Below are 56,604 nucleotides of genomic sequence, written 5' to 3' on the forward strand. Positions count from 1 at the left end.
GATACACTACCGTTTGCCGCGGGATGGAGCAGCCCGGTAGCTCGTCAGGCTCATAACCTGAAGGTCGTAGGTTCAAATCCTACTCCCGCACCCAAAACACCTTAAAGCCCCACCGCCAAAAGCCGTGGGGCTTTCTGCTGTCAAGCGAACAGTCGCCGAGCCGCAGACCTCGCTATCCGAAAAAACTACTGCGGCGCGGGTGGGACAAACGCTCCTGGGTACGAAAGCGGGCGCAACTCCTGGCTGACAACGGGGTTGAGCCAGGATGAAATCGTCTTCCGCCGACACCGATCTTTCCGCCACGGGCCAACAGGTCCTCGTTGGAGGGCCAGCGCCCGAGCAGGACGACGGCAAGCGTTGGAAAATGCCGGCGGCGGCTGTGGCGGCCGGACTTGCCGAGATGAAGACAAAGCGCTCGCAGGTCGTGGTGTTCATCGCCACCAGCGAACGTCGCGCCGATGAGATTGCGGCGGCGCTCTCGCCGATGGTTAAGGACGCCGAGGTGCTGGTCTTGCCGCCTTGGGACTGCCTGCCCTACGACCGCGCCGCGCCTTCGCGAGAAAGTATGGGGCGGCGGATGGCCGTCTTAGCCGCACTGAACGAAGCCAGCGCATGGCCCGTGTTCCTGGTCGCCTCGCCAGATGCGATCGTGCAGCGGACGCCGTCGCGCGAACGGATCAAAGCCCGCTTGTCGCTCGCGGTGGGCGAGGCGCTGGATCGCGAAGTCCTGGAGTCGTTTCTCAGGGATATGGGCTATGCGGCGGATGAGCGGGTCGACGAACCTGGCGAGTACGCTCTGCTTGGCGCGGTGGTCGACGTCTTCCCGCCCGCGTCTGCAACGCCTTATCGCATCGCCGTGGATGAGGCGGACCGGATCATCGAGACCCACGCCTTCGATCCCGTGTCGCAGCGCCGGGGCGCCGAGATCCAGACGATCTGTCTGACCCCGGCGGCTGAGTGGAGCAACCGGTCGCCCGAGGATGACGAGGCCGATCATCAGGAAACGGGCCCGTCGATCGATGCTGAGACCTCCACGACCCTGTTTGATTTCCTCGTCAAGCCGATGATCCTGACTGACATGGGCGTCGAGGATCGGTTCGAACGCATTCGCGCGCATGTGGCCGAAGCCTATGACACGCGCCTGCGGTTCAGCGAGGGCGCGCGTCCTCCGAAACCCGGCAGCCTCTATTTGACGGAAAAGGACGTTCGGCAGGCGTTGAAAGGCGCCAAACCCCTGAGCGTCGAGGGTTGGGCGCCGACGCCGGCCTTCGCGCTGGAGAAGTCGCCGGGGCGGGCCCTGAAACAGTTCGTTGCTAAGCGGCGCGAGGCGGGCGATCGCATCGTCCTGACGGGATTGCCTCATGAGCACAGGATCATTCTGCGCCTGCTGCGCCGCCACGGTATCGATGCGCCCGTGGTGCTGGAGAGCTGGAGCGCGATCGCACCACTGCAGTCCGGGCAGATCGCCGTCGTGACCGCCGATCTGGACACAGGCTTCCGGCAGTCGGCGGCCGGTCTTGTCGTCCTTACGCCTTCGGACATATTCGGCGGCCGGATCGCGCGAGGATCCGGCGGCACGAACGATGCGTTCGGAGAGACCGAACTGCGGTTGGACGACGTGGTCATCCATGAAGACCACGGTCTAGGCGTCCTGAAGGCTTTGGAGCGGGTCGCTGCCGATGGCGTGGAGCGCGACATGCTGCGCATCGAGTATCACGGCGGTGGGACCATTCTCGCGCCGATCGAGGAGTTCGGCAAAATCTGGCGCTATGGCTCGGAGCCGGACGCGGTGTCGTTGGATCGGCTGAACACCCAAGGATGGCTGAAGCGTCGCGCCAAGGTCAGCGCGCAGATCGACGAGGCCGCGGCCGCCTTGTCCGCCCAGGCCGAGGCGCGCGCGGCGCTAAGGACCGAGCCCATCTCCGCGCCGCGTCAGGCGCTGGCCCGGTTCGCCGCCGGGTTCGCCTTCCCCGAAACGGCCGATCAGGCGCGCGCCATCGAGGCGGTCCTGTCGGACCTGGGATCCGGTAAGCCCATGAACCGGCTCGTCTGCGGTGATGTCGGTTTCGGCAAGACCGAGGTCGCCCTGCGCGCTGCGGCGGCCGTGGCCCTTGCCGGCAAACAGGTCATCGTCGTCGCCCCGACCACCGTCCTGGCGCGCCAGCATTTCGAGGTGTTCAAGAGACGGTTCAAGGACACGGACATTCAAATCGGCCACCTGTCGCGCGCCGCAGACAGCGCAGAGGCGCGGGCGGTCAAGGCAGGGCTGGCGGACGGCTCCATGCGCGTCGTGGTGGGTACGCAGGCGCTGGCGTCGAAAGGGTTAGCGTTTTCCAGTCTTGGGCTTGTCATCATCGATGAGGAACACCGCTTCGGCGCGCAGATGAAATCTGCCTTGGCAGAGAAGGCGCCGCATCTGTTGTCGATGTCGGCCACGCCGATTCCAAGAACCTTGCAGAGCGCCATGGTCGGCATTCAGGACGTCAGCCTGATCGCCAGTCCGCCCGCCCGACGCCGCCCCATCCGAACCTTCATGACCCCGTTCGACGCGGGGGCCGTTCGCCTGTCGCTGATGCGCGAGAAGGCGCGGGGCGGGCAGAGTTTCGTGGTCGTGCCGCGGATCGAGGATATGGAACCCTTGGCAGAACGCTTGAACACCCTGACGCCCGAGCTGTCGGTTGTTTCGGCGCACGGTGACATGTCCCCGTCCGTGATCGACGAGGTTATGAGCCGGTTCTCCGACGGCGAGGGGGACGTGCTCCTGGCCACGAACATCATCGAGACCGGCCTGGATGTGCCGCGCGCCAATACGATGCTGATCTGGCGGCCGGACCGCTTCGGCCTAGCGCAGTTGCATCAGCTGCGCGGGCGTGTCGGCCGGGGGCGCCGCCAGGGCTTCACCTATCTGCTTTCCGATCCCGAAACGCCGATGGCGGCGGCGACGGAAGCGCGCTTGCAGACGCTGGAGGCTCTGGACCGACTGGGGGCGGGCTTCGCGATCAGCGGGCGCGATCTGGACCTGCGCGGCGGCGGCGATCTGGTGGGCGAGGAACAGGCCGGACATGTCAGGCTGATCGGCTCGGCCCTTTACCAGGCCGTCCTGGCTCGGGCGCTCGCGGCTGCCAAAGGCGATCCCGATCCAGACCAAGCTTCTCCCAGTCTGAACGTCGGCGCGACAGGGCATCTGCCGGCGGCCTACATCCCCGACGAAACCGTGCGCATCAATCTTTATGCCCGGTTGGCGCGCGCCACGACGGCGGAAGATGTCGATGCCTTGCGAGACGAAGCCGAAGATCGGTTCGGCTCTTTGCCAGACCCCGCAGAGGATCTGTTCACCGGCCGTCGCCTGGCGGCGCTCGCCCGTGATGCCGGCGTCACGGAAATCGTGTCGGGACCGAAGGCGACGGCGTTGCGGATCGCGGCGGCGCGTCGGCGCGGCATGGAAGCGTCCTTTCCGTTGCGCGATGATCGACGCTGGTCCGAGGATCGCATGATCGTCGACGCCGCCAACGACCAACCACATGACACGGCCTTCATTGAAAAGCTTCTGACCGAATTGGCGGCGGCCTGAGGCCAGGGTGGGTTTTAGCCGGTTTCGATGCGCGGGAGCTGTTTGGTGGCAGCAAGTTCCGTGTTGGCGCTGATCGACCACCTGAGCCATCGCGGCAATTCGTCGTAGAAATGATCCGCGCGGAACCGTCACAGCTGGCTTTGCTTTTCCCTTTCACGGGGATCAGGAGATCCGGCAAGGGGCGAGGGTGCAGGTTTGAGTTGGATGCCGTATTGCGGTCCTGCGCCAGCTTTTGGCGAGTGGCGCTGGAATCTTGATCCGATCTTGCTGGCGATCCTCTTCGCAGCCGCTGGCCTGGTCCTTTGGCGGCTGGAAGGGCGGCGGCGCGGCTACGGACTGGCGGCTGTCGCTGTTTTAGCCGTTGGATTTGTGTCTCCGCTGTGCGCCCTTAGCTCGGCGCTGTTCTCGGCGCGGACGGTGCATCATGTGCTGTTGGTCGGCATCGCCGCGCCCTTGCTGGCGGCGGCTCTGCCCATGAGACGATATGGGTCGCTGATCCTGGCGACGGCGGTGCAGGCGGTGGTGTTCTGGGCCTGGCATGCGCCTGACGCCTATGGCGCCGCCCTGTCGAACGATGCGATCTATTGGGTGATGCAGATCAGTCTGCTGGCGAGCGCCGTCTGGTTCTGGTGCGCGGCGCGGTCGGCGTCTGCGCCGGCGGCGGTCATCGCCCTGTTGGCGGCCATGCTGGCGATGGGCCTGCTTGGGGCGGTGCTGACCTTTGCGGGGCAGGCGGTCTATGCGCCCCATGCTTATTCGACCCTGGCCTGGGGCCTGACGCCGCTGGAGGATCAGCAGGCGGCCGGGCTGATCATGTGGGCGCCGGCGGCGGCGCTGTATCTGTTCGCCGCCCTGTGGCGGCTGGGGCGGATGATCGGCCCTGACGCCGAGGCGCATCCGGCATGATCGAAAGATTGTTCAGGCAGCTGCTGGAATGGGCGGCGGGTCACCATGACGAGGGCCGCTACTCGCCCGTCGGCATCGGCTTCCATTGGGTGATGGCGGGGCTGGTGATCTTCCAGCTCGGCTGGGGCTGGTGGATGGGGCGCCAGCCGGTGGGCGGCGCCATGATGGCCGCCTATGACCTGCATTTCGCAATCGGCGTGCTGATGCTGATCCTGGTGATCGGCCGGCTGTCGTGGCGTTTGCTGGCGCCCGACCTGATCAATGATGCGGACAAGCCGGGTTGGGAAAGCATGGCCGCCCATGTGACCCACTATGTCTTCTACATCTGCCTGTTCGGCCTGCCGCTGTCGGGCTGGGCCATGATTTCGGCGACGGATCGGACGCGTCAGCTGGAGACGTTGGGCTTCATTAAATGGCCGCTGCTGCCGCTGCAGGATCTGTCGAACACCCAGCTATGGGCGATCGAGGCGGCGGCGGAATGGATGCACTGGGGACTGGTCATCACGCTGCTGCTGATGATCCCGATCCACGCCGGCGCGGCGCTCAAGCACCATCTGATCGATAGGGACGACGTGTTTCACGCGATGCTGCCGGTCGTGCCGCTGCTTCGACCGAAGCGGACCCGGTGGCAGCGGCGCTGGCGCGCGCTGGAGAAGCGGGTTGCGTCGACAGCCAGGACGCTACGGCGAGGGCTTCTGGGTCCGAAAGCGATTTGACGGCAGCGGCCATCACGCCACGCGGGTCGTTGCGGCGTTTGCCCGCTTTCCAGCGGTCGATCTGTTCCAGCGTGTAGGCGGCGGGCTGACCGGCGATCTGCGGATTGCCGCCTTGGCCCGAGCCTTGCCCGCGGTCGCCGTGACATGAGGCGCAGGCGACGATGCCGCGCGAAGGGGCGCCGTTTAGATAGATTGTGGGCGCAGGCGCCATCGACGCGGGCATTTGCGTCGGCGGCGCGGGCAGGGCGGCGTAGTAGGCGGCGACTTCGCGTCGGCCCTGCTGGTCCAAGGCCTTGGCGATGCGGGTCATGGCGTCGTCGGGACGCAGGCCCGATGCATAGTCTTCCAACTGCTTTTGCAGATAGCCGGCGTCCAGGCCCGCCAGGCGCGGGGCGGCGACCCCATCCCCGCCGCCGTCCAGGCCGTGACAGGTGAAGCAGGCGTTGGCCGCCCCGCCGGCTCCGCCGCTCATGGCGATAACCTGACCATTCGCCGTGAAGGTGCGATCCGTCTGGCCCGGCGTGGAGTCGCAGGCGGCGAGGCCGGTCAGCAGAACAAGGACGGAAAGGGAGGCGCGCACGGCGGTCCAACACCTGCTTATGGCGAAGGTTCCTTGGGGCGATGCGTCGAGGCTCCATGTCGCAGCCGGGAACCTCCTTCCGACAAGGGGATTGCTCTGGCGAAGCTTTGGGGGGCGGATGGGTTTTCGGACGACGGGCGAGGCGATGGGACGACGGGCGGCGGCCTGTGCGCTGGCGCTCGCCCTGTGCGCCTGCGTGGACAAGTCCGACCTGCCTCGGCCGGTGGTTCAGGCCGATGCGGCCGCCGGATTGGCGGTGATCAAGGAGGTCGGTTGTGCCGCCTGTCACCGGATACCCGGCGTCGCCTGGCCCGAGGGCCGGTCCGGCTCGAACCTAGAGGGGTTCGGCGCGCGCCCCCTGATCGCCGGACGCTTGCCGAACCAGCCTGATGTCCTGATCCGCTGGCTGATCGACGCGCCGTCGATGGACCCCGGAACCGCCATGCCGCCCATGCCCCTGACGCAAGACCAAGCCCGCGACGTCGCGGCCTATCTGTACACGCTCGATGAAGACTGACGCCCCTCCCGGAATCGCCGGCTGGCCGCCGCCCGTGCTGGATCCGGCCGGGCCGTTCGCCGGACCGATCCAGACCGTCGCCTGGGTGCTGTTCATTATGGCGGCGGTGGTCATGGTTGTGGTGGCCGCGGCGCTGGGCATCGCCCTGTTCGGGCCGCGCAAGTGGAAGCGGCGGGTCGGCGGCGAGCGACTAATCTGGATTGCGGGACTGGTCTTCCCGGTGGTCGTTCTGACCGGGCTGCTGGTCTATGGGCTGACCACCACGGCGCGGGTGGCCGATGCGCCCAAGCCGGGCGAAATGCGGGTGCGCGTCACTGGCGAAATGTGGTGGTGGCGCGTCGCCTATCTGGATGGTCAGGGGCGCGAGATCGTGCAGGACGCCAACGAGGTCCACATCCCGGCCGGCCAGCCAGTCGTGTTCGAGCTGGAAAGCGCGGACGTGATCCACAGCTTCTGGGTGCCGCGCCTGGGCGGAAAGACCGACATGATCCCCGGCCGCCGCAACTTCATGCGCCTGCAAGCCGATGCGCCTGGGACCTACGGCGGCCAATGCGCCGAATACTGCGGCGGTCCTCACGCCCTGATGGGGCTGGTGGTCGTGGCCCATGCGCCGGACGACTATGTCGCCTGGTTGGCGCGTCAGTCGCGGCCGGCGGTCGTCGTGCCCTCGGCCCAGGGGCCGCTCGCCTTGATCGACCAGGGGCGCAACGTCTTCGCCGCCTCGGGCTGCGCCGCGTGTCACACCATTCGCGGGACCGAGGCGAACGGTCTGGCGGGACCGGACCTGACCCACGTCGGCTCGCGCCAGACGCTGGGCGCCGGCATCCTGCCGAACAATCAGGGGACGATGGCCGGCTGGATTTCGGACAGCCAGAGCCTGAAGCCCGGCAATCGGATGCCGTCCTATGCCGTCCTGTCGGGCCAGGACGTGCGCGCCGTCGCCGCCTATCTGGAAAGCCTGAAATGAGTTCGGAAACCGGGTTCGATCCCGAACTCTACAAACGCTTCCCCACCACCGAAGCCCGGCCCGAGGGCGAGCTGGAGCAGCTCGACGAGGTCTGGTGCGGCCCGCGGCGGCCGTGGGAGTGGATCACGGCGATCAACAACAACTACATTGGCGTCTACTACGTCGGCGCGGCCATGCTGTTCTTCGTGCTGGCAGGCGTCCTGGCGCTGTTGATGCGCACACAGTTGGCCCTGCCGATGACGGGCTTCCTGGCGCAGGAAACCTACAACCAGATCTTCACCATGCACGGCACGGTGATGATGTTCCTGTTCGCGGTGCCCGCGGTCGAGGCGCTGGGCGTGCTGTTGCTGCCGCAGATGCTGGGGGCGCGCGACCTGCCGTTCCCGAGGCTGAGCGCCTACGCCTTCTGGGCCTATCTGGTCGGGGGGCTGTGCTTCTTCGCCTCGCTGTTCTTCGGTCTGGCGCCGAATGGCGGCTGGTTCATGTATCCGCCGCTGACGTCGACGACTTACTCGCCGGGCATCAACGCCGACTTCTGGCTCTTGGGCATCGGCTTCATCGAGATTTCGGCCATCGCCGGCGCCATCGAGATCATCGTCGGGGTGCTGAAGACGCGGGCGCCGGGCATGACGCTGGACAAGCTGCCGATCTTCGCCTGGGCCATGCTGATCTTCGCCTGTATGATCATCATCGCCTTCCCGTCGATCATTTTGTCGACCCTGCTGCTGGAGCTGGAACGCGCCCTGGGCTGGCCCTTCTTCGATGCGGCCAAGGGCGGCGACCCCATGCTGTGGCAGCATCTGTTTTGGTTCTTCGGCCACCCCGAGGTCTACATCATCTTCCTGCCGGCGGCGGGGGCGATGTCGACCCTGATCCCGGCGGTGGCCCAGACCAAGCTGGTCGGATACCGGCTGGTGGTCCTGGCCATGCTGGCGACCGGCTTCATCAGCTTCGGCGTCTGGGCGCACCACATGTTCACCACGGGCATGCCGCAGATCTCGATCAACTATTTCAGCGCCGCCTCTATGGCCGTCAGCGTGCCGGCGGGGGTGCAGGTCTTCGCCTGGATCGCCACCCTGGCGGCGGGCAAGATGCGGTTCAACACGCCCGGCCTGTTTGCCGTCGGGGGGCTGGTGATCTTCGTCATGGGCGGGGTGACCGGGGTGATGGTCGCCATGGTGCCGTTCGACTGGCAGGCCCACGACAGCTATTTCATCGTTGCCCACCTGCATTACGTCCTGATCGGCGGGATGGTCTTCCCGCTGTTCGCCGCCATCTACTACTGGACGCCGATGTCCAGCAGCCGGCCGCTCAGCGAGCGGTGGGGCAAGTGGATCTTCTGGCTGATGTTCGTCGGTCACAACGTCACCTTCATGCCCATGCACCTGACCGGGCTGATGGGCATGCCGCGCCGGGTCTATACCTATCTGCCGGATCGGGGCTGGGACCTGCCCAATATGATCTCGACCGTCGGCTCCTTCATGTTCGGCCTGGCGGTGGTGCTGTGGATGATCGACATGATCCGCAACTTCCGGCCCTTCGGCGAGAAGGACGCGGGCAATATCTTTGGCGGGCCAGGGCTGGAGTGGCTGCCCGCCGGCCGCTACTCGCTGCGGTCCGTCCCGGTGATCAAGAGCCTGTATCCGGTGTGGGACCAGCCGAACCTGGCGCGCGATGTCGAGGCCGGCCGCTACTTCCTGCCCGGCGCCCCGCGCGGCGAGCGAGAAACCATGATCACAAGTCCGATCAACGCCGAGCCTCAATATCTCCAGCGGATGCCCCGGCCGTCCAGCTGGTATGTCTGGGGCGCGATCTTCACCGCCGGATTCTTTTTGATCCTGACGATCCAGGCCTATGTCGCCTCCTTGGTCAGCGGCGTGCTGGCTGTCTACTGCATCCTCAAATGGTGCTGGGGACTGGATCGGCCCGGCGGTCCCGCGACGGTGGACGTCGGCGGCGGTGTGCGACTGCCGACCTATGTGTCCGGCCCCAGCAGTCACGGCTGGTGGGCGATGGTCATCACCCTGATCGTGTCGGGCATGGTCGCGATCATGGCCTGCTTCTCCTACGTTTTCCTGTGGAGCCGGCGGCCGGACCTGTGGCAGGCGCCGCCTGAGATCGGCTCGCTGCCTTTGACCCTGGGTCTGCTGGCGGCCGCCGGACTCGGCGCCTGGGCCTCGCAAGGCGCGCTGAAGCTGGACCGGCCGCGCAGCGCCGGCATCGCCGCCATTCTGATGCTGGTCGCTACCCTGGCGGCGGGCGGCGCCTTTGCGGCCGAGGCCTCGGCCTGGTGGAGCTCGGGCCTTCGCCCCAACGCCTCCAGCCAGGGCGCGACCGTCTACGCGCTGTTGGCCTGGCAGGGGACATTCGTCGGCATTTCATTGTTGATGGGGCCGTTCGTCCTGCTGCGCTGGCTTTGCGGCCTGGTGTCGTCCCGCCATCCGGCGACGTTCGAAGTGGTCGCCCTGTTCGTAGCCTTCACAGCGGTTCAGGGCGCGGCGACGACCCTTCTGATCCGCCTGTTCCCAGGCGTCGGCGCATGAGGTTCTGGCTGCTGATGCTGGGCGGCCTCCTGATCTGGGCCGCGCATTTCATGGGCCTGTATCTGCTATCCAGCGCCGCCGACGTGGCGCGTGGGGATGCTGGCGCCTGGAACGTCGCCGGCTATGGCTTCAGCCTGGTTTGCCTGCTGGCCATTGCGGCCTTGTGTTGGAAAAGCCTGATCGCCCTGCGTACGAAGCCTGAGCCAACTCAAGCCTTCGGCTTGCGCGTAGCAATCGCCGCAGGTCTGCTCTCCGGGATCGGCGTCATCTTTCAAACCTTGGTGTTGATCGTGGGCGCCTGAAGGTTTGTGGCCGTGACCTCCACGACCGACTTGTCCGCCGTCAAGTAGCCAATAGCGGCTCCATTCTGTGCCGCAGGTGTTTTTACGACAATGACTGGCGCTTCTATTTATCCCATGACGCCCGATGGCCGATATTTTGTGGTGCGGGGTCGGCTTTGGCGGTGCTCAAATCCCAACCTGACGGCTGAAAGGCGCGATCAGCTGGTGAGTGACCTGATGTCAGCGCGTCGGGCGGTGCGCTCAGCCTTGGCGTCAGAGGACAGCAATGCCTTGGCTGTCGCTCGGCGGAGCGTGCACGAAGCCAAGGTCGGACTGGGTGAGAGGGGGCCGGTTTGGTGGGCCTATGGCTCGCCCGATCTCAATCGGCGCATGGTTCGAAATACGTCTTATAAAGACTGGTTCAAGGGTTTGGGCGGCACGCAGGAATGACGTAATGGGCTGTTAGATCGAAGCGTAGAACACGATGTTCAGACCGCGATGGCGGAACTGGCCGCCGGTCCGCGCGCTTGCCTGAGGTCGATAGGGATTGCTCGCCATGACATTTAAAGCACGTGAATTGCGATCGATGGTGGACGACGGGGGCGGATTGATCCTGTCGCTTGAAGACGTCGTCCTCAATGAGCCCGGACCGGACGAAATCATCGTTCGGGTCGAAGCAGCCCCAATCAATCCGAGCGATTTAGGTTTGCTGCTAGGGCCTGCGGACGCGGCTTCTATTCGTTTAGATCGTTCAGGTGGCCGGCTGCGGCTTCGGCTTGACATACCGGCGCCGCGGCGGGGCGGCGTCGCCGGCCGGATCGGTCAGTCGCTCCCGGTCGGCAATGAAGGTGCGGGGACCGTCATCGCCGCCGGCGATCAGGCCAAGGACTGGATCGGCCGTCGGGTCGGCATGATCGGGGGCGGCATGTACGCCGATCTGAGAAAGATCAAAACGCGCGACGCCCTGCCGCTTCCCGAGGGCGTGACGGCCGCTCAAGGCGCGGCGCTGACCGTCAATCCGATGACCGCGCTCGGCTTCGTAGAGACTGCCAGGGCCGAAGGACATTCCGCGATCGTCCATACTGCGGCCGCGTCCAGTCTGGGTCAGATGCTTCAGCGGGTATGCGCGCAAGATGGCGTGCCGCTGGTCAATATCGTGCGTTCTGACGATCAGGTGCGATTGTTGAAGGATGCGGGGGCGAGCCATGTCCTGAACAGCCACGATGAGGACTTTCGAACCCAACTCGTTGACGCCGTCACTGAAACCGGGGCCACAGTCGCGTTCGACGCCATCGGCGGCGGATCGCTGGGCAACGAAATCATGCGGGCGATGGAACGTGGCGCGGTCAACCGCATGACCGAATACAGCCGGTATGGATCGTCGATGTTCAAACAACTGTATGTGTACGGCGCGCTCGACACTTCGCCGATGGTGCTGGACAGGCTGGCGTTTGGTTTCCAGTGGAGCGTATCCGGTTGGCTGCTCACACCCTTCATGCAGAAGGCCGGCGCCGAAACGATTTCTCGAATGCGTAAGCGAGTCTTCGACGAACTGACCACCACCTTCGCGACGCGTTATACACGCACGATCGGGCTCGCCGAAGCGTTAGAGCCCGAGGTTTTGCGCGCCTACGAGCACAAGGCGACGGGCGAGAAGTTCCTGATCGATCCGAGATTGGATTGAACATCAATCACCGAAGTCGCCGGGAGACCGTCATCTTCGTCAGATCGTCGGCGCCGTCAAAATAGAATGCTATAAACTTCTCGCGACAACGAGGTCTGTCCCGCTTCGTCGCTCTGTCGCAATCTTTTAGCCCGCGTACCAATCGCGGAGCATTATCCGGGTGGCTCTCTTGGAGCTAAACTGCTCCACTCCTTCGTCGGGAGTGATAGAGAGTGGGCATGTTGAAAGTCCGCGCGCTGCTTACGGCCTGTGCCGACCGTCCCACCAGTTCAGCCTGCTCTGGCTGTGGCGCGCGCGCCTTCAGCATCTGCGCCGCGTTGTCGGAGGCCGATCTTGGGCAATTGGACTCCATCGCCGAGCGGGTCGTGCTGGCGGCGGGCGATGTCATGGCGAACGAGGCCGAACCGGCCGTGAACGTCTTCAACATCACATCGGGCGCGGTCCGGATTTACAAGCTGCTGCCTGATGGTCGCCGCCAGATCACCGGTTTCCTGTTCGCCGGGGATTTCATTGGACTGACGGCGGGGGCGACCTACGCCTTCTCTGCTGAGGCGATTGAGGACACGACCGTGTGTCGCTTCCGGGCCTCGGAGTATCGCGCCTTGGCGCGAGAGCGGCCCAGTCTGGAAGCGGCCTTGCTGAGCCGGGCGATGCATGAGCTGACGGCGGCGCAGGATCAGATGCTTCTGCTCGGTCGCAAGACCGCGCGTGAACGCTTGGCCAGCTTTCTGGTGACGATGCTTTCGCGCGATCCCTTGCGTCCGTCCGGCGATAACGCTGTGCGACTGCCGATGACCCGATCCGAGATCGCGGACTATCTCGGACTGACGATCGAGACCGTCAGTCGCGAGCTGACCAAGTTGAAGACCAGCGGGGTCATTCATGCCGTCTCTCTGCACGACTTGCGGATCGAGCGCCCTGACCGCCTGAAAGACATGGCGAACGGCGCATCCTAGGCGGCCAAATCATCCGGAGGGCAGGTCAGACGAAGATGTCCGTCGCTGCCCAGCCCTTCGACCCGAATGGAGCGGTCGCAGAGCGCCATCGGCGACGCCCGGTGGCTGACCAAGATCAGGCCTTGCCCCCGCGCGACCAAGCGGTTCTGAAGGCGGCCCAGGACCTGGGCCTCCGTCGCGGCGTCCAGGCCTTCCGTCGGTTCGTCCAGCACCAGCCAGGGCGCATCGCGCAGATAGGCGCGCGCCAGGCCAAGGCGCCGTCGCTCCCCGCCGGATAGCCGCTCGCCGTTCGGTCCGACCGGGGTATCCAGCCCCAGCGATTCGGCGCGAACTCGGTCGCCCAGCGCCGCGTCGTCCAGCGCCGCCCACAGGGCTGCATCGTGGGCGGGCCCTGCCAGCAGCAGGTTCTCGCGCACCGATCCGTTCAGCAGACGAACGTCCTGGGCCGCATAGGCGAACAACTGGCGCCGATCCTCCGGCGCGATGTCCACGGCGTCTATTCCAACCAGCCGCATCTCGCCGGCCTGGGGCGTCCGCAGCCCGATCAGGCGTTCGATCAGCGTCGTCTTGCCAGCGCCGGATGGCCCCAAGACGCCGAGGCGATAGGGCGGCGCGAGCTCAGCGCCAAGGTTTGCGAGACCGAGCGCCGCGCCGCTGGGCGCCTGGCCATGACAGGGGGAGGCCGTGGGCATGGCGGCGTCGAGGCGAGACAGGGCCTGGGCGGCGGAGCCGTTCTGGTGGAGGGCGACGACCAGTCCCCCGGCGGATTCGACGCCCATGACCGCCGCCAGAGCTGCCAGTGCGATCAGAGGCAGATCGGCGGGGAATGCGGCGGGGATGACGACGCCGACCGCGAGGGCGCTCGCCGCCGCCTGCCACACGGCCATCCAGCCGCCCGAGCGGGTCAGGGCGATCTGCGCCGCGTCGTGATCGGCGGCGACCTGCGCGACCTGCGCGCACGCCCAGTCGTCAAGACCGTAGGCCTTCAGCTCGGGCGCGGCGGCCTCCAATGCGGCGAGGCGATCCTTTACCGCGCCTGCGCCGGTCTGCACCGCTCGGCCGGCGGGATCGGCGAGGCGGCGGGCAATTAGAACGCCGCCCAGAACGGCTACAATCATCACGACGAACAGGGCCGCGCCGGCCAAGGGGGAGGCGAGGCCGGCCAGCAACACGGCGGAAACGGCGCCGGCGCCCAGGCTCCAGGGCGCCGAGCGGCGCACGAAGAGGGTCTGAACCGCGTCCACGTCCTGAACCAATCGGGCGGAGACCTCACCGGACGACAGGTTCAGTGCGCGCTCGGCCGGGCCTGTGGCGAGGGCGTCGAACAACTGTGGGCGCAGGCGGGCCAGCGCCTTCAGGGCAGCCTCATGGCCCGCAAAGCGCTCAACATAGCGCCCGCCGGTGCGGACGATGGCCAGCAGGCGGATGATGGCGCTGGGCATCATGTAGTTGAAGCTCTGGGCGGCCGCCGCGCTCGCCAGGCCCGCAAAGGCTGCGCCCGTGATGAACCACCCCGACAGCCCCAATAGACAGACGGCCGCCAATGAGACGACAGCGCCGCCGGCCGCAGCGAGTTGAAGTCGGGCGCGTTGGGCTTGAATCTGCGCGGCGATCAGGCCGGCGATGCGCGACGGGACTCTCATAACGTCACCACGCGGTCGGCCAGGGCGGCGACGGCTGGCGAGTGGGTGGCGATCAGGGTGGTGCGGCCGCGCGCGGCTTGACGGATGACGTCCAGTATGGCGTGTTCGGAGACCGGATCCAGATTGGCGGTCGGCTCGTCGAGCACGAGAAGCGGCGCCCGCTTCAGGATGGCGCGGGCGAGGCCCAGGCGACGGCGTTCGCCGCCCGAAAGGCCGCCGCCGCGCTCGTCGATGCGGCGATCCAGATCGCCGGACAGGCCGGCCGTGCGCGCCGCCATGACGATGCGGCCGGGGCAGGCGGTGCGATCCGCCAGGGCGATGTTCTCGGCCAGGGTCCCAGGCGTCACGATCGGGTGCTGGCTGGCCCAGGCGACCCGCCCGGCGATATCGCCGCACTGGCTGAGCCGCGCGCCGCCCACCTCGACCTCGCCGCGCGTCAGGGGCGCGAGGCCGAGCAGCAGATGCAGGAGGCTGGACTTGCCCGCGCCGCTGGCGCCCATCACCGCCACGATCTGGCCCGGCGCAATGTCGAGGTCGAACCCGTCGATGACTGGCGCTGAGCTTTCATAAGCGATGGCGACATCGCGGAAATGGATGGCGGGCGCCAGGTCGCCGATGGGCGTGCGCTGGGCGGGGCGCGGGTCTGGCGTGATCAGGGACGGAGCTGCTGCCTCGGCGGCCTGGCGATCATGATAGGCGGCCGCCAGGCGGCGCAGCGGCGCATAGACTTCGGGCGCCAGGGCCAGAACGAAGAAGGCGCGCGACAGGTCCAGGGTCTCGGGAACCGGAAAGGGCAGCAGCCGCAACAGGTTGAAACCGCAATAGACGGCGATCAGCGCGACCGACAAAGCCGAGAAGAATTCCAGCACGCCCGACGACAGGAAGGCGATGCGCATGACCCTGGCTGTCCGGCGCTCCAGCTCGTCCGAGGCCTGGGCGATCTGCACCGTCGTGCGGCCCACGGCGTCGAAGGCGAGAATGGCGGGCAGGGTGCGGATACGGTCGATGAACAGGCCGGACAGCCGCTCAAGCGCCTGAAACTGACGACGGCTTTCGCCTGCCGCGGCCGTGCCCGCCAGGGCCATGCCGACGATGAACGGGAACAGGGTGAACAGCAGGATGCCCGCCGACACCGGGCTGGCGATCGCGGCGGCGGCGATGATCAGCAGCGGCGAAACCCCGGCAGCGAGGCGCAGAGGAGCAAACCGCGAAAAGTAGCCGTCCACCGCACCGACCCCCTCGACCAGGGCCGTCATCTGCGCGCTGGATCGCCGTCCTCGCCCGAACAGGTCCGACAGCAGTCGGCCTCGGACATCGGTCTTTATCGCCCGACCCAACTTCGCTCCGACGCTCACGGCGGCCTGGCCGATCAGGCCCCGCGCGGTCAGACTGAATACGGCTAAAGCCAGCCACGGCGCGGCGGCGGCTGGCGATACGGGCAGCCTGGAAATCGTCAGGGCCAGGCCTGCCGCGAAGCCGATCGCAGGCGCGACGTCCGCAATGGTCAGCACGCCGGTCAGCAGCGTCAGCCGCCTCCACGGACGACCGATCTGCTTCAGCCAGGCGGCCGCAGAGGCAGGGGCGATTGGCACGGCGCTCATCAACGGACTCCAGCGCTCGGCGCAGGCCGCGCGCCATTGGGCAAAACGTCGTTGGACGAAATGTCCAAGGACCAAGCGTCCAATAGGGGCCGGCGTTTGTCGGCGCTTTGATCGAGATCAAGGCGGGCGTCCTGCCCACCTTCTACGGCCATCGAAACGTCGGTCGAGCAGACCGATTCCTCGGAGCAACGCCATGATCGACCTCGCGGTCGTCGACCTGTCCCGGCTGCAGTTCGCGCTGACGGCCCTTTACCACTTCCTCTTCGTGCCCCTGACGCTGGGGCTGTCGTTCATGCTGGTCATCATGGAGTCGATCTATGTGATGACCCGCCGGCCCATCTGGCGGACGATCACCCGGTTCTGGGGCGTCTGCTTCGGCATCAACTTCGTGCTGGGCGTCGCGACCGGCATCACCATGGAGTTTCAGTTCGGCATGAACTGGAGCTACTACAGCCACTATGTCGGCGACATCTTCGGCGCGCCGCTGGCCATCGAAGGGCTGATGGCCTTCTTCCTGGAGGCGACCTTCGTCGGCCTGATGTTCTTCGGCTGGGACAAGCTGAAGCCGCACGCCCACTTGTTCGTCACCTTCATGGTCGCGCTGGGCACTAATCTGTCGGCCCTGTGGATCCTGATCGCCAACGGCTGGATGCAGAACCCGGTCGGCGCCGCCTTCAATCCCGACACGATGCGGATGGAGGTCACGGACTTCATGGCCGTGTTGTTCAACCCGGTGGCCCAGGCCAAGTTCGTTCACACCGTCTCGGCCGGCTATGTCTGCGCCTCGGTCTTCGTTCTGGGCGTCTCGGCCTTCTATCTGCTGCGTGGCAAGCACGTCGGCTTCGCCAAGCGGTCGATGACGGTCGCCTCGGCGTTCGGTCTGGCGGCGTCGCTGTCGGCCGTCGTGCTGGGCGACCAGTCCGGCTACAATCTGACCGATAACCAGAAGATGAAGCTCGCCGCTCTGGAGGCCATGTGGCACACCGAGCCTGCGCCCGCCGGTCTGACGCTGATCGGCGTTCCCTCGATGAAGGACCGCGAGACCCATTTCGGCGTTCACGTGCCGTGGATCATGGGGCTGATCGCGACCCGCACCATCGACAAGCCCGTCGAAGGCATCTTCGAACTGGTCGCCACGGCCGAGGACCGCATCGAATCCGGCGTCATCGCCTATGATGCGCTGGAGAAGGTCAAGGCGAACCCGGCCGATCCCGTCGCGCGCGGCGTGTTCGAGACCCACCGCCGCGACCTGGGCTATGGCCTGCTGCTGAAGCGCCACGTCGCCGATCCCCGCCAGGCCACGCCGGCGCTGATCCAGCAGACGGCATGGGAGACGGTGCCGAACGTCCCGGCCCTGTTCTGGAGCTTCCGCATCATGGCGGGCATCGGGATGTTCATGATCGCCCTGTTCGGTACGGCCTTCGTGCTCTGCACCCTGCGCAAGCATCATACGAAGTGGTTCCTGCGGTTAGCCGTCCTGGCCATCCCGCTGCCATGGATCGCCATCGAGTTCGGTTGGATCTTGGCCGAGTTCGGCCGCCAGCCCTGGGCGGTGGAGGGCGTGCTGCCCACATTCCTGGGCGCCTCGTCCCTGACCGTGCCGCAGCTTTGGGCCACGATCGTCGGCTTCACCCTGCTGTATGGCGCGCTGGCGGTGGTCGAGGTGCGGCTGATGCTCTTCGCCATCAAGAAGGGGCCGTTCCACGAACAGGAGACGTTCGGCGAACCCAGCCCCGAAGCGCCCGCCGAGCGCGTTCCCGCGCCCGCCGTGGCCTGACCCAAGACCTTAGGACATCCGACAATGGATCTTCCCCTCGACTTCGCCACGCTTCGCCTGATCTGGTGGGGGCTGCTGGGCGTGCTTCTGATCGCCTTCGCCCTGACCGACGGTTTCGACCTGGGCGTCGGCGCCCTTCTACCCTTCGTCGCCAAGACGGATGAGGAGCGCCGCATGGTGATCAACACCGTCGGCGCCACATGGGAAGGCAACCAGGTGTGGTTCATCCTGGGCGGCGGCGCGATCTTCGCCGCCTGGCCCTTCGTCTACGCTGTCAGCTTCTCGGGCTTCTACCTGGCCATGTTCCTGGTGCTGTCCGCGCTGATCCTGCGGCCGGTGTCGTTCAAATATCGCTCCAAGCGGACGTCGCCGAAGTGGCGGTCGTTCTGGGACTGGTGCCTGTTCATCGGCGGCTTCGTTCCGGCTCTGGTGTTCGGCGTCGCGGTGGGCAACGTCCTGCTGGGCGCGCCCTTCCATCTGGATGGCGACCTGCGGTCCTTCTACGACGGTACGCTGCTCGGCCTGTTCACCCCCTTCAGCCTGATCGCCGGCCTGTTGTCGGTGGCCATGCTGGTCCTGCACGGCGCGGCCTGGCTGTCGGTCAAGGCCGAGGCCGGCCCGGTGATGGAGCGGGCGCGCCTGTTCGGGACGGTCGCTGCTGTTCTGGCCCTGATCCTGTTTGCGGTCGGCGGACTTTATGTCGCCTATGGCGGCCTGGGCTACCGGATCACCGGCGCGCTGGACGTCAACGGCTTCTCCAATCCGCTGCGCACGACGGTTCAGGCCGCGCCCGGCGCCTGGCTGGACAACTACGGCCGCTATCCGTGGATGCTGATCGCACCGGCCCTGGGCTTCCTGGGCGCGCTGGTCGGCTTGGTCGGCATGTGGCGGCGGTCCGCGCCCCTGGCGTTCGGCGGATCGTCACTGTCGGCCGTCGGCATCATCTCCACCGTCGGCCTGTCGATGTTCCCGTTCATCCTGCCCAGCTCGGTCAATCCTCAGTCCAGCCTGACGGTGTGGAACGCCTCGTCCAGCCATCTGACCCTGTTCATCATGCTGATCTGCACGGCGATCTTCCTGCCTCTGGTGCTGCTCTACACCGCCTGGGTCTATCGCGTGCTGTGGGGCCGGACGTCGACCGCCGCCCTCAAGACCAATCCCGACCTGTACTGAGCCTTGGGAGCGCAGAACCATGTGGTATTTTTCCTGGATCCTGGGGCTCGGCCTGGCCGTCGGTTTCGGCGTGCTGAACGGCCTGTGGCACGAGTTCCATCTGTTTGACGAAGGCGACGCCGGCCTGTCCACGCCCGACGCATCGAAAGAGGGCGATGTTCCTCTCTAGCCCCGCGCGCCTGTCCGTTCGCGACCTGATCGCGCGCTATGACGCCCATGCGCCACGCTATACCTCCTATCCGACGGCGGCCCAGTTCACGCCTGCCGTCGGACCCGGCGAGTGGGCCGATTGGCTGGGGCGCGCGCCCTCCGATCAGCCGTTCTCGCTGTATCTGCACCTGCCGTTCTGCAAGCGGCTGTGCTGGTACTGCGGCTGCAACACCCGGGCGGTGAACCGGGCGGGCGTCATTTCCAGCTATGTCGATCTGCTGCTGCGCGAGGCGGATCTGGTTCTGGCCCGGATCGGCCGACCGGTCCGTGTTGGCTCGATCCATCTGGGCGGCGGCACCCCGAACATGCTGTCGCCGGACGATCTGGAACGACTGTTCGCCGGTCTGTCCGCGCGGTTCGACCTAGGCGACTGTTTCGAGGTCGCCGCCGAGTTGGATCCCGAAGTCCTGACGCAGGAGTGGGTCGAGGCGGCGGGCCGCATCGGCCTGAGCCGCGCCAGTCTGGGGGTGCAGGACCTGTCGCCGCGTGTCCAGGCGGCGGTGAACCGGCCCGAGCGTTTCGAGACCATCCGCTGGGCGGCCGAAGCCTTGCGGGGGCAGGGCGTGACCTCCCTCAACCTGGATCTGATGTACGGCCTGCCGCTTCAGGCCGTCGAGAACGTCATCACCACCCTGGGCCAGGTCACGACGCTGAGGCCCGAACGGATCGCCCTGTTCGGCTATGCCCATGTCCCGTGGATGAAGCCGCATCAGCGGTTGATCAACGACGCCGACCTGCCGGATGCCGAAGCGCGCTTCGCCCAAAGCCAGGCGGCGGCGCGCTATCTGGTCGGTAAGGGATGGCAGGCGATCGGGCTGGATCATTTCGCCCTGCCGCACGACGGGTTGGCGGTGGCGGACCGGGCCGGACGCCTGCATCGCAACTTCCAGGGCTACACCACCGACGCCGCAGAGGTGCTGATCGGCCTGGGCGCCTCGTCGATCAGCCGCACGCCCAAGGGTTTCGTTCAAAACCACGCGCAGGAACTTGACTGGCGCCGCGCTGTCGAGGCCGGCGACCTACCCGTCGCGCGAGGCGTCGCCCTGACCGAAGGCGACGCGTTCGTGAGCGAGATTATCGAGCGGCTGATGTGCGATTTCGTCGTTGATCTTGCGCCCATCGTTCGACGTCGCGGTCGAGGCCTGTCGGACGTCGCCGGCGCCTGGTCCCTGTTGGAGCGCTTCGTCGACGATGGTCTGGTGCGGATCGAGGGGACGGTGGTGGCGGTGACCGACCTCGGCCGTCCGTTCGTCAGGGCGGTTTGCGCCGCCTTCGATCCCTGTGCGGCGGCTCTTCAGCAAAGGCATGCGCGGGTGGTGTGAGTGGACAGATTGTCCACCCCCTGAACGATTTGCGCTGGATCAAGGCCGAGGCGTCCACCGGGGCGCACACCCTGCTCAGACGCCTGACGAAGGCCGCACGAGGCGGCCAGGGCGTCGGGGATCAGAAGATGAATACCAAGACCCTGCTGCTTGCCGCCGTCGCCTTCACCGCATGCGCCGCGCCAGCCCTCGCTCAGACATCCGTTGCCTGGGAGGCGCCGCAGAAGGGCGACTTCCTGGTGAGCGGGCGCGTTACCGACGTCTTCTCCCAAGCCGATGACGCCATCACCACAGCCGCGGGCGCCGACACCGGCCTGAAGGTGGATGTGGGCGACAGCGTCATGCCGACCCTGGGCTTCACCTACTTCCTGACCGATCACCTCGCGGTCGAGGCGATCCTGGGCACGACCCAGCACGAGATTCGCGCCCAAGGCGGCGCGACGGACGTGGCCGTGCATGAGACCTGGGTCCTGCCGCCGGTGGTCACCCTGCAATACCGCCCGCTGAGTCAGGGCCGCGTCAGCCCCTATGTCGGCGCGGGCGTGAATTACATGCTGTTCTACAGCGGCAAGGACAAGAACGGCTTCACCGTCGATCTGGACGACGGTTTCGGCTACGCGCTCCAAGCGGGCGCGGACGTCGGCATTCAGGGGCCCTGGAGCCTAAACCTTGACGTCAAGAAGGTCTGGTTCGAAACCGACGCCAAGATCAACGACGGCGCCCTGAAGTCCAGCGTGACCCTCGATCCGTGGGTCTTGTCGTTGGGCGTCAGCCGCAAGTTTTAGCTGGAGCCCCTAGGGGTCGCCGACCTTTGTCCCATTGACTGAAACACCGATGCGGCGCTCTTTTTCCGAAAGAGCGCCAGGGAACATCAATGGTCGCGCAAACGGGAAACGGCCACGGCAAGCTGATAAAACAGGCGCTGGACGCCGCCGGAGGTGAGGCGCGTTCGGCCCTGGCGGCGTCATGGCGACGGTCGATGTCGCTTTATGGGCTCGATCCCGAGGATGAAGGCCGACCGAACACCCTGACAGACCAGGAGTTGCGCGAAGCCCGTGACGCCATGGAGCCGATGACAAGGGCGGCTCAGGATTCGCTTGACCGCCTGTTCCTGGCTGTCGGCGACACCGGATGCTGTGTTCTTCTCACCAACGCTGAAGGGGTGACCCTGGAACGGCGAGGCGCAGCGGCGGATGATGAAATCTTCCGCCGCTGGGGCTTATGGCCCGGCGCGGTCTGGTCTGAGGCGGTTGAGGGTACAAACGGCATCGGCACGGCTTTGGCCGAGCGTCGGCCGCTGACCATACATCGCGATCAGCATTTTCACACCCGTAACACGGCGCTGAGTTGCACCAGCCATCCCATCTACGGTCCAACAGGGCGGCTGGCGGGCTTGTTGGACGTCTCGTCGTGCCGGGCCGATGCGACGCAGGGCGTATTGGGGTTGATTGCGGCGGCGGTGGCGGATGCTGCGAGAGCGATCGAGGCGCAAACCTTCCGGCAGGCCTTTCCCCACGCGCGCATCGTGCTGACCGACGATGCGGCCGGACGAAACACGGCGGCTCTGCTGGCGGTTGACCAGGACGATCTGGTGGTTGGAGCGACGCGGGCCGCACGCCTTGCGCTCGCGATCACCGACGACCGGATCGCGAACCAGCTCGCGGCATCGGAGGTGCTGGGCGTAGGCCCCGTAGAAGCCGATCTTCTGAACGCCGAACGCGGCGCGGTGCGTCGCGCGCTAGCCTTGAGCGGCGGCAATGTCTCGGCGGCCGCGCGCGCGCTCGGGGTCAGCCGCGCGACCCTGCACCGTAAGCTGCACCGGCTAGGCCTCTGTAACGCACCTTAGCAAGTGATCTGTCGCAGTTATGCGACAGGTTTGCGCCGCAGCATGGCAGCGGCGTATGGCGTTACGCTCTCGGCGGGATGACCTTCTGATCCAACGACGTCGACAATCGACGCCAGAGGACAACGCAGGAGGCCTTCATGACCAAGCCCGAATTCATTCGCGCCGCGACCCCCAAATTCAAGGCGCGCTACGACAACTTCATCGGCGGACGCTGGGTCCAGCCCGTCAACGGCCGCTATTTCGAGAACACCTCGCCGGTGAATGGCCGGGTCCTGTGCGAGGTCGCACGATCGAACGCGGCCGACGTCGAACTGGCTCTGGACGCCGCTCACGCCGCCAAGGACGCCTGGGGGCGAACCAGCGTCGCCGAACGCGCCGTCCTCCTGAACAAGATCGCCGACCGGATCGAGGCCAATCTGCAAGCCGTCGCAGAGGCGGAGACTTGGGACAACGGAAAGCCTGTGCGCGAGACGACGGCCGCCGACATCCCCCTCGCGATCGACCATTTCCGCTATTTCGCCGGCTGCATCCGGGCCCAGGAAGGCGGAATCTCGGAACTGGACCACGATACGGTCGCCTATCACTTCCACGAGCCGCTTGGCGTGGTGGGGCAGATTATCCCCTGGAACTTCCCAATCCTGATGGCGGCCTGGAAAATCGCCCCGGCCCTGGCGGCGGGCAACTGCATCGTGCTGAAGCCGGCAGAACAGACTCCGGCGTCTATCCTCGTGGTGATCGAACTGATCCAGGACCTGCTGCCGGCCGGCGTGCTGAACATCGTGTCGGGCACGGGGGCCGAGGTGGGCGAGCCGTTGGCCACCAATCCTCGCATCGCCAAGATCGCCTTCACCGGCTCGACCGCCGTCGGCCAAAAGATCATGGGCTATGCGACCCAGAACCTGATCCCGGTGACGCTGGAGCTCGGCGGCAAGTCGCCGAACATCTTCTTCAAGGATGTGATGGATCACGACGACGCCTATCTGGACAAGGCGCTGGAAGGGTTCGCCATGTTCGCGCTCAATCAGGGCGAGGTCTGCACCTGCCCCAGCCGCGCTTTGATCCATGAGGACATCTATGAGGCCTTCATCAAAAAGGCGATCGCCCGGGTGGAGTCCATCGTCCAAGGCGACCCTCTGGATCCGGCGACCATGGTGGGGGCGCAGGCGTCGACCCAGCAGCTCGACAAGATTCTCGGCTACCTGAAGCTCGGCAAAGAGGAGGGCGCTGAGGTTCTGACCGGCGGCGATCAGGCCGCGCTCAAAGACGATCTGGCCGGCGGCTATTACATCAAGCCCACCGTGTTCAAAGGCACCAACGACATGCGGATCTTCCAAGAGGAAATCTTTGGTCCGGTCCTGGCGGTGACGACCTTCAAAACCTTCGAAGAGGCTATGAAAATCGCCAACGACACCGAATACGGCCTGGGCGCCGGGGTGTGGTCGCGCGATATGAACACTGCTTACCGCGCCGGTCGCGCCATACAGGCGGGCCGCGTCTGGACCAACTGCTACCACCACTATCCTGCCCATTCGGCCTTCGGCGGCTACAAGAAGTCGGGCATTGGGCGGGAGAACCACCGCATGATGCTGGACCACTATCAGCAGACCAAGAACCTGCTTGTCAGCTACAGCCCCGACAAGCTGGGCTTCTTCTGATCTGCGCGCAGGATGGCCGATCTAGGATTGGCCATCCTGCATGTAGACATTTTGAGGCCCGCTGGGTTTCAGGCTTCGATCGCGAAGGAATGGCGCGGGGAAAGAGGGTTACAGCAAAGGGCTTGGATCGCAACAAATATTATTTCGAGTACTGCATGCTACTGTGCCCTATCGGGAGCGCTCCCCTAACCAAAAGCTTTCGGGCGTCTGGTGATGAGATGCGATCCAAGGGCTGTTAACCGAGCGAAATCTTACCGTAGCATCCTGGTCATTTTCGACCCCCCCGACGCCGAGGTCGTATTCCAGCATCATCGGTCTTTGCGCCATCAGGCTCGTATTTGCAGTTCTCGGTTGGAGGCCTCCGGCAGTACTATTTGAATACGCTGCTTAAAGGTGAGTGATCCGGACAGAGGAATGCGAGGCGAACACGCAACAGGTGAACCATTTCCCGTTCAGACGGTTAGCCAAGCCAGACTTTACGGAGAGGGCTGGCATGAGCACCCATGGACTGAAGGATGCGGTCGTTCGACCGTTGCATTGGCTATTGCTGGCGTTCCCGATCGCGCTGTTCACCTTCGCCCTGGTCACCGACATCGCCTATCTGAAGACGGCCGAGGTCCAGTGGACGAACTTCTCGGCCTGGCTGATCACCGGAGCGCTGGTGTTCGGCGGTGTCGCAGGCCTGTTTTCGATCTTTGATTTCGTAGTCGGCCTGCGCCACGGGCGGTCACGGCGGGCGACGGTGCATCTGGTCGCGCTCGCGCTGGCCTGGGTGCTGGGGCTGGTGAACGCCTTCAAACACAGCCAGGACGCCTGGAGCTCTGTCGGAGCCTTCGGTCTGATCCTGTCGATCCTCTGCACAATCCTGGTCCTGGTCGCCGGCTGGACCGCCTATGCCGCGCGGGAGAGCGTCCGATGAACAAGAACCTGCTCGCCGCCAGCGCCGCCACCCTGGCCATGGCCCTGACGGTCGCATCCTGCGGCAACGCCAGCGATCCGAAACTGAATCAGACCGGCGCGACGCCCGACCTGCCGAAGGTCAACGAGACGCTAGTGCCGCCGATGAAGATCAGCCCGCCGGCAGGCTGGAACGGCGAGACGCCGACGGTGCCGCAGGGCTTTACGATCAGCGCCTTCGCCACAGATCTCAAGATTCCGCGTCAGATGCTGGTCCTGCCCAACGGCGACGTCCTGATCGCCGAGGGGCGCGGCGGCCATGCGCCCGCCATGCGGCCCAAGGATGTGATCGCCGGCGTCATCAAGAAGCAGGGCAACACCAAGATCAAAGGCGGCAACCGCATCACCCTGGTGCGCGACGCGAACAACGATGGCACGCCCGAACTGCGGACCGTTCTCGTGGACAACCTCGATGCGCCCTACGGCCTGGCCTATGTCGACGGCTATCTCTATGTCGCCGAACAGGGAGCGCTGGTTCGCTTCGCCTTCCAGCCGGGCCAGACCGGCATTGCGACGCCTGCCGAGCGAGTGACCGAGCTGCCGTCGCGCATCAACCACCACTGGACCAAGTCCCTGACCGCCAGCGCGGACGAGTCGAAGCTGTATGTCGGCACCGGCTCGAACTCCAACATCGGCGAGCGCGGCATGGCGGTCGAGGAAGAGCGCGCTACCGTGTGGGAGATCGACCGGGCGACCGGCGCACGGCGCACGATCGCCACCGGCATTCGCAATCCAACGGCCCTGGCCATCGAGCCCACGACCAATCTGTTGTGGTCTGTGGTCAATGAGCGGGACGAACTGGGGCCGCAACTGGTCCCGGACTATCTGACCCAGGTGCGGGACGGGGCCTTCTACGGCTGGCCCTACAGCTATTGGGGCCAGAACCGGGATCCGCGCGTGATGCCGCAGAACCCCGAGATGGTCGCCAAGGCCATCCGGCCGGACTACGCCCTGGGATCGCACGTCGCCGCCCTGGGCTTGGACTTCGCCCGGAATGGCGGCTTTGGCGGGCCGTTCGCCAACGGCGCCTTCATCGGCATGCACGGCAGTTGGAACCGCCAGGATCCGTCCGGCTACAAGGTCGTCTGGGTGCCGTTCAACGCCGGCCGTCCGGCGGGTCAGCCCATCGACTTCGCCACAGGCTTCCTGAAGGACGGCAAGGCGCGCGGACGCCCGGTCGGCGTTGCGTTCGATGGGAACAAACGTGTGCTGTTCATTGCCGACGACCTGTCGAATACAGTTTGGCGGATTGCTCCCACCTAATAAGCGAAGGGTTGGTTACCACTCACCAACGATCTGGTCGCGGGTCATTCGCGTCAGTAGGGCTGACGGACGGATATACGCATGATTTGTTACACCTTTGGTTCTAGCGTCGCACAGTAACGAAATTGGGGCTTTTCGCTGCCGTGATCGATCACGAAGACTGTCGAACGTCATGATGACAACAATCGGGCGAAGCAACAAAGACACCTGCTGCCTTAATCATCCTTATGGATAGAGATGGCATGTTTTTTTCGCGCAGCGGTCAATCCGATCGAAGAACCGGCGCCGGGCGTCGCGACAGGGCGTGCAGGGCCGCCACACCGCCGCCCAGAGCCGCGACGCCCGTGGCGCTGGTGAGAAGAAGAACAACGCCGGTCCAGTCCACACTCCATGTCGCTTTGAACGCGAGGGTCACGACCGGCCAGGCGCCGGCGGCGCCGAGAAGAAGGCCGGCGAGACCGGCGATGGCGCCGACCAGGCTGTATTCAACGAGGTAGGCGGTCAGGATCTGGGCGTGAGAACCGCCCAGCACCTTGAGGACGGCGGCCTCGCGCGCCCGCTCGCGCACGCCCGCCGCAATGGCGCCGATCAGAACGAGCAGGCCCGCGAGACCGGCGACGGCCGCAGCCCCGCGAATGGCCAGTGCGAGGCGGTCGAACAGGGTGGCGGCGGCCTCGAGCTGCTCGCGGACGCTGATGATGTTCACCTCTCGGAAGTCTGCGCCCAGCGCCTGGGTGAGGGCACGTTCTTCGGCGGGGGAGGCGCGGGCGATGGCGACGCTGCGCGGATTGGCGCCTTGGATGGCGGCGGCGTTGAGGACGAGCAGGAAGTTGGTCCCGAACCCGCCCGGCTCGGTTCGACGAAGGGCGGCGATACGCACGTCCGTCTCGCGGCCCAGCAGTTGCAGTGTCAGGCTGTCGCCCACCTTGAGATCGGCGGCCTTGGCCAGATCCTGCGAGAGCGCGATTTGAGGCGGACCGGCATAGTCGGCGGCCCACCATTTGCCGGACACGACATTCGCATCGTCCGGCGCGCCGGCCAGAGCGGACAGGAGAATATCCTGATCGAAGGCCCAGCGTTCGCCTTGAGGCAGGGCGTCCACATCGACCGGCGCACCCTTCAACCGCACGATCCGCCCGGTCAGCAGGGGAAGGCGCCGATAGCGATCCGGTCCGGGCGTCGCCATCACCTCCGCCACCGCTGCATCGAACGCCGCGCCGCGATCAGCGGGGATTTCCGTGAAGACGACGGATGGGGCCGATCGTGGTGCGACCTCAGTGATCTGGCCCAGCAGGCTGGACTGGATCAGGACGACCATGGCCAGAAGCGCGACGCCCAGGCCGATGGCGGGGGAGGCGGTGCGCGCCGCCGAGCGCGGCCCGGCGAGGTTGGCCAGTCCCAGCCGCACCGCCCCGCCGGCGTGTCGTCTCAAACGCCCGGCCAGGAAGGCCGCCGTACGGCCGAGCGCCCACAGAAGGGCGAAGGCGACGACCGTGCCGCCGATCAAAGCCGCCGCTGCAAGTTTGGACGGCGCGGTCCAAAGGGCCAGCCCCGCCAGCCCGATGGCGGCCAGGACAGCGAAGACCAGTTCGACGCCGAGAATAGGTCGGTCGGTAAGCTGGCGACGGAACAAGGCGGAAGGCGGCGTGGCGCGGGCGCGGGCCATGGGCGTGAGCGCGAAGGCGGCGGCCGCCAGAAGGCCGAATGTTCCGGCCTTGACCAGAGGCGCCGGATAGACCGCGAAGAGGGCGGGGATGGGCAGGCTGTCCTTCGCCAGCACGCCGATGACCAGCGGTGCGACGGCCCCGATCAACAGCCCGATAGCGACCCCGACGGCGGCCAACACGCCGATCTGGATCAGATAGATGTCGCGGATCAGCCCGCCCTCGGCACCCAGAGCCTTCAGCGTCGCGATCGACGTTTTGCGCCCCTCCAGATAGGCCGAGACGGCGCCCCCGACACCGAGTCCTCCAGCCACCAGGGACGCCAGACCGATGAAACCCAGGAAATACTCCAACTGATCGATCAGCCGTCCGGCGCCGGCGGCGGCCTCTGACCGATCCCGGGCTTCGAGCCGACTTTGCGGAAACCGCTTTTCGATGCCAGCGATGGCGGCCTTGGGATCGACGCCAGCGGGAAGGGCGATGCGCACCGCCTCGCCAAACAGGCCGCCGGGCGCGAGCAGGCCGGCCTGTTCGATGGCGGGAACCGTCGTCACCACGCGCGGCCCTAGCGCAAAGCCCCGGCCAAGTCGGTCAGGTTCGGCCAGAAGGACGGCGCGGGCGACGTACCGCGCGCCGCCGACGGTGAAGGTGTCGCCGAGCTTGAGATTCAAACGGTCGAGCAGACCCTGTTCGACGACGGCCCCCGCTATGCCGTTCTCGACGCGCAACGCCGTGGCCAGATCAGGGGCGCCCGACAGTTTGACCACGCCGACCAAGGGATAGGCGGCGTCGACCCCGCGCATATCGACCAGACGACGCTGGCCGGTTCCGGTTTCGGCCATGCCGTTGGCTCGCACAGAATAGGCCACGGGCCCCAGGGCGGCGAAGGCGGCGCGTTGGTCAGGGCTGAACCGGCCTTGGTCGAGGCTGAACACCACGTCACCGCCGAGAATCTCCCGCGCCTGACTGGCCAGCCCTTGGCGGAAGGCCTCTGCGGTCGATCCCGAGGCGGCGATCGCCGCCACGCCCAGCGCCAGACAGGCCAAAAAGATACGGAATCCCGCAATTCCGGAACGGAGTTCGCGGCGGGCGAAGCGGAAGGCGAGCCTCATGCAGAGGCCTGCGCCTGGGCGACGACCTGGCCGTCGCGCATCGTCACGATCCGGTCCGCGCGCGCGGCGAGACGGTCGTCATGGGTCACCATGACCAGGGCCGCGCCGCTGTCGCGTACGAGGTCGAACAGCAAGTCGGCGACCAAGGCGCCGTTGGTCCCGTCCAGATTTCCGGTCGGTTCGTCAGCGAAGAGCAGTTCGGGCCCGACCGCCAGGGCGCGGGCCAGGGCGACGCGCTGCTGCTCGCCGCCGGACATCTGGTGAGGATAGTGCGACCGCCGGGCGCTCAAGCCGACCCGCTCCAGCCAGCTGCGCGCCAAGGCCACAGCCCCCGGCCTGTGGGCCAACTCCAGCGGCGCGGACACATTCTCCTCGGCCGTCATATTGGGCAAGAGGTGGAAGCTTTGAAAAACCAGAGCGGCGCGTCCCCGACGCAGGCGGGCGCGGCCGTCCTCGCCCAGCGCGGCCATATCCTGACCGAACAGCATGGCCCGGCCCCGGGTTGGGGTTTCCAGCCCTGCGGCGATGGAAATCAGCGACGACTTGCCCGATCCGGAGGGGCCGACGATGGCGACCGTCTCGCCCGGCGCTACGACCAGGTCCACGCCGCGAAGGATTTCCACCGGGCCCGCCGCCGAGGGCAGGGTGAGGACGACACCGTCGAGGACGAGCGGAGCGGCTGAAGCCATCGATATGTCGCCTGCTGCACTGGGAGGAGGAAAATCGGTTCCTATATGGGAGTGTAGATCATGACTCCAAAGCCCTCCTCGCCCATGCCGCCTATTCCCCGCCGCACGCTGCTGACCGGTGGGGTGGGGCTCGTCCTCGCCGGATGCAGCGCCTCGAAAGAGGACACGTCAGAGACGCCGGCTAAGCCTTCGGTCTCGCCTTCACCCACGGCCGTACCTTCGGATGGGCCGGAAAAGATCGTGACCCTCTTGGGAGATTCCATCACCGCCGGATTCGGCCTGCTTTCCGCCGAGGCTCTGCCTGTGCGCCTGGAAGAGGCGTTGAGGGCAAAGGGGCTCCGGGTGAGGGTTCGCGGCGCCGGCGTGTCGGGCGACACGACCGGCGGCGGGCTGGCCCGGGTCGGCTACAGCGTCCAGGACGACACCGATCTGTGCATCGTCGCCTTGGGGGGCAATGACATGCTCCAGGGCGTCGACCCCAAAACGGTCCGGTCCAATCTGGAGGCCATCATAACGTCGCTGAAGGCGCGCGATATTGCCGTCCTGCTCGCGGGGATGAAGGCCCCGCCTCAGTACGGCGCCTACGCCGCCGAGTTCGACCGCATCTTCGCGGACCTGGGGCGCAAGCAAGATGTTCCGACCTATCCCTTCCTGCTGGAAGGGGTTGCTCTGGATCGCCGTTACAACCAGCCCGACGGCATCCACCCCAACGCCCAAGGGGTGCGCATCATCGCCGACGGCTTGGCGCCGGTCGTGGCGTCGGCTCTGTCTGGGGGGTAGGCAGGCTGCGAAGGTCATGGGATCGCTCTTGATGCCTAGGCGTCCCATTGCCACCTCCAGTCTGTCCTTCTTGGGCGTGTCCTCCCAAACAGGCTTTCGGCCCCGTCGCCCTGTGCGACGGGGCCTATTTTTGCCCGAAACGACTCACGCCCGAGCGCCTTATGCCCAAAGCCAACGACACCGTGCATCTGCGCTTCACGCTGACGGGTGAAAGCGGCCCATTCTGGCAGACGAATGCAACGATCGCCTCAGTAGGCGGTGGCACGGTTCTGCTCGACGGCCTTGGATCGTCAGATCGCCGCGCGCATGACTGATCTTCGCCGGTCAGGAGATGCGCGCTGAACGCTCGACTTCGAGGTGCGGGCGCGGCCTTAGTTTTGATTCAGACTCGAGCCGTCTGTCGCCGACCGATGAAACAAGCGCCACCAAGGCTTCCAGGGGGTCAGGTGGTGTTCGTGGTGACGGCCGAAATGGAAGCAGGTCAGCAACGACAGGACCGGGCCGAAGGGACTGGTGCGGGCGTTGTGGTGGTCGGGGAAGGCGTCGTCGCTATGCCGGTGCGGCAGCCAGGTGCCGAAGGTGAAGAGCTGTAGCGCCGAGAGCAGCGCGGGCGCGGCCCAGAAGACCAGAAGATTGGGCATGCGGGCGCCGAGGATGAGCACCGCAACGGCCACGAGCACCGTCAGAACGGCCAGTTCTCGCCAGCCGAAATAGGTGCGGAAGAAGCCGTAGAACCAGGGCAGGAAGGCGCGGGGGGCGTCGGCGTGAAAATCGGGATCGTCCGCCGTGCCGGGCGCGGCGTGATGGGCGTGGTGGGCCGTCTTCAAGGGCGCGAACCGAAAACCGGCGTAGAGGGCCAGCGCCAGGCTGCCGATCGCGGTGTTCAGCCGGGGGCGGCCCGGCGCCAGAGATCCGTGCATGGCGTCGTGGGCGACGATGAACAGGCCGACGGACAGCCACGTCTGGACGGCGACGATCAGCGGAACGGTCAGGACGCTCCAGATCGTCCAGCGATGAAAATAGACGCCGTAGGTATGCAGGCTCAGCCAGGCCGCCGCGATCAGGCCAGCCAGCGTCAGGCCGATCAGGGCCTGGTTCGGGACGACCCTTGACGTTGACGTGACGGCGGACATGGCGCGACACTTAGCGCATCGCGGCCCGGTAAGCATCCTGTTCGCTTGCCGCATGCGTCCGCGCGTGCCACCTGTCTGGAATGCAGGTCGACGCCTTTGACACTTCCGCGCCGGACCTTCTGCTGGTCGGCGGCGGCCTGGCCAATGGCCTGCTGGCGCTGCGGCTGTCACAGGTCCGTCCTGATCTGGATGTGCGAATCGTAGAGGCGGCGCAGACCCTGGGCGGGGTCCACACCTGGTCCTTCTTCGACAGCGACCTGACGCAGGATCAGCGCGACTGGATCGCGCCTCTGGTGGTGCATCGCTGGCCGGGATACAGCGTCCGTTTTCCCCAGTTCGAACGCGCGCTGTCGACGCCCTATTGCAGCGTCACGGCCGAACGGTTCGCGGCGGTGGTCGAGGCGGCCTTGCCCGGAAAGATCATGCTGGGCGCGCCGGTCGCCTCGGTGTCGCCGACCGAAGCGGTGCTGGCTGATGGACGGCGTTTGAGCGCCAAGGCGGTGATCGATGGGCGCGGGCCGACCGCGACGCCGGATCTGGCGCTGGGTTTCCAGAAGTTCGTCGGGCTGGAGGTGCGGCTGGCGGCGCCGCACGGCCTGACCACGCCCATCGTCATGGACGCCTGCGTCGATCAGGCCGGGGGCTACCGATTTCTCTACACCCTGCCGTTCGATGATCGCACGCTGCTGATCGAGGATACGCGCTACACCGACGGGGATGCGCTCGATCGCGAGGCGTTCCGTCAGGGTGTGCTGGATTACGCCCGCGCGCAGGGCTGGGAGATCGAGACGGTCTTGCGCGAGGAGGACGGCGTCCTGCCCGTGGCGCTTGACGGGGACATCGGCGCGCATTTGTCGCGGATGGGGCCGACGGCGCTCAGCGGTCTGCGCGCCGGGCTGTTTCACCCGACCACCGGCTATTCCTTGCCGGACGCCGTGCGCCTGGCCGACCGTCTGGCGCGGGATTTCGAGCCCGCGACCGTCGCTGAAGACATCCGCCGCCATGCGCATGACGTATGGGCCGGACGAGGCTTTTATCGGTTGCTGAACCGGATGCTATTCCGTGCGGCGCGGCCCGATGAGCGATACAGGGTGTTGCAGCGGTTCTATCGTCTGCCCCAGCCATTGGTCGAACGCTTCTACGCCGCTGGATCCACCCTTGCCGACAAGGCGCGGATCCTGAGCGGAAAACCCCCGGTGCCGATCGGCGCCGCACTGACCTGTCTGGTCGAAAAAGGACGTGCGTGATGCGGGCTGCAGTAATCGGATCGGGCTTCGGAGGCTTGTCACTGGCCATACGGCTGCAGTCGGCGGGCATTCAGACCACGGTGTTCGAGGCCCGCGATCTGGAGGGCGGCCGGGCCTACGTGTTCAAAGACAAGGGCTATACCTTCGACGCCGGTCCCACCGTCATCACCGACCCGTCGGCGCTTGAGGAATTGTTCGAGGCCAGCGGCCGCAAGCTGTCGGACTATGTCGAACTGCTGCCGGTCGCGCCCTTCTATCGGCTGTGCTGGGAAGACGGCGACGTCTTCGACTACGTCAACGATCAGGACGAGCTGGACCGCCAGATCGTGGCGCGCAATCCGGCCGACAAGGAAGGCTATCGCAAGTTCCTGGCCTATTCGCAGGACCTGTTGAAGGAAGGCTATCTGAAGCTGGGGGCCGTGCCGTTCCTGGACTTCGCCAGCATGGTAAAGGCGGCGCCGGAGCTGATGCGGCTTCAGGCCTGGCGATCGGTCTATGACAAGGTCGCCAGCTATATTCAGGACGAGCACCTGCGTCAGGCATTCAGCTTTCACTCCCTGCTGGTCGGCGGCAATCCGTTCGCGACCTCGTCGATCTATGCGCTGATCCATGCGCTTGAGCGGCGCTGGGGCGTGTGGTTCCCGCGTGGCGGCACCGGGGCCCTGATCCAGGCCATGGTGCGTCTGCTCAAGGATCTGGGCGGGGAAGTCCGGCTGAACAGTCCAGTCGAGCGCATCACCATGGTGAACGGTCGCGCGACCGGCGTAGTGGTTAATGGCGAGACGCTGGCCTTCGACATGGTCGCCTCCAACGCCGACGTGGTTCATACCTATCAGCGCCTGCTGGGTCAGGAACCGCGCGGTCAGAAGGAGGGCGCCAAGCTGGCGTCGCGACGTCACTCCATGTCGCTGTTCGTCATCTATTTCGGCCTGAAGCGCGTCCATCCGGAGGTGCGCCACCACACGGTGCTGTTCGGGCCGCGCTATCGCGAGCTGATCGCCGAAATCTTCAAGGGGCCGGATCTGCCCGACGATTTCTCGCTGTATCTGCATGCGCCGACGCGGACCGATCCGTCACTGGCCCCGGAAGGCTGCGATGCCTTCTATGTGCTGGCGCCCGTGCCTCACCTGGCCTCAGCGGACATCGACTGGGAGGTCGAGGGGCCGCGCTATCGTGACCGGATCCTGGCCTATCTGGAAGAACGCTACATCCCCGGCCTGACGGCCGATCTGGACACCTGCCGCATCTTCACGCCAGTCGATTTCCGCGACCAGCTAAACGCCCACCAGGGGTCGGCCTTCTCGCTGGAGCCGATCCTGACCCAGAGCGCCTGGTTCCGGGTGCACAACCGCGACGACCAGATCCCCAATCTGTATTTCGTGGGCGCCGGCACCCACCCCGGCGCGGGCGTGCCGGGCGTGGTCGGATCGGCCAAGGCCACCGCCGCCCTGATGATCGAGGACGCGAGGCAGCCGGCATGACCGACGCCGTCCTGGATCACAGCCGCCAGTCGATGGAGCAGGGGTCCAAGAGCTTCGCCGCCGCCGCGCGCCTGTTTCCGGCAGCGATCAGGGACGACGCCTGGATGCTGTATTCCTGGTGCCGGCACTGCGACGACGAGATCGACGGCCAGGTGCTGGGCCACGGCGCGGTCGGTATCGATCCGGTGCTGGCCGGCGAGAAGCTGGACGAACTGCGTTTGCGGACTGCCGCCGCCCTGGCCGGTGAGCCGCAGACGGACCCGGTCTTCACCGCCTTCCAGCGCGTGGCCATGCGTCATGGCATTCCAGCCGATGAGGCGATGGACCTGTTGCAAGGGTTCGAGATGGACGTGGTCGGCCGGCGTTACGATACGCTGGAGGACACGCTGGACTACGCTTATCACGTCGCCGGCGTCGTCGGGGTGATGATGGCGCGGATCATGGGGGTGGACGATGCGCCGACCCTGCGACGCGCCCAGGACCTGGGGCTGGCGTTCCAGCTGACGAACATCGCCCGCGACGTGGTCGAGGATGCGAAGGGTGGGCGGGTCTATCTGCCCGGCGCCTGGTTGGATGAGGCGGGCGTGCCGCGCGATCAGGTCGATCAGCTCCAGCACCGCGCCGCCGTTGCCCGGACGGCGCAGCGTCTGGTGGCGGCGGCCGAGCCCTTCTACGCCTCGGCGCGGTGGGGGTTGCGCGATCTGAACCCGCGCTCGGCCTGGGCCATCGCCACGGCGCGCGGCGTCTATCGTTCGATCGGGCGCCACGTGTCGCGCGCCGGCGTGAGCGCCTGGGACGGGCGGACGTCGGTCGACAAGGCGGGCAAACTGATGCTGCTGGGGCGCGGTGGTCTGATCGCCCTGTGGTGCAAGACGCTGGACGCCTGGCGCGAGCCGCCGCCGCGCCCGGCCTTGTGGACCCACGTCTGACGATCAGCGAGCCGCGCGCCGCTGCTCCAACATCAGGGCGATCGCAAGGCCGCTTGCGCCCAGACTGGCCATGACCGCCCAGGCAGCGATGACGGTCGAGGTGAACTCGCCCCGCCAGATCACGGCCTGATAGGCCTCGATGGCCCAGGCGTGGGGCGTGATCCAGCCGAGGTCGCGGAAGACTTCGGGCATCAAAAAGCGCGGCGCCATCGATCCGCCCAGAGCGGCCAGAAGCAGCACGACGAAGGTCGTCAGCGGCTGGGCCTGTTCGCGCGATCGACACGCCGACGTAAGAGCCAGGGCCACGCAGGCGGCGCAGAAACCAACCGCCAAGGCGGTGACCGCCGCCGCCGCCATCTGCCAGGGCTCCAGGGCGGGCAGTTTGACCCAGGCGGCGATGAAGACCGCCGCCGACTGCATCACGCCCACCGCCGTCAGCCAGGTAGCCCGTCCGCCAAGGATGGGCGCGAGGCCGCCGCGCGCCAGCGCCAGGCGTGACTGAAGACCGGACCGCCGCTCGTCCAACCCGCCCATGGCTCCGTGCATGGCGGCGAAGAAGACGAACATGACGCTGACCGCGCCCGCATAATAGGTCGCCTGCACATCACCCTGAGGCCCGATCTGCAGGGTCTGAACGCGCGGTGCGGGTCGTGCGCCCTGACCCGACAGCGCGGCGGCCATCGGCTCCAGCCGCGCCTGAAGCGCCGACGCCGCCACATCCCTGCCGGCGGCGGAAACGATCACGACCTTCGGTGGTCCCCGCGGCGAGGGACGGATCAGTATTCCCGCGTCGGCGCGACCGTCGATGACGGCGCGGTCGAAGGCCTCGCGATCGTCGACGACACGAAGACGATCGCCTATGTCCTTCGACACCGCCTCGCGGATCGCTGCCGTCGCGGGCGTGCGCGACGCGTCGTGCAGCACGACGGTGGTGTCGATGTCGCCGCGCGCGCCCGCGCCGAAGATCGCCGCGAACAACATATAGACCAGGGGTGGCAACAGTAGGGTCAGGATCACGCCGGCGCGGTCGCGCCAAAACCCTTTCGCCCAGGCGCCCGCCACCGCCATCATGACGGCGTCTGCGACAGCTGTGCGACCAGATCGTCCAGGCCGGGGCGGCGCACGGCGACCTCGCCATCCTCGCCATCGACCACGGCGGCAAGCATCTGGGCGATGGCCAACGCGTCATCGCAGAGCCGCCGCCACTCCAGCCGGTCCTCGGACGCGGTCAGCCCCGCCTGGGCGAACCATTGGGCGGCGGGGTCCGACGCGGGTCGGGTCAGGCGAATGTTGAGCAGCCGGGCGGAGCCGAAGGCGCGATGAAGCAGCGCGTTCGGCGCGCCCTCGGCCAGAAGTCGCCCCTGCGCCAGGACACCGATCCGGTCGGCCGTATCGGCGACGAAGATGGCGTCATGGCTGATCAGCAGACAGCCGGCGCCCGCCTTTGCGGTTTCGCGCAGGGCTACGGACAGGACGCCGCGGGTCGACGCATCCACGCCTTCCGTCGGTTCGTCGGCGATCAGCAGCCGCGGTTGTCCGACCAGGGCGGCGCTGAGGTTGGCGCGCCGCTTCCAGCCGCCGGACAGGGTGCGCACCGGCTGGTCCGCGCGCGGGCCGCAGCCGGTCAGGTCGAGCGCGCGGTTCCCCGCCGCGCCGCGATCACGCTTGGGCACGCCGCATAGCCGCGCCGTCACATCGACGTTCTCGCGCGGCGACAGGGCCGGGAACAGGGCGCTGTCCTGCGGCGCCAGCCCGATGCGCCCGCGTGGTCCGCCGCCTTCGCCCAAGACGACACGCCCGCGACGAGCGGGCAGCAGACCCGAGGCGACGCGCGCCACCGTGGACTTGCCCGCGCCGTTCGCCCCGAGCAGGGCATAGACCTCGCCCACAGCGATGCTGAGGCTGAAGTCACGCAGCACGGGTCGGCCGTCGTAGCCCGCATCGATCCCGCTCAACGACAAGGCCGGCGTGACCTCAGACCCCAAGTTCGGCCTGCTGGAAAAGGTCTAGGACATAGAGGGCCAGGGGGCTGTCATGGCCGACCGCCTCGACCGCCTTGGCCAAGGATTGCCGCACCGCCGCGCGGGTTCGGCATTCGCCCCACAGATCGACGAAGGTGGTGGTGTCGTCGTCCTGACCCACGTCCTTGCCGACGGCGTCGACGGTCGAACAAACATCCAGCAGATCGTCGCAAAGCTGGAAGGCGAAGCCGATCGCCTCGCCGAAGACCGACAGCCGCGCCAAATCCTGCGCATCGCCGCCGCCGAGCAGACCGCCGCCGCGCACGGTGGCGACGAACAGGGCGCCGGTTTTCAGGTCATTGATCTGGCGCAGTGCAGTTTCATCGCGATCCCGTGCGTCGTCGCGCAGGTCGCGCATCTGACCCTCGGACAAGCCGTCGAAGCCGATCGCCTGCGTCAAAAGGTCCAGGGCCGCCAGACGCGTTTCCGCCGACGCCGGGGTCTGCAGCACCAGACGCGTCGCCTGGTTCAGCAGGGCCACGGCCGCCAGAACGGCCGTATCCTCGCCGTGGCGACGGTGCAGTGTCGGCTGGCCCCGACGCAACGAGGCGTCGTCCATGCACGGCAGATCGTCCAGAACCAGCGACGCGGCATGAACCATCTCCAGCGCGCAGGCATAGTCCAGGGCGTCTTCCGGATCTCCGCCGACATGCGCCGCCGCCAGCATGGCCAGCACCGGCCGGACCCGCTTTCCCTGTCCCAGCAAGGCCTCGCGGGCCGCTGTGGACAGCAGGCCGCCATGCGCGGGCGCGACCTCGGCCAGGCGCGCCTGAACCTGCAGACGCAGATCGTCGGGGTCGCACGATGCGTCCGCCAGGGGCGGTTGGCGCCGGATGCCGACGATCGCCATACAGATCTCCCATACTCGCCGGCGTCGCGTTGCGACCACGCGCCGAACCTTTATGATGCCATACGGCATCACGACCGCGTCGGATGCAACCCGCCAGGAGCCGTTTGCGATGTCCACCGACGCCGATGCCTTGATCCGGCGCAAGGACGAACACATCGACCATGTGCGGGCCGGGCGAGGCGTCAGCCAGACGACCTCGGGTCTGGACGCCGTCCGTTTCGTTCACGACGCCCTGCCGGATATCGATCACGACGCGATCGATCTGGCGACGCGCTTTCTGGGGCGACGGGTCGCCTTGCCGTTCCTGATCAGTTCGATGACCGGCGGGCCGTCGCGGGCCGAAGCGATCAATGCGCGGCTGGCTGAGGCCGCCCAGGCCCTGGGCGTCGTTCTGGCGGTCGGCTCGCAGCGTGTGGCGCTGGAGACGGACGGCGGTTTGGGTCTAGGACTGGATCTGCGACGCCGGGCCCCCGATGCGATGATCCTGGCCAATCTGGGCGCCGTGCAATTCGCCCTGGGCTATGGCGTCGACGAGGCGCGGCGGGCCATGGAGATGATCGGCGCCGACGCCCTGATCCTTCATCTAAACCCTTTGCAGGAAGGCATTCAGCCCGAGGGTGATCGAGACTGGCGCGGCGTGGCGCACGGTATCGAACGGGTTGCGGCGGCCTTCCCTGGCCGTCTGATTGTCAAGGAGACGGGCGCCGGCCTGTCGGGCGCGGTGGCGCGGCGCTTGGCGGACATGGGGGTCGCGGCGCTGGACGTGGCCGGGGCGGGGGGCACCAACTGGGGCCTGATCGAAGGCGCGCGAGCCACGGGCGGTCGGGCGGAAGCGCTGGCCGCGCCCTTCGCCGGCTGGGGCGTACCGACGGCGCGCAGCCTGCTAGACTGCGCCCGGGCCGCGCCGGAACTGGATCTGATCGGGTCGGGCGGCATCCGCGACGGGCTGGATGCGGCGCGTGCGATCCGGCTGGGCGCCTGTCTGGTCGGCCAGGCGGCCGGGGTGCTGGAGGCGGCGCTGACTTCGACCGAGGCGGTGGTCGATCATCTGGATCTGATGGCGGCTCAGCTGAGATTGGCCTGTTTCTGCACCGGCTCGGCGGACCTCGCCGCCCTGGCTCAGGCGCCGTTGCTGGAAGCGCCGCGCTTCTGAGACAGTTCGGCCTTCAGCGCGCGCGCCGACCGCACCCACAGGAAGCCGAACGATACACAGCCCTCACGCGTCCGCACCGCGTGATGCAGCCGGTGGGCCTGAATGCGTCGCGTCCAGAACCCCGAGCGTCCCGCAATCCCCGTCGGGAACCGGCGATGCACCAGCCCGTCGTGGAAGAAGAAATAGATCAGTCCATAGGCCGTGACGCCCAGGCCGATCGGCAGCGCCCAAGGCCACAGATGCAGGCCCAAGGCGACGGAGACGATGGCCGGGGCGGCGAACACCACGGCGAACAGGTCGTTTTTTTCCAGTACGTCGTCGTGCGGCTCATGGTGGCTGCGGTGCCAGGTCCACAGCACGCCGTGCATGACATAGCGATGCATCGCCCAGGCGAAGACCTCCATCCCCAAAAAGGTGGCGAGGAACAGCAGGATCATCGTCGGCCAGGACATGACCGCATCATAGGCGCTTTGAGGACCGCGCGTCACGACTTGACCCGGCGCGACGTTTCGCCGTCTGTGCGCCCATGTTGAAGGACCTGTTCGTCACCACCCTCGCGCTCAGCCTGATCATCGGTGTGCGCTATCTGCTGGTCGGTGTCGTGACTCATAGCTTGCTGTGGGGCGGAGCGGGAAGGGGGCGGCAGCTGAACCACAGTCCGCCGGCGGCGAAACGCATCCGCGCCGAAGTCATCGCGTCCCTGATCGCCTGCCCGATCTACGCCCTGCCGGCCGCACTCGTCATCGAGCTCTGGAAGCGCGGCGGGACGGCGATTTACGACGATATCAATGCCTGGCCGCTGTGGTGGCTGCCCGTCAGCGTCATCGTCTACATGCTGGCCCACGACGCCTTCTACTATTGGGTCCACCGCGGGCTGCACCACCCGCGCATCTTCCCCTGGGCCCATGCCGAACATCATCGGTCGCGCGATCCCAGCGCCTTCGCCTCCTTCGCCTTCGATCCGGCCGAGGCTATCGCCACGGCCTGGTTCCTGCCAACCCTGACCCTCTTCATCCCGATCCATTGGGGCGTAGCGCTGGCGCTGCTCACCCTGATGACCGCAACCGCCGTGCTGAACCACGCCGGCCGCGAAGTCTGGCCCGCGTCCTGGCTGAAACGCGCCCCGCTGTGCTGGATGATAACCGCCACCCACCACGATGCGCATCACAAACGCTTCAACGGCAACTATGGCCTCTACTTCCAGATGTGGGATCGATTAGCCTCGACCGAGGTGTCGAGCCGGCGCGAGGCTGCATCTGGATTTGCGTCGTCGCCGCCGCATTCTAAGCCGTGACGAACAACGCTGCCTAACGGTCAATGCCCGTCGGAAACCACAGCGCCAAGCGGCCATCTTGGTGAGATTTGGATTGCAGAAGTAGGAGTTCAAATGGTGGCGAACAGAATGGCTGGATGGTTTTCAGGCCATTGGAGCCAGCGATTTGCGTGAGCCGCAGCTTCGCGTCGCGCTAATGCCGGACCGCCTACATGCCCAGCTCAAAGACGCGCCTCGCACAGACTGAAATTTGGGTAGAGAGGAGACTGACTTTAGGAACGGCTGTCATCACTTACGATCATAGGACTCAACCGCGATTATCGCGGTGTCCACCTCAGCGTCACGCCGATCGTGCGAGGACGCAAAGGCGTCATGGCTTGGGCGTCGGGGAGGCGGAAAGGGTCGCTGTAGGCGAAGGTGTTGGCTTCGGTGTCGAACAGATTGTCCACGAAGATCGTCGCGGTCCATGCCGATGCCTCGACGCCCAAGGCCAGTCTTCCCGTGCCGTAGTCCCCCATCCGATATTGCTGACGTCCGTCGAAGGTCAGGCGCGACGCGCCGACGTAGGACAGGCCGCCGTCGGCCAAAAGTTCAAGACGCTCGCTTAGCGGACGCCGCCAGCTGAAGCCGACATTCGCAGAAGCCCGAGGCACCCCAGGCAAGCTCGCGTCGCGACGGGAATCAAACCGCGCGCTGGGCGAGGTGATGCGCGGGTCGGCGACAAGCCCGTTGGCGAACAGCTCAAGCGTCTCGGTGGGACGCCAGCTGGCCTCGACCTCGAAGCCCTTGTCGGCCCCGTCGCCGACGTTGACGACATAGGCCAGGCCGCTGGGCAGGAACTGGTCGCTTTGCACATTGCGCCACCGCGCGGCGTAGACGGCGGCGCGCAGGCGGGTGCGACCGTCCGCCGACCGGTACTTGGCCCCCAACTCGGCGTTCCACAGGCTGTCCGGCTTGTACTGGCGCGCCGGTGAATCGGACAGGCCGCTGAAATCCTGACCGATGACGCCTGCGGTGTTGAAGCCTCCTGTCCTGTGGCCCTGGCTGACTAGGGCGGACAGATTGAGGCGATCGCTGGGCTGCCAAGCGAGTGCGATCTTAGGTGTGAAGCCGGCGGATTCCCCGCGTCCGTCGAAGGATCGCGAGCGGCTGCCCTGGCGGACCAGAGAGGTGGTGTCGTATTCAAGGGCGTAGTAGCGGGCCCCGGCGGTCAAGGTCAGGTCGTAGGGCAGTTCCAGCGACGCCTCGCCGTAAAATGCGGCCTCTTTCAGCCGGTCGTGCCGCGCCTCCGAATAGACGGTGCGAGGTTCAGGCGTCAGCGCGGACAGGACGGGATTGGTGCGCGTGGTGTTGGATGACACCAGGCCGCCGGCCAGCCAGCGCCAGCGACCGATATCGGGAGAGGCGAAGTTGGCCTCGCCGACGACCAGGTGAATATCCTTGCCTTCGTCCAGCGCGCCGATGCGCCAGCCCGATCCAAAGCGACGAAGGGCGCTGGAGGCATCGTAGCGGCTCTTGAAGCCGTGCTCCACGACCGAGACCGATGCATTTAGCCGGCCCCAGGCGCCACGTCCCTCGATCGAGGCCGAGCCTTGGTCGAAGCGGTTCTGATGCGGTTCTCGAACCAGATTGGCGCGTCGCAATGGACCCAGCCCTCGATAGACATAGTGGGTGTCTTCGGTGACGATCGACTGATGCACGACGCCGGCGCGCGCCGTCCAACCGGGCGAAATCACGAGCGCGGCGGACAGCCGGCCGCCGCGCCGCGTGCCGTCATTGACCCGCCTCAGGTTCAATTCGACGTCGTTGATATAGCCGCTGTAGGTCTCGCCATAGAGGGCAGCGCGGATCGCGGCGCGGTCGCCGGCGATCGGCAGGTTCGCGACCAGGCCATAGTCTGAGTTCCAGCCGCCGCCGTCAGTGCGCGACCGGGTCGCAGAGAGCGACAGGGATTCTTCGCCCATCGCCGGAGCTCGCGTGACGATGCGCACGACGCCGCCGATGGGGCCGGTGCCGTACAGCGTGCCTTGCGGTCCGCGCAGCACCTCGACCCGGTCGATGTCGATCAGCTTTAGATCCGGGTCCGGGGCGGCGTATGTCACCGGCGTCAGGTCGAGATACAGGCCGACGGTCGATTGGGTCAGACCGGTGAAGACGCCGTCCGATATGCCGCGCAGCAGGATTTTATTCCGGCCGGGGCCGAGATTGGTCACCGTCATGCCGGAGACGAGGCTGTCCAGGCCCTGCATGCCTGTAACCCCAGCGCGAGTAATGCGTTCGGCGCCGACCGCCGTCATTGCCGACGACGAGGACTGGATCAGTTCGGGTCGGCGGGGGGCGGTCACGACGACTTCGCTGACCTGCGCCACGTTTTCTGGCGGCGTCACAGCGGCGGCGGGGCGTGGGGTGATCGGTCGAGCGGGAGCGGGCGGCGCGCTCGGCTGCCTGCTGATGATCACAGCGCCGTCTTGGCGAATGGCGTGGCGACATCCGCTGCCCGCCAGCAATCGTGTGAGGGCCGCGTCCAGCGACATCCGCCCGCTGATCGCGGGGCTGACGCCGGCGCACGATGTCAAACTGCCGCCCAGTGAAACGCGGGCCTGAAGCGCCAGGTCCAGCAGGGCGTTGTCCACCGACTGGCGCGGGATGTAGATGTCGAGCAGACGCGCATCCGCCTGCGCCGGCGTGCTCAGGGCCGTTGTGGCGAACAGAAAGAGGCTGGGAAGAAGGGCGGCGGTGTATGGCTTGGACAGGGCGAGGCGTTGGGGCCGCCCGCCCTTAACCGACCTCACGGGCGTTGACGCGGACTTCACGCGTCGAGGCGTCCACGCGGACGGGGGCGAAATCCTGCAACTGCTTCAACATCACGGCCTCGTCGCCAATGCGAAGGGCGCCGGTGAAACGCAACGCCCGAGCCGATGTCGATAGCACGACCGGCTTGTCGAGATAACGCGAAAGATCGTCCGCGACATCAGTCATCGGTCGGTTGCGATAAACGAGAACGCCTTGTCGCCAAGGGGAAGTCTGGTCCGGAGACACTTGCGACAGGGCCGGGGTCTGTTCGCCGCGCTGCGCCAGCGCCTGACCGGCGACCAGGCGGACCTTGGGCGCGTTGACGGGGGTGACGGCGACGACGCCACGCTCCACGGCGACGGCGAAACGGTCGCCATGGTTCAGCACGTTGAATGCGGTCCCCAAAACCTCGACTTGATGATCGCCCGCAGCCACGATGAACGGATGGCCAGGGTCGTGGGCGATGTCGAAGGCGGCCTCGCCCTCGGTCAGCGACACCGAGCGTTTGTCGCCGTCGAACCGGACGTCCAAGGCGGAATGGCGGTTCAGATAGACGTGCGAACCATCCTCGAGCGCGACCGTCAGGGGCGCGTCGGTGGTGGCGTACACCTGCGAGCCCGGCGTGAGCCACAGGAACAGGCCGAAAGCCAGCATCACGCTGGCGGCGATGCCGATCGCCGCGCCCAGCCAGGGTGAACGCGGCTTGGCGCGACGTGCACGCGCGGCGGCGAGGTCGATGACCGGGGTCTCTGTTGCCGCGAGCGAGGCAGGGGCGTCCAGATCGACCCACAGACGCTCGACGGCGTCATAGGCGGCGGCGTGGGTCGGCGACGCCTCCAGCCAGTCCTGGAATTCCAGCCAGGCGGATTCGGGCGCCTCGTCGTCACGCAGGACGACGAACCAGAGCAGCGCCTTCTCCTCGATGTCGGTTTGTGCGGTCATCCGATCCCAGCCTGGAGGAACGCCGTGCAACGCGCCTCCTGATAGCAAGACGGCGCCGCCAAGCTTTCGCCTTCAGACAAATTCCCCCAGACCGTGAAAAGAATCGGCATCAGGGTTGAACCTTGCGGGAAAGAACGCGGAGCGCGTCCATCATGTGTTTCTCGACGGAACTGCGCGAAATGCCCATTTGGACGGCGACGTCGGCATAGCTGACCCCATCGAACTTGTGCAGGCGAAAGACCGTCTGGGTCTTGGCGGGCAGGGTGTCCAAGGCGGCGAGAAGGCGCGCCAGTTTCTCGCGCCCGGCGACGACCGCCTCTGCCGAAGGGGCCGCATCCAGGTCTTCGGCGGCGCCCGTCTCGTGGTTCAGCTGACGCCATTGGGCGTCGCGGTTCGCCGACCGTTGCCCGGACCGCCAGCGGTCCATCAGCAGGTTGGAAGTCAGGCGAAAAAGAAAGGCGCGGGGATTGTCCGGCGGCGGGTCGGGATCGAGCGACGAGACCTTCAGATAGATGTCCTGCAGCACATCATCGACATCGCCCGACGCGCCGCCCAGCCGCGCGCGGCAGAACCGGGCCAGATCCTCGCGCTGCTCGAGATAGGCGGCGATCAGGAGATGCGCGGCAGGCGCGGTCAAACGGGCGAAGTCCTCTCGTGCAGCCAAACAGGCCAAGACCTTCAATGCCGTGACGATTTTCATGAGGCAAGGGTCGGTCGGCGGCGTCCTTGTCATGAAGGCGCCGTGTTACGGCGACGAGCAGGACCCAGATGCGCGCGTTTGCAGGACATGACGGCACGACGACCCCGGTTCTTTCGGTCGGCTAGGGCGTCGTTGTGTTCGATCTCTGGCGCTCGGGCTTCATCCGCCGTCCCTTAAGCAGCTTCATTGACCATGAGCCGCGCGCGGACGAGATCGTCTGGCTGCCGGACTGCGGACCGCATGCCTATGTCGCGGACCCATTTGGGATCACGCGCGACGGCGTGCTGACCGTCTTCGTCGAGGCGTTCGACTATCATGTGCGCCGCGGCGAGATTCATTATCGCCAGTATGACGCCAACGACCGGCTGGTGGGGCAGGGCGTGGCCCTGTCCGAGCCCTGGCACCTGTCCTATCCGACCCTGACCGAGGACGGCGGCCAACTCTATATGCTGCCGGAAGGCTACAAGAGCGGCGGGCTGATCCTGTATCGCTGCGTGCGTTTCCCGGACCAGTGGGAGGCGGTGGCCCGCATCGGCGAGGCGGCTGCGATCGATGCGACGGTGGTCAAGCACGACGGCCGGTGGTGGATGTTCCACGCCCTGCCCGGACCGGACGACCGGGCGATGCGCGAACTGCACGTTGCCTGGGCCGACAGCCTGACGGGGCCTTGGACGCCGCATTCGACCAATCCGGTGCTGAGCGGTTTCCAGAATTCGCGGCCGGGCGGCTCGGCGTTCGTCCATGACGGCGCGCTTCATCTGCCGGTGCAGGACTGCGCCGTGACCTATGGCGCGGCCATCAATCTGCTGCGGATCGATGTGTTGTCGCCGGACGCGTTTTCGGCGGTGGTCGTGAAACGGTTCGAGCCGGGCCATCTGCTGGACGGTTACGGCGACGGCTTTCACACCCTGTCCGGTCACGGCGACGTCACCCTCATCGATGTGAAGGGCATCCGCCAGTCGTCGGCGGAGCCATGGCTGAAGGCCGGCTTCAAGGCGCGTCGGCTGCTGGGCCTGAACGGGCCGCGCGGTAGTCGCGCCACCGGCGCCGCCATTCATCCCAAGATATTCGACACCGCTTCCGTTCGGAAGGAAGGCTAGACCATGCGTATCGCCGTCGTTCTGCCGCGAGGCTGCACCTTCTGTCCGGACAAGACCAACTCCATGGAGACGGTGGTGCGCACCCTGTCGGCGCACAGCCGTTTGAACCGGCTGGTGACGCTGATCGCCGATGCCGGCGGGCCGACGCCGACGGGCGTGCAGATGGTGACGGTGCCGGCCGGACTGGGGCGCAAGGCGCGAAACGCGGCCGTGGTCGACGTTCTGAAGAAACTGTCGCCGGACATTGTGGAATACCATCAGCAGCTGAAGGCGGCGTCGGAGTTGGCGCGGCAGTTGCCGGACGCGATCCACATTCTTTATCGCCACACGCGGATCAAGCCGTCGCGCAACCTGATCGAACGTTTACGATACGGTCGACGCCTGGCGCGGTTCGACCGGCTGGTGTTCGTCAGCCGGGCGGCGGGTGAAGAGTTCGCGATGGACTATCCGCGTTTGGCGGGACGCGTCTCGTCGGTTTGCAATCCGATCGACAGCGACGTCTGGCGTGCATCGCCCGAGCAGCGCGAGAAGCTGATCCTGTTTGCAGGACGGGCGATGAAGGACAAGGGGCTGGACCTGTTCTGCACGGCCTTAGCCCCGACGCTCGATCGTCATCCCGACTGGCGCGGCGCGCTGATGCTGGGCGACTGGGACAAGCATGAGGACTGGGCTGCGCCACAGGTGCGGATGCTGGAGCGGTTCGGCGACCGGGTCGAAATCCACAAATCAGCGTCGCTGGACGCGGTGCGAGCGATGACGCAGCGCGCCGCCATCGCGGTCACGCCGTCGCGCGTGCGCGAGGCCCTGGGGCTGGCCGCGCTGGAGGCCCATGCGGCGGGTGCGGCGCTGATATCGTCGGGACGCGGCGGCTTGCGCGAAGCCAGCGGCGAATATGCGCAGTATGTCGATGTCGAGGAGGCCGGCTCTCTGACAAGCGCCATGATGCGTCTGGTCGAAAATCCCGATGAACGTCTGGCTCTGGCGCGTGGCGGGCAGGCCTATGTCGAGCGGGTGCATTCGCCGGCCGCGCGCGCCGCCGAGCTGGACGCCTTGCGCGAGGCCTTGGTCGACAAGGCGTTCGTCACGCCGAAGCCGACGCTGCGCCGGCGTCCTCTGTTCGGGCCGGCGGCGTCGCTTACCCAGCTTTAGGGCTAGGCTTTAGCCCCTTCGGACGAGGCTGTCGTAAACGTGGGTGACCGCGTCGAATCGCACGCGCGTCGGCTGGTCGCCTAGGGGCGCGGCCTGGAAGTCGGCTTCAGTCAGGCCGGCGGCGACGGGATCGGCGATCTTGTCTGTGTTCCAGCCGAGCAGCAGCCGTCCCCCGGGTCGAAGGATGGCGGCCAACGCCTTTAGCGCCCTTTGCTGCTGCTCGGAACTGTCGACGCCATAGCCCAGCACGCCGTTGCAGACGACGGCGTCGAAGGTCAGGTCCGAGAACAGCCGATCCGCCTCGCATATGTCGCCGGTGCGGTGGCGACCTTCGCGGCCCCAGCGTGCGGCCGCCGGATCGATGTCGGTGGTCCAGACCTCGCCGCCCTGCGCCTCCAGCAAGGCGTAGTCGTCCAGAGTATACTCGCGGCAACCGACCCACATGATGCGCCCGCCGTCGGCCGCCAACGCTGGGACATAGCTGTCGGCCATCACCTGTCGGTCGGGCAGGGCGCGGATTCGCGCCGCCTTGGCGGACCGTCGCCTGCGGTCGGCGTCCTTACCGAAGATCAGACCCCTGACGAGCGTTCCCAGACCCACGTGCTTCCCCTTGGACTGTTCGATACGGTTGTTATCGAGGGGGCGGCGATCTGTCTCGCGCTTTTCTGGGCGTTTCGGATCGCCGGGCTTTGATGTGGCGAAACGACCGCCTACTGACGGCGCATGATCCAGGACGTTCCTCCCCCCGTCACGCCCACCGCCTTGCCCGAGATCGTCGTCACCGCCGCGCGTCTGCCGCCGGCGGCGGCGGACGCCGCGTTTTCCGTTGTGCGGATCGATGAGGCGGTGCTGTCCCGGTCGTCGCGTCTGGACGAGGCGTTGCGATCCGTGCCCGCGGTGTCGCTGTTTCGGCGCACGAGCAGCGCGGCGGCCAATCCGACGACGCAAGGGATTTCGCTGAGGGCCATCGCGCCGTCCGGGGCGGGGCGGACGCTGGTGCTGCTGGACGGCGTGCCGCTGAACGATCCGTTCGGGGGCTGGGTCATCTGGTCCCAGGCGACGCCGGAATCTCTGGAGAGCCTGGATGTGATCCGGGGGGCGGGCTCGGGCCCCTATGGCGCGGGCGCGCTGACGGGCACGATCACCCTGCGTGAACGCGCGAAAGGCGGCGCGGTGGATGTGTCCGCGTCCGAGCGCGGCGGGTTGCGGGCGGCGGGGTCCGCCTCCACGCGACTGGGACCTCTGGCGGTGACGTTGAGCGGGTTGCGCGAAGTCAGCGACGGCTATGTGCCGGTGCGCGGGCCGGCGGCAGGCGCCGCGGACACGCCGCTGGATCTCGACAGCCGAAGTGCAGCGCTGCGCGTCGATACGGCCTTGGGACAGGCGAACCTGTCGGTCAGGGCGGCGACCTGGGAGGAGGATCGCGGATCGGGTCTGGCCGGAACGCGCGCCAACGCCAGCGGGCATAGCTTGAGCGCCACGGCGGCGCAGGCCCCGTCGGCCGACGGCTATGGCTGGCGGCTGCAGGCGTGGCGGATCGACAGCAATCTGGCTAACAGTTCGGCCTCGGTGTCGGCCGACCGCTCGACCACGACGCCGGCCAACGATCAGTTCAAGACGCCCGCGACGGGATGGGGACTGAATGCGGCGCTGCGCCGCCGCATGGCGGATTTCGCGGGCGGACGGCTGGAGTGGGAGCTGGGCGCCGATGCGCGCTTCAACGACGGCGAAACCAACGAACTGTTCAGCAATCCGACAGGGGCCGGCTTCACCCGCATTCGGCGTGCGGGCGGGGAGACGGCAGTGGCCGGGGCCTATGTCGATGCGTCCTGGACCGCGGCCGAATGGTTGGTGGCTGGCGGACTGCGGGTCGATCGATGGGAGAATACCGGCGGATTCCGTCAGGAGAACACGCTGGCGACCGGCGCCGTCCTGCTGAACGAAAGCGATCCGGATCGGTCGGGCGAGGTGGTCAGCATGCGTCTGGCCCTTCGGCGTGATCTGGGCGGCGGCTATGCGGCGCGGGTGGCGGCCTATTCCGGGTTCCGGCCCGCCACGTTGAACGAACTGCATCGGCCGTTCCGCGTCGGCAACGACATCACCGAGGCCAACGCCGCCCTGACGCCGGAAACGCTGAAGGGCGTGGAGACGGGATTGGCCTTCGACCGCGAGGGCGTGCGTTGGGGCGCGTCGGTGTTCTGGAACCAGATCGAGGACGCCATCGTCAATGTGACGCTCGGGTCCGGGCCGGCGACCTTCCCGCGCGCCGGGTTCGTGCCGGCAGGCGGCGTGCTGCGCCAGCGCCAAAACGCCGGGACCATCGACGCCTGGGGCGTGGAACTGACAGGGGCGCTGGACCTGTCGTCAGCCGTGTCGCTGAACGCCGCTGCGTCCTGGACCGATGCCGAGATCGACGGCGGATCGTCCGCCGCGCAGCTGACCGGTTTGCGTCCTGCCCAAGCGCCGGAATGGAGCGCGACGGCCGGGCTGGATTGGCGCGCGACCGATCGACTGACCCTGGCCCTGGCGGCACGTTATGAATCGAGCCGGTTCGACGACGACCTGAACAGCCGGGTGCTGGACGCCGCCGTGACGCTGGATGGGCGAGCAGAGTGGGCCTTTACCCCAAAGGCGACCCTCTGGATGGCGGCAGACAATCTGTTCGACGAGGATGTCGAGGTGTCGGAAACCGGCACGGGCGTCGCCGGATACGGCCCGCCGCGAACGCTCAGCATCGGTCTGCGGTTGAGCTATTGAGCACGCGGACCGGCTGTCTTCTCGACCAGGTTTTTGCGCGACGCACAGATTTCGTCCGCCTGACGGGTGAAAATGACCTTCAATGCTGTTGCGCGAGGCCGCTGGCGCGCTAAGCGCTAAAGGCGGTCGATCCACGGCCGCTGATCCCAACGACGAGCCTGTCATGTCCGAAGAATTCTACCGCATGAAGCGGTTGCCGCCCTATGTCATCGCCGAGACCAATGCGATGCGCGCGGCGGCCCGTGCGGCAGGCGAGGACGTGATCGACCTAGGCATGGGCAACCCCGACCTGCCGCCGCCCCAGCATGTGATCGACAAATTGATCGAGGTGGCCAGGAAGCCGGACGCCCACGGCTATTCGGCGTCACGCGGCATCCCGGGCCTGCGCCGCGCCCAGGCCAACTATTACGGCCGCCGCTTCGGCGTCGATGTGGATCCCGAGACCGAGGTGATCGTCACCATGGGCTCCAAGGAGGGGCTGGCCAGCCTGGCCACCGCCATCACCGAGCCGGGCGACGTGATCCTGGCGCCCAATCCGTCCTATCCGATCCACACCTTCGGCTTCATCATCGCCGGGGCGGCGATCCGCAGCGTGCCGACTACGCCGGACGAGAAGTATTTCGAGGCATTGGAGCGGGCCATGGCCTTCACCGTGCCGCGGCCCAAGATCCTGGTGATGAACTACCCGTCGAACCCGACGGCGGAGACGGTCGATCTGGCTTTCTACGAACGCGTCGTGGACTTCGCCAAGGCCAACGACCTGTGGATCATCAGCGACCTGGCCTATTCGGAACTCTATTACGATGGCAAGCCGACGGTCTCGATCCTGCAGGTTCCGGGCGCCAAGGACGTGGCGATCGAGTTCACCTCCCTGTCCAAGACCTACAGTATGGCGGGCTGGCGCATGGGGTTTGCGGTCGGCAACAAGACGCTGATCGCGGCGATGACGCGGGTGAAATCCTACCTCGACTACGGCGCCTTCACGCCGATCCAGGCGGCGGCGTGCGCCGCGCTGAACGGGCCGCAGGACATCGTCGAGCAGAACCGCAAACTCTATCACCGCCGGCGCGATGTGCTGGTCGAGAGTTTCGGCCGCGCGGGCTGGGACATTCCCAAGCCGGCCGCCTCCATGTTCGCCTGGGCGCCCTTGCCGCCAGCGCTGAAGCATCTGGGCAGTCTGGAGTTCTCCAAGCAGTTGCTGACCCACGCCAAGGTCGCGGTGGCGGCGGGCGTGGGCTATGGCGAGAACGGCGAGGGCTTCGTGCGCATCGCCATGGTCGAGAACGAACAGCGCATCCGCCAGGCCGCGCGCAACATCAAATCCTATCTGAAATCGCAAGGCGTCAATGTGCCGCCCAGCCGGGAAGACTGACTATGCCGTCTGGACTGATCGCGCTGCTGGACGACGTCGCCGGCATCGCAAAGCTGGCGGCCGCGTCGCTGGATGACGTGGGCGCGGCGGCGGGCAAGGCCTCGACCAAGGCCGCCGGCGTGGTGGTTGACGATGCGGCGGTGACGCCGCGCTATGTCATGGGCCTGTCGCCCAGCCGCGAGCTGCCGATCATCAGCAAGATCGCGCTGGGATCGTTTCGCAACAAGCTGATCTTCATCCTGCCGGTGGCCCTGGTGCTCAGCGCCTTCGCGCCCTGGGCCATCACCCCGATCCTGATGTGCGGCGGGACCTATCTGTGTTTCGAGGGGGCGGAAAAGCTGCTGGAGGCGATGGGGCATGGCGGGCATGAGGATGCCGCGCCGGTCGCGCGCGACGCAGCGGCGCTGGAGAAGACGACGGTGTCGGGTGCGGTGCGCACTGACCTGATCCTGTCGGCCGAGATCATGGCCATCGCCCTGGCCGATGTGGCGGCGCAGCCGATCCTGACCCAGGCCGCTGTGCTGGCTGTGGTCGGCATCGCCATGACCGTGGTCGTCTATGGCGCGGTCGGCCTGATCGTGAAGATGGACGACATCGGCCTGCATCTGGCTCAACGGCCCAATGGCGGGGTGCGCGCTTTGGGGCGGGGTCTGGTCAAGGGCATGCCGATGGTGATGAGCGCCCTGTCGGCGATCGGCACGGCGGCCATGCTGTGGGTCGGCGGCGGCATTTTGCTGCACGGTTCCCATACGCTGGGGCTGCACTGGCCGGCGGTACCGGTCGAGCATCTGTCGCATGCCGTCGGCGAACTGTTCGGGCCGTTGGCCGGCGTGATGAGCTGGCTGACGACGGCGGTGGCCTCGGCCGTGATTGGGCTGATCGTCGGCGGGGTGGTGGTGCTGGTCCTGCATCAGGTCGCGCGCCTGCGGTCCAAGGAATCGCACTAGGAGCGAGCCGGGCTGTCACGCGGGCGCCATCCGCAACAGCTAGAGGCCGCACGGCTGTTGTTGGAGTTGTTCATGTCCCTGTCGCGTCACGTCGCCGCCGCGTGTCTGGCCGTCTTGTCGATCGCAGGCGCCGCCTGTGCGGGCGCGCCGGTCGCCCAGCCGCCGGTTCAGGCCGCCGCGCCGCAGTCGTCGGTCGCGGCCCTGACGCCGCCCAAACTGATCGTGACCATTGTGGTCGATCAGTTCAGCGCCAACCTCTTCAACCAGTATCGCAGCCGCTATAGCGGCGGCCTGCGCCGGCTGGCCGACCAGGGGCTGGTGTCGATCAACGGCTATCAGACCCACGGTCTGACCGAGACCTGCCCTGGCCACTCCACGGTTCTGACCGGCATGCATCCGGCCGAGACCGGCATTCCCGCCAACGATTGGATCGACGGCAAGACCGGCAAGGAGGTCTATTGCCTAGCCGCGCCGCAGAACCATCTGGCGCACGGGCGCGACGACACCGACAACGGGCCGGTGGGGCCGGATCAGCTGCGCGCGACGACGCTGGGCGATTGGCTGAAGGCCGTCAGCCCGGACAGCAAGGTGATGGCGGTGTCCGGCAAGGATCGCGGGGCGATCAATCTGGCCGGTCATCAGGGGCAGGCCTTTTGGTTCACCGATGGGTTTGGACTGACAACCTATGTCGAGCCCGGTCAGACGGCCGAGACAAAGCTGGCGCCGATTGCGGCGTTCAACCGTGACTTCAACGCCTGGACGGCGGCGACGCCGACAGCCTGGGACTATCAGAACGCGGACTGCCGGGCTCTGGCGGGCGACTGGACCATTCGCGGCCAGACCTTCCATTCGGTGCTGCCGCCGGCGGGACTGAAGTTCGACACCTCGCCATTGCTGGACGAGCAGACGCTGAAGGCGGCGGCATATCTGCTGGACAGCCAGAAGCTGGGGCAGGGGACGGCGACCGACATGCTGGGCGTCAGCCTGTCGGCCACCGACCGGATCGGCCATATGTACGGCACCCAGGGGCCGGAGATGTGCGAGCAGATGCACCGGCTGGATGCGGCGCTGGGCGCATTCCTGGACAAGTTGGCCCAGGTTCCGGGCGGCGCGCTGGTCGTTCTGACGGCTGATCACGGCGGTTCGGACTTCGTCGAGCGGCTGCACGAGCACGGCTATCCGGAGGCGCACCGCGCCGACACCGATGCGATCAAGGGCGTCAACGCCGCGCTGAAGGCGCGCTTCAATCTGGACGCCGATCCGCTGCAGTCCGGCGGAAGCGGCTGGATGGTCGCCAATGCGGATCACAAGTCGCTGCCCGATCCGTTGCGGACACAGGTGGCGGAAGCAGCGGTCGAGATGCTGCGCGCCCTGCCGGACGTGGCTTTCGCCGAGACGCGCGACCGACTGCTGGCTGAGCCCCTGCCCGAAAGCCGTCAGCCCGAGATGATGACGGTGCGCGAGCGGATGCGGTTGTCGACCGTCGCCGAGCGATCGCCCGACATCCAGTTCGCCTGGACCCAGAACACCACCTCGGGCGGCCGCGTCGGCTCGACCCTGGCCGGACACGGCACGCCGTGGGAATATGACCGACGAGTGCCGATCATCTTCTGGTGGCCGGGCGCCAAGGCCGAGGAGCGGTTCCTGCCGATCCGGACCGTCGATATCGCCCCGACCCTCGCCCATGTGATCGGCGTCCCCGCGCCCCAGGTCGAGGGCCGCTGCATCGATCTGAACGGATTTGCCGTGGCGGCCTGCGGGGCGGCGGCCAGATAAACTCCTGTTTCCGGCCGTCAACTCATGTTTCCTGAGGGGCAGGCGGCCTTACGCAGCGCGGGTTTCGTTGGCAGAAGAGGGCGAAATCGCCCAGGCGGCCCCGTTTTGCCGTCCGAGAGAGCCAACAGGAAACGTCATGAACCGAGCCCGTCGCGCGCGCATCGTCGCCACCCTGGGACCTGCCAGCCGTGCGCCCAGCACTGTCAAGGCGCTGGCCCAGGCGGGGGTGGACGTCTTCCGCCTTAACTTCAGCCACGGGTCGCATGAGGATCACGCCGCCGCGTTGAAGGCGGTGCGCGGCGCCGAAATGGCCCTGCAGCGTCCGCTGGGCGTGCTGGCCGACCTTCAAGGGCCGAAGCTGCGTTTGGGCCGGTTCAAGGACGTCGAGATCGCGGTCAAACCGGGCCACACCATGCGCTTCGATCTGGACCCGACGCCCGGCGACGAGACGCGGGTGCAGATGCCGCATCCCGAAATCTTCAAGGCGCTGCGCAAGGGCATGCTGTTGTTGCTGGACGACGGACGGGTGCGTCTGCGTGTGGGCGAGCGGACCGATGAGTGGGCCGATGTGACGGTCGAGAGCGGCTCGAAGCTGTCGGACCGCAAGGGCGTGGCGGTGCCGGAGGCGGTGATCCCGGTTTCGGCCCTGACGCCCAAGGACCGTGAGGATCTGGCCTTCGCCCTGCGGATGGGCGTGGACTGGGTGGCGCTCAGCTTCGTGCAGAAGCCCGAGGACATGGCCGAGCTGAAGCGGATCGTGAACGGGCAGGCGGCCTGCCTCGCCAAGATCGAGAAGCCGGCGGCCCTGGCCGATCTGGAAGCCATACTGGACTATTGCGACGGGGTGATGGTGGCGCGTGGCGATCTGGGCGTCGAGCTGGATCCCGAGGATGTGCCGGTGGCGCAAAAGCAGATCGTGCGCGCGGCCCGCAATCGCGGCGTGCCGGTGATCGTGGCGACCCAGATGCTGGAATCCATGACCAGCGCCCCGGCCCCGACCCGCGCCGAGGCGACCGACGTGGCCAATGCGGTCTATGAGGGCGCGGACGCCCTGATGCTGTCGGCCGAGACGGCGTCGGGCGACTATCCGCTGGAATCCGTCGGCATCATGAGCCGGATCATCGAGCGGGTCGAACGCGATCCGATGTGGCCCAGCCTGATGGGCGCCGAACACGCCGGCATGGACGAGCATGATGTGGACGCCCTGGTCGGGGCGGCGCGGATGGCGGCGAATGCGCCCTCGACGGGCTGTCTGGTGGTGTTCACGACCCTGGGCGGCACGGCGCGGCGGATGGCGCGCGAGCGTCCGCTGAAGCCGATCTTGGTGCTGACGCCCAATCCCAACACCGCGCGCCGCCTGGCTCTGGTCTGGGGGCTGGAGCCGCGTCTAGGCGAGCAGCCGGACTCGCTAGAGGCCGTGACGGACGACGCCGTCAACAGCGCGGTGAAATATGGTCTGGCCGAGCCAGGCCAGCGCATCCTGATCCTGGCGGGCACGCCGTTCGGGGCGCCGGGCGCGGCCAATCTACTGCGACTGGCTCACGCGCCGGCGGCGACGTCGAAGGGCCGAAAGAAGAGCTAGAGAGCGATCTCGCGACGCTCCGCGGCGCTGCGCAGACCGGCGTCGAGGATGCGCATGACGGTGAGGGCCTGGTCGGCCGGGACGGGCGGCGGGGCCTTGCCAAGGATCGCCTCGCGCATGGCGGCGTAGAAGGCGGGATAGTCGCCGCGCTCCGGAGCCGGCGTGGTGCGGACGGTTTCGCCGTCGATCTGGTTGGTCAGCACGCCGGGCGAAGGATCGACGCCCCAGTCCGCGTCGCCGGGACGCAGGCCGGCCTTGGACTGACCCTCCTGGGCGTCGAGGCCGTGTTTGACGAAGCTGCCGCCCGTGCCATGGACGGCGTAGCGGAGGCTGGCCTCGGCGGCGAGGTGACTCATGTTCAGGATGACGCGCAGCCGGTCATAACGCAGCAGGACGTGGGCGTAGTCGATGGCCGTGGCGCCGACACGCTGGGCCTGGAGGTCGGCGTAGACGGCCAGGGGCGGGCCGAACAGCTGCACCGCCTGGTCGATCAGGTGCGGACCCAGGTCGGCCCAGACGCCGCCGTCGCGTCTGTCCTTCCAGCGGTCGGTGACGGTCGGACGGAAGCGGTCATAGTGGCTTTCGAACACGGCGACGTCGCCCAGTTCGCCCTGGTCGATCAGGCCGCGCAAAGTCAGGAAGTCGGCGTCCCAACGGCGGTTCTGGAAGACGCTGAAGACGCCGGGGGATGACGCCGCGACGGCGGCGACGCTTTCCGCGTCAGCCAAGGTGGCGGCGAAGGGTTTGTCCACCACCACCGACTTGCCGGCCCTCAGCGCGGCGATCGACTGTTCGGCGTGCAAGGCGTCGGGGGTGGCGACGACGATCAGGCCGATGTCGTCGCGAGCTAGGGCGGCGTGCAGATCGGACAGGACTTCGACCTTCGGCAGGTCGGTGTGGACCGCTTCGGGCCGGGACGAGACGACGGCGGTCAGGTGCAGGCCGGGGGTCGCCGCGATCAGGGGAGCGTGGAAGGTCTGGCCCGC

The 56,604-nt window shown here is 66.9% G+C and carries 46 protein-coding genes, 1 tRNA gene and 1 pseudogene (1 of these 48 only partly in view); 33 read left to right on the top strand and 15 right to left on the bottom strand.

The window, feature by feature from the left end; all coding sequences use genetic code 11:
- Positions 1-17 precede the first annotated feature (17 nt).
- From ABIC32_RS14045 to ABIC32_RS14060, 4 genes are all read left to right on the top strand, one after another.
- Positions 18-94: transfer RNA gene (locus tag ABIC32_RS14045), tRNA-Met, on the top strand.
- Between the two features lie 171 nt (positions 95-265).
- Positions 266-3,571, top strand: a complete 3,306-nt coding sequence (locus ABIC32_RS14050; RefSeq protein WP_354074592.1) for a DEAD/DEAH box helicase — start codon at positions 266-268, stop codon at positions 3,569-3,571.
- 264 nt (positions 3,572-3,835) lie between these two features.
- Entirely contained in the window at positions 3,836-4,477 is a 642-nt protein-coding gene (locus tag ABIC32_RS14055; RefSeq protein WP_354074593.1) for a cytochrome c oxidase assembly protein, read from the top strand.
- The gene (locus ABIC32_RS14060) at positions 4,474-5,193 is read left to right on the top strand and encodes a cytochrome b (RefSeq protein WP_354074594.1); all 720 of its coding nucleotides are present in this window, start codon (positions 4,474-4,476) and stop codon (positions 5,191-5,193) included. Before ABIC32_RS14055 ends, ABIC32_RS14060 begins: the two co-directional genes overlap by 4 nt.
- Positions 5,194-5,200: 7 nt before the next feature.
- Here the strand turns inward: ABIC32_RS14060 and ABIC32_RS14065 are convergent.
- A pseudogene (locus ABIC32_RS14065) lies at positions 5,201-5,665 on the bottom strand (c-type cytochrome); the annotation flags it as partial.
- 226 nt (positions 5,666-5,891) lie between these two features.
- On the opposite strand from ABIC32_RS14065, the gene ABIC32_RS14070 reads away from it, so the two are divergent.
- The 6 genes from ABIC32_RS14070 (at position 5,892) to ABIC32_RS14095 (ending at position 12,721) form a co-directional block, all read left to right on the top strand.
- Positions 5,892-6,290 carry a c-type cytochrome gene (locus ABIC32_RS14070; protein ID WP_354074595.1) on the top strand — a complete coding sequence of 133 codons (399 nt, stop codon included), beginning with the start codon at positions 5,892-5,894 and terminating at the stop codon, positions 6,288-6,290.
- A complete protein-coding gene (gene coxB / locus ABIC32_RS14075; RefSeq protein ID WP_354074596.1) occupies positions 6,280-7,257 on the top strand; it encodes a cytochrome c oxidase subunit II in 978 nt (325 codons plus the stop codon). Before ABIC32_RS14070 ends, coxB begins: the two co-directional genes overlap by 11 nt.
- Positions 7,254-9,800 carry a cbb3-type cytochrome c oxidase subunit I gene (locus ABIC32_RS14080; RefSeq protein WP_354074597.1) on the top strand — a complete coding sequence of 849 codons (2,547 nt, stop codon included), beginning with the start codon at positions 7,254-7,256 and terminating at the stop codon, positions 9,798-9,800. Before coxB ends, ABIC32_RS14080 begins: the two co-directional genes overlap by 4 nt.
- Positions 9,797-10,102, top strand: coding sequence for a hypothetical protein (locus ABIC32_RS14085; RefSeq protein ID WP_307510465.1), 306 nt, complete (start codon positions 9,797-9,799; stop codon positions 10,100-10,102). Before ABIC32_RS14080 ends, ABIC32_RS14085 begins: the two co-directional genes overlap by 4 nt.
- A 535-nt stretch (positions 10,103-10,637) precedes the next feature.
- Positions 10,638-11,765 (top strand): zinc-binding dehydrogenase, encoded by a 1,128-nt coding sequence (locus ABIC32_RS14090; RefSeq protein WP_354074598.1) that lies wholly within the window; start codon positions 10,638-10,640, stop codon positions 11,763-11,765.
- Positions 11,766-11,983: 218 nt separating this feature from the next.
- Positions 11,984-12,721, top strand: a complete 738-nt coding sequence (locus ABIC32_RS14095; RefSeq protein WP_354074599.1) for a helix-turn-helix domain-containing protein — start codon at positions 11,984-11,986, stop codon at positions 12,719-12,721.
- Here the strand turns inward: ABIC32_RS14095 and ABIC32_RS14100 are convergent.
- Together ABIC32_RS14100 and cydD are read right to left on the bottom strand one after the other, a co-directional pair.
- A complete protein-coding gene (locus ABIC32_RS14100) occupies positions 12,718-14,364 on the bottom strand; it encodes an amino acid ABC transporter ATP-binding/permease protein (protein WP_354074600.1) in 1,647 nt (548 codons plus the stop codon). The genes ABIC32_RS14095 and ABIC32_RS14100 overlap by 4 nt on opposite strands.
- The gene (gene cydD / locus ABIC32_RS14105; RefSeq protein ID WP_354074601.1) at positions 14,361-15,965 is read right to left on the bottom strand and encodes a thiol reductant ABC exporter subunit CydD; all 1,605 of its coding nucleotides are present in this window, start codon (positions 15,963-15,965) and stop codon (positions 14,361-14,363) included. Before cydD ends, ABIC32_RS14100 begins: the two co-directional genes overlap by 4 nt.
- Positions 15,966-16,161: 196 nt before the next feature.
- Here cydD and ABIC32_RS14110 point away from each other — a divergent pair, with 196 nt between their 5' ends.
- The 9 genes from ABIC32_RS14110 to ABIC32_RS14150 all read left to right on the top strand — a co-directional run bounded on the left by ABIC32_RS14110 (position 16,162) and on the right by ABIC32_RS14150 (position 26,168).
- Positions 16,162-17,742 carry a cytochrome ubiquinol oxidase subunit I gene (locus ABIC32_RS14110; RefSeq protein WP_354074746.1) on the top strand — a complete coding sequence of 527 codons (1,581 nt, stop codon included), beginning with the start codon at positions 16,162-16,164 and terminating at the stop codon, positions 17,740-17,742.
- Positions 17,743-17,766: 24 nt separating this feature from the next.
- A complete protein-coding gene (gene cydB / locus ABIC32_RS14115) occupies positions 17,767-18,915 on the top strand; it encodes a cytochrome d ubiquinol oxidase subunit II (RefSeq protein WP_354074602.1) in 1,149 nt (382 codons plus the stop codon).
- Positions 18,916-18,934: 19 nt separating this feature from the next.
- Complete coding sequence (gene cydX, locus ABIC32_RS14120) at positions 18,935-19,084, top strand: cytochrome bd-I oxidase subunit CydX (RefSeq protein ID WP_017504187.1); 150 nt, start codon at positions 18,935-18,937, stop codon at positions 19,082-19,084.
- Positions 19,071-20,447: an oxygen-independent coproporphyrinogen III oxidase gene (hemN, locus tag ABIC32_RS14125; RefSeq protein ID WP_354074603.1), complete on the top strand. Its 1,377-nt coding sequence runs from the start codon at positions 19,071-19,073 to the stop codon at positions 20,445-20,447. The genes cydX and hemN overlap by 14 nt, the downstream gene beginning before the upstream one ends.
- Positions 20,448-20,575: 128 nt before the next feature.
- The gene (locus ABIC32_RS14130) at positions 20,576-21,232 is read left to right on the top strand and encodes an OmpW/AlkL family protein (RefSeq protein WP_354074748.1); all 657 of its coding nucleotides are present in this window, start codon (positions 20,576-20,578) and stop codon (positions 21,230-21,232) included.
- An 89-nt stretch (positions 21,233-21,321) separates the two neighbouring features.
- Complete coding sequence (locus tag ABIC32_RS14135; RefSeq protein ID WP_354074604.1) at positions 21,322-22,293, top strand: helix-turn-helix domain-containing protein; 972 nt, start codon at positions 21,322-21,324, stop codon at positions 22,291-22,293.
- 137 nt (positions 22,294-22,430) lie between these two features.
- Positions 22,431-23,948 (top strand): acetaldehyde dehydrogenase ExaC, encoded by a 1,518-nt coding sequence (exaC, locus tag ABIC32_RS14140; protein ID WP_199059165.1) that lies wholly within the window; start codon positions 22,431-22,433, stop codon positions 23,946-23,948.
- Between the two features lie 493 nt (positions 23,949-24,441).
- Positions 24,442-24,867 (top strand): DUF2231 domain-containing protein, encoded by a 426-nt coding sequence (locus tag ABIC32_RS14145; protein WP_307510481.1) that lies wholly within the window; start codon positions 24,442-24,444, stop codon positions 24,865-24,867.
- A 38-nt stretch (positions 24,868-24,905) separates the two neighbouring features.
- Positions 24,906-26,168, top strand: coding sequence for a PQQ-dependent sugar dehydrogenase (locus tag ABIC32_RS14150; RefSeq protein WP_502909353.1), 1,263 nt, complete (start codon positions 24,906-24,908; stop codon positions 26,166-26,168).
- 262 nt (positions 26,169-26,430) lie between these two features.
- Here the strand turns inward: ABIC32_RS14150 and ABIC32_RS14155 are convergent, their stop codons facing one another.
- On the bottom strand, positions 26,431-28,944 hold the full coding sequence (locus tag ABIC32_RS14155) for an ABC transporter permease (protein WP_354074606.1): 2,514 nt from the start codon (positions 28,942-28,944) through the stop codon (positions 26,431-26,433).
- Positions 28,941-29,633, bottom strand: a complete 693-nt coding sequence (locus tag ABIC32_RS14160) for an ABC transporter ATP-binding protein (protein ID WP_354074607.1) — start codon at positions 29,631-29,633, stop codon at positions 28,941-28,943. The genes ABIC32_RS14155 and ABIC32_RS14160 overlap by 4 nt, the downstream gene beginning before the upstream one ends.
- Before the next feature lie 240 nt (positions 29,634-29,873).
- Between ABIC32_RS14160 and ABIC32_RS14165 the strand changes: the two genes are divergently transcribed.
- Both ABIC32_RS14165 and ABIC32_RS14170 read left to right on the top strand, forming a co-directional pair.
- Positions 29,874-30,413, top strand: a complete 540-nt coding sequence (locus tag ABIC32_RS14165; RefSeq protein ID WP_354074608.1) for an arylesterase — start codon at positions 29,874-29,876, stop codon at positions 30,411-30,413.
- Positions 30,414-30,574: 161 nt separating this feature from the next.
- Complete coding sequence (locus ABIC32_RS14170) at positions 30,575-30,727, top strand: hypothetical protein (RefSeq protein ID WP_354074609.1); 153 nt, start codon at positions 30,575-30,577, stop codon at positions 30,725-30,727.
- A 57-nt stretch (positions 30,728-30,784) separates the two neighbouring features.
- On the opposite strand, the gene ABIC32_RS14175 is transcribed toward ABIC32_RS14170, so the two are convergent.
- Positions 30,785-31,546, bottom strand: coding sequence for a fatty acid desaturase (locus tag ABIC32_RS14175; protein ID WP_354074610.1), 762 nt, complete (start codon positions 31,544-31,546; stop codon positions 30,785-30,787).
- Between the two features lie 80 nt (positions 31,547-31,626).
- On the opposite strand from ABIC32_RS14175, the gene crtY reads away from it, so the two are divergent.
- From crtY to ABIC32_RS14190, 3 genes are read left to right on the top strand one after another with little or no spacing between them, the layout of a single operon-like run.
- Complete coding sequence (gene crtY / locus ABIC32_RS14180; RefSeq protein WP_354074612.1) at positions 31,627-32,793, top strand: lycopene beta-cyclase CrtY; 1,167 nt, start codon at positions 31,627-31,629, stop codon at positions 32,791-32,793.
- Positions 32,793-34,274: a phytoene desaturase gene (locus ABIC32_RS14185; RefSeq protein ID WP_354074613.1), complete on the top strand. Its 1,482-nt coding sequence runs from the start codon at positions 32,793-32,795 to the stop codon at positions 34,272-34,274. The genes crtY and ABIC32_RS14185 overlap by 1 nt, the downstream gene beginning before the upstream one ends.
- Positions 34,271-35,203 (top strand): phytoene/squalene synthase family protein, encoded by a 933-nt coding sequence (locus tag ABIC32_RS14190; RefSeq protein ID WP_307510496.1) that lies wholly within the window; start codon positions 34,271-34,273, stop codon positions 35,201-35,203. The genes ABIC32_RS14185 and ABIC32_RS14190 overlap by 4 nt, the downstream gene beginning before the upstream one ends.
- A gap of 3 nt (positions 35,204-35,206) precedes the next feature.
- Here ABIC32_RS14190 and ABIC32_RS14195 read toward each other — a convergent pair whose 3' ends face one another.
- Genes ABIC32_RS14195 through ABIC32_RS14205 form a run of 3 tightly spaced genes read right to left on the bottom strand, consistent with a single transcriptional unit; the run spans position 35,207 to position 38,074 of the window.
- A complete protein-coding gene (locus ABIC32_RS14195; RefSeq protein ID WP_354074614.1) occupies positions 35,207-36,274 on the bottom strand; it encodes an ABC transporter permease in 1,068 nt (355 codons plus the stop codon).
- Positions 36,271-37,158, bottom strand: a complete 888-nt coding sequence (locus ABIC32_RS14200) for an ABC transporter ATP-binding protein (protein WP_354074615.1) — start codon at positions 37,156-37,158, stop codon at positions 36,271-36,273. The genes ABIC32_RS14195 and ABIC32_RS14200 overlap by 4 nt, the downstream gene beginning before the upstream one ends.
- Positions 37,159-37,177: 19 nt before the next feature.
- Positions 37,178-38,074 (bottom strand): polyprenyl synthetase family protein, encoded by an 897-nt coding sequence (locus tag ABIC32_RS14205; protein ID WP_354074616.1) that lies wholly within the window; start codon positions 38,072-38,074, stop codon positions 37,178-37,180.
- 109 nt (positions 38,075-38,183) lie between these two features.
- Here ABIC32_RS14205 and fni point away from each other — a divergent pair, with 109 nt between their 5' ends.
- Positions 38,184-39,227: a type 2 isopentenyl-diphosphate Delta-isomerase gene (gene fni / locus ABIC32_RS14210; protein ID WP_354074617.1), complete on the top strand. Its 1,044-nt coding sequence runs from the start codon at positions 38,184-38,186 to the stop codon at positions 39,225-39,227.
- Here the strand turns inward: fni and ABIC32_RS14215 are convergent.
- A complete protein-coding gene (locus ABIC32_RS14215) occupies positions 39,194-39,679 on the bottom strand; it encodes a sterol desaturase family protein (RefSeq protein WP_354074618.1) in 486 nt (161 codons plus the stop codon). The genes fni and ABIC32_RS14215 overlap by 34 nt on opposite strands.
- Before the next feature lie 74 nt (positions 39,680-39,753).
- Here ABIC32_RS14215 and ABIC32_RS14220 point away from each other — a divergent pair, with 74 nt between their 5' ends.
- Complete coding sequence (locus ABIC32_RS14220; RefSeq protein WP_354074619.1) at positions 39,754-40,521, top strand: sterol desaturase family protein; 768 nt, start codon at positions 39,754-39,756, stop codon at positions 40,519-40,521.
- 296 nt (positions 40,522-40,817) lie between these two features.
- On the opposite strand, the gene ABIC32_RS14225 is transcribed toward ABIC32_RS14220, so the two are convergent.
- The 3 genes from ABIC32_RS14225 to ABIC32_RS14235 all read right to left on the bottom strand — a co-directional run bounded on the left by ABIC32_RS14225 (position 40,818) and on the right by ABIC32_RS14235 (position 44,872).
- Positions 40,818-43,292 (bottom strand): TonB-dependent receptor, encoded by a 2,475-nt coding sequence (locus tag ABIC32_RS14225; protein ID WP_354074620.1) that lies wholly within the window; start codon positions 43,290-43,292, stop codon positions 40,818-40,820.
- Complete coding sequence (locus ABIC32_RS14230; RefSeq protein WP_354074621.1) at positions 43,279-44,235, bottom strand: FecR family protein; 957 nt, start codon at positions 44,233-44,235, stop codon at positions 43,279-43,281. The genes ABIC32_RS14225 and ABIC32_RS14230 overlap by 14 nt, the downstream gene beginning before the upstream one ends.
- Positions 44,236-44,344: 109 nt before the next feature.
- The gene (locus ABIC32_RS14235; protein ID WP_233156306.1) at positions 44,345-44,872 is read right to left on the bottom strand and encodes an RNA polymerase sigma factor; all 528 of its coding nucleotides are present in this window, start codon (positions 44,870-44,872) and stop codon (positions 44,345-44,347) included.
- 197 nt (positions 44,873-45,069) lie between these two features.
- Between ABIC32_RS14235 and ABIC32_RS14240 the strand changes: the two genes are divergently transcribed.
- Together ABIC32_RS14240 and ABIC32_RS14245 are read left to right on the top strand one after the other, a co-directional pair.
- The gene (locus ABIC32_RS14240) at positions 45,070-46,035 is read left to right on the top strand and encodes a glucosamine inositolphosphorylceramide transferase family protein (protein WP_199059148.1); all 966 of its coding nucleotides are present in this window, start codon (positions 45,070-45,072) and stop codon (positions 46,033-46,035) included.
- 3 nt (positions 46,036-46,038) lie between these two features.
- Complete coding sequence (locus ABIC32_RS14245) at positions 46,039-47,184, top strand: glycosyltransferase family 4 protein (protein WP_354074622.1); 1,146 nt, start codon at positions 46,039-46,041, stop codon at positions 47,182-47,184.
- A 9-nt stretch (positions 47,185-47,193) separates the two neighbouring features.
- Here ABIC32_RS14245 and ABIC32_RS14250 read toward each other — a convergent pair whose 3' ends face one another.
- Positions 47,194-47,784, bottom strand: a complete 591-nt coding sequence (locus ABIC32_RS14250) for a class I SAM-dependent methyltransferase (protein WP_354074623.1) — start codon at positions 47,782-47,784, stop codon at positions 47,194-47,196.
- Positions 47,785-47,907: 123 nt separating this feature from the next.
- On the opposite strand from ABIC32_RS14250, the gene ABIC32_RS14255 reads away from it, so the two are divergent.
- The 5 genes from ABIC32_RS14255 (at position 47,908) to pyk (ending at position 55,618) form a co-directional block, all read left to right on the top strand.
- Positions 47,908-49,941, top strand: a complete 2,034-nt coding sequence (locus ABIC32_RS14255; RefSeq protein ID WP_354074624.1) for a TonB-dependent receptor — start codon at positions 47,908-47,910, stop codon at positions 49,939-49,941.
- Positions 49,942-50,104: 163 nt separating this feature from the next.
- Complete coding sequence (locus ABIC32_RS14260) at positions 50,105-51,313, top strand: LL-diaminopimelate aminotransferase (RefSeq protein ID WP_066554680.1); 1,209 nt, start codon at positions 50,105-50,107, stop codon at positions 51,311-51,313.
- Between the two features lie 2 nt (positions 51,314-51,315).
- The gene (locus tag ABIC32_RS14265) at positions 51,316-52,260 is read left to right on the top strand and encodes a DUF808 domain-containing protein (RefSeq protein WP_066628604.1); all 945 of its coding nucleotides are present in this window, start codon (positions 51,316-51,318) and stop codon (positions 52,258-52,260) included.
- Between the two features lie 72 nt (positions 52,261-52,332).
- The gene (locus ABIC32_RS14270; protein ID WP_354074625.1) at positions 52,333-54,036 is read left to right on the top strand and encodes an alkaline phosphatase family protein; all 1,704 of its coding nucleotides are present in this window, start codon (positions 52,333-52,335) and stop codon (positions 54,034-54,036) included.
- A gap of 136 nt (positions 54,037-54,172) precedes the next feature.
- Entirely contained in the window at positions 54,173-55,618 is a 1,446-nt protein-coding gene (gene pyk, locus ABIC32_RS14275; protein WP_045810132.1) for a pyruvate kinase, read from the top strand.
- On the opposite strand, the gene ABIC32_RS14280 is transcribed toward pyk, so the two are convergent.
- On the bottom strand, positions 55,615-56,604 hold the 3' portion of the coding sequence (locus tag ABIC32_RS14280) for an oxidoreductase (RefSeq protein ID WP_354074626.1). It continues 48 nt past the right edge of the window; only the last 990 of its 1,038 coding nucleotides appear in the window; the start codon falls outside the window, past its right edge; the stop codon is at positions 55,615-55,617. The genes pyk and ABIC32_RS14280 overlap by 4 nt on opposite strands.

This window comes from Brevundimonas sp. 1080 (assembly GCF_040545985.1).
In the GTDB taxonomy this organism is placed as follows: domain Bacteria; phylum Pseudomonadota; class Alphaproteobacteria; order Caulobacterales; family Caulobacteraceae; genus Brevundimonas.

What these genes read in the sequence shown, in the direction of transcription:
- ABIC32_RS14135 (WP_354074604.1), top strand. Translation starts at nt 21,322, where the DNA reads ATGGTCGCGCAAACGGGAAACGGCCACGGCAAGCTGATAAAACAGGCG.
- ABIC32_RS14255 (WP_354074624.1), top strand. Translation starts at nt 47,908, where the DNA reads ATGATCCAGGACGTTCCTCCCCCCGTCACGCCCACCGCCTTGCCCGAG.
- ABIC32_RS14175 (WP_354074610.1), bottom strand. Translation starts at nt 31,546, where the DNA reads ATGTCCGCCGTCACGTCAACGTCAAGGGTCGTCCCGAACCAGGCCCTG.
- ABIC32_RS14150 (WP_502909353.1), top strand. Translation starts at nt 24,906, where the DNA reads ATGGCCCTGACGGTCGCATCCTGCGGCAACGCCAGCGATCCGAAACTG.
- hemN (WP_354074603.1), top strand. Translation starts at nt 19,071, where the DNA reads ATGTTCCTCTCTAGCCCCGCGCGCCTGTCCGTTCGCGACCTGATCGCG.
- cydX (WP_017504187.1), top strand. Translation starts at nt 18,935, where the DNA reads ATGTGGTATTTTTCCTGGATCCTGGGGCTCGGCCTGGCCGTCGGTTTC.
- ABIC32_RS14215 (WP_354074618.1), bottom strand. Translation starts at nt 39,679, where the DNA reads ATGTCCTGGCCGACGATGATCCTGCTGTTCCTCGCCACCTTTTTGGGG.
- ABIC32_RS14190 (WP_307510496.1), top strand. Translation starts at nt 34,271, where the DNA reads ATGACCGACGCCGTCCTGGATCACAGCCGCCAGTCGATGGAGCAGGGG.
- ABIC32_RS14270 (WP_354074625.1), top strand. Translation starts at nt 52,333, where the DNA reads ATGTCCCTGTCGCGTCACGTCGCCGCCGCGTGTCTGGCCGTCTTGTCG.
- ABIC32_RS14265 (WP_066628604.1), top strand. Translation starts at nt 51,316, where the DNA reads ATGCCGTCTGGACTGATCGCGCTGCTGGACGACGTCGCCGGCATCGCA.
- ABIC32_RS14070 (WP_354074595.1), top strand. Translation starts at nt 5,892, where the DNA reads ATGGGTTTTCGGACGACGGGCGAGGCGATGGGACGACGGGCGGCGGCC.
- fni (WP_354074617.1), top strand. Translation starts at nt 38,184, where the DNA reads ATGTCCACCGACGCCGATGCCTTGATCCGGCGCAAGGACGAACACATC.
- ABIC32_RS14155 (WP_354074606.1), bottom strand. Translation starts at nt 28,944, where the DNA reads ATGAGGCTCGCCTTCCGCTTCGCCCGCCGCGAACTCCGTTCCGGAATT.
- ABIC32_RS14060 (WP_354074594.1), top strand. Translation starts at nt 4,474, where the DNA reads ATGATCGAAAGATTGTTCAGGCAGCTGCTGGAATGGGCGGCGGGTCAC.
- cydD (WP_354074601.1), bottom strand. Translation starts at nt 15,965, where the DNA reads ATGAGCGCCGTGCCAATCGCCCCTGCCTCTGCGGCCGCCTGGCTGAAG.
- ABIC32_RS14050 (WP_354074592.1), top strand. Translation starts at nt 266, where the DNA reads ATGAAATCGTCTTCCGCCGACACCGATCTTTCCGCCACGGGCCAACAG.
- ABIC32_RS14095 (WP_354074599.1), top strand. Translation starts at nt 11,984, where the DNA reads ATGTTGAAAGTCCGCGCGCTGCTTACGGCCTGTGCCGACCGTCCCACC.
- ABIC32_RS14080 (WP_354074597.1), top strand. Translation starts at nt 7,254, where the DNA reads ATGAGTTCGGAAACCGGGTTCGATCCCGAACTCTACAAACGCTTCCCC.
- ABIC32_RS14160 (WP_354074607.1), bottom strand. Translation starts at nt 29,633, where the DNA reads ATGGCTTCAGCCGCTCCGCTCGTCCTCGACGGTGTCGTCCTCACCCTG.
- exaC (WP_199059165.1), top strand. Translation starts at nt 22,431, where the DNA reads ATGACCAAGCCCGAATTCATTCGCGCCGCGACCCCCAAATTCAAGGCG.
- pyk (WP_045810132.1), top strand. Translation starts at nt 54,173, where the DNA reads ATGAACCGAGCCCGTCGCGCGCGCATCGTCGCCACCCTGGGACCTGCC.
- ABIC32_RS14195 (WP_354074614.1), bottom strand. Translation starts at nt 36,274, where the DNA reads ATGATGGCGGTGGCGGGCGCCTGGGCGAAAGGGTTTTGGCGCGACCGC.
- ABIC32_RS14230 (WP_354074621.1), bottom strand. Translation starts at nt 44,235, where the DNA reads ATGACCGCACAAACCGACATCGAGGAGAAGGCGCTGCTCTGGTTCGTC.
- ABIC32_RS14205 (WP_354074616.1), bottom strand. Translation starts at nt 38,074, where the DNA reads ATGGCGATCGTCGGCATCCGGCGCCAACCGCCCCTGGCGGACGCATCG.
- coxB (WP_354074596.1), top strand. Translation starts at nt 6,280, where the DNA reads ATGAAGACTGACGCCCCTCCCGGAATCGCCGGCTGGCCGCCGCCCGTG.
- ABIC32_RS14185 (WP_354074613.1), top strand. Translation starts at nt 32,793, where the DNA reads ATGCGGGCTGCAGTAATCGGATCGGGCTTCGGAGGCTTGTCACTGGCC.
- ABIC32_RS14100 (WP_354074600.1), bottom strand. Translation starts at nt 14,364, where the DNA reads ATGAGAGTCCCGTCGCGCATCGCCGGCCTGATCGCCGCGCAGATTCAA.
- cydB (WP_354074602.1), top strand. Translation starts at nt 17,767, where the DNA reads ATGGATCTTCCCCTCGACTTCGCCACGCTTCGCCTGATCTGGTGGGGG.
- ABIC32_RS14245 (WP_354074622.1), top strand. Translation starts at nt 46,039, where the DNA reads ATGCGTATCGCCGTCGTTCTGCCGCGAGGCTGCACCTTCTGTCCGGAC.
- ABIC32_RS14130 (WP_354074748.1), top strand. Translation starts at nt 20,576, where the DNA reads ATGAATACCAAGACCCTGCTGCTTGCCGCCGTCGCCTTCACCGCATGC.
- ABIC32_RS14220 (WP_354074619.1), top strand. Translation starts at nt 39,754, where the DNA reads ATGTTGAAGGACCTGTTCGTCACCACCCTCGCGCTCAGCCTGATCATC.
- ABIC32_RS14145 (WP_307510481.1), top strand. Translation starts at nt 24,442, where the DNA reads ATGAGCACCCATGGACTGAAGGATGCGGTCGTTCGACCGTTGCATTGG.
- ABIC32_RS14090 (WP_354074598.1), top strand. Translation starts at nt 10,638, where the DNA reads ATGACATTTAAAGCACGTGAATTGCGATCGATGGTGGACGACGGGGGC.
- crtY (WP_354074612.1), top strand. Translation starts at nt 31,627, where the DNA reads ATGCAGGTCGACGCCTTTGACACTTCCGCGCCGGACCTTCTGCTGGTC.
- ABIC32_RS14085 (WP_307510465.1), top strand. Translation starts at nt 9,797, where the DNA reads ATGAGGTTCTGGCTGCTGATGCTGGGCGGCCTCCTGATCTGGGCCGCG.
- ABIC32_RS14260 (WP_066554680.1), top strand. Translation starts at nt 50,105, where the DNA reads ATGTCCGAAGAATTCTACCGCATGAAGCGGTTGCCGCCCTATGTCATC.
- ABIC32_RS14170 (WP_354074609.1), top strand. Translation starts at nt 30,575, where the DNA reads ATGCCCAAAGCCAACGACACCGTGCATCTGCGCTTCACGCTGACGGGT.